Raw genomic sequence first — 57,671 nt, 5'->3', positions numbered from 1 at the left:
CATATTAGCTATTATTCCCATCATCTGGGCCACTCAATTGATATGCTGGTCTTTGGGAACTGGGGCTATCCCATTCTGATATTTCCGACAACGCTGGGCAGCTATTATCAGGCCAAGGATATGGGCCTCATCGAGTCGGTGCGCGGCTTGGTGGAGTCCGGGAAATACAAAATTTATTGTATTGATAGTATAGATAAGGAATCCTGGTATGGAAGACATCTCACTCCCGCCCAAAAAGTGCTTAACCATATACAATACGATAAGTTTTTGGCAAATGAACTCGTCCCATACATTCAGCGGGAATGCAGTGTGGATAAAATTGGCGTAGCCGGGTGTAGTTTCGGCGGTTACCATGCTTTCAATTTTGCTTTTCGTCATCCTGATCTGGTTGCATACCTTATTTCGATGAGTGGGGCGTTCGACATCCGCTCATTCCTGGGAGGGTACTATGACGACAACGTATATTTCAATAATCCGGTGGACTTTGTTCCCAATGAAGAGGGCTGGCGCTATAATCACATGAAGATCGTTCTGGGATCTTCCGAATGGGATATCTGTTTGAACGCCAATCTAACCATGACCCGGATTCTCAACAATAAGGGGATCAACCATTGGTCCGATATTCGTGGCTGGGAACTTCATGACTGGCCCTTATGGCACCGGATGTTCCCGGATTATTTGTCGAAAATGATTTAGCGTCTTCATCCGAACAAAAAAAATAGGGAGTTCGATCCGTAAATAATTATTTCAAAAAACCATATCTTGGGTCAAGTCATTTTTCAGAAATCCTTCCAATGACAATTCCTATCTGGAATTCCTGAAAATCAACTGTTAAATTCGTCTACCAACCGAAAATAAACCAATGAAAAAAATCGGCATTCTTTATGGTATGGAAAACACTTTTCCCCATGCCTTTGTAAACCGCATTAACGAGAAAAATATCGAAGGCATCCGGGCCGAAGGCGTTTCTATTGAACAGGTTAAGCAGGCGGACCCAACCGAATACGCGGTGATAATTGACCGGATTTCACAAGATGTGCCGTTTTATAAAGCATACCTCAAAAATGCTGCGCTGTGTGGCACCGCCGTCATTAACAACCCTTTTTGGTGGAGCGCCGATGAGAAGTTTTTTAACAACTGCCTTGCCGAAAAAATCGGGGTGCCCGTTCCCAAGACGGTACTCTTACCGTCGCACGAGCGCCCTACCGACACCCATGATGTTTCATTTCGCAATCTGAAATCACCTTTAGCATGGCAGAAGATGTTTGAGTATATCGGATTTCCAGCTTACATGAAGCCTCACTCCGGCGGTGGCTGGAAAAGTGTCTATAAAGTTTACAACCCAGAGGATTTGTGGCACAAACATGGGGAAACAGGCCAACTGGTAATGATGCTGCAGGAAGAAATAGAGTTCGACGACTATTTCCGCTGTTATTGCATCGGGCAGAAAGATGTGCTCATCATGCCTTACGAACCGCGCAATCCATTTCACGAGCGCTATACCCCCGAAATGAATACAAAGGGGGAAGCCGGAGAAAAACTCCTGAAAGTCATCCACGACTATACGTTGCGATTGAACAAAGCGCTGGGTTATGACTTCAATACGGTTGAGTTCGCAGTTCGTGATGGAATACCCATCGCCATAGACTTCTGCAATCCAGCTCCTGATGCTGACATTCATTCCGTAGGCCAGAAGAATTTCGATTGGGTGGTGGAAGCTGCCGCCAATATGGCGATCGAGCGCGCCCAAAATCACAAGGAAGGCATGAATAATCTGACTTGGGGAACATTCCTCAAATCGGCTACCAACCAGATTCCGGTGGCCGACATGATGGTTGAACCTACCATTAAAAAGGCAGCACCTGCCAAAAAGGCGGCTACGCCGAAGAAAGGTGCTCCCACTAAGGCCTCAAAGTCTCCTAAGAATAAAGAAACGCAGGAATAGTTAATCAATAGAGGCGATTTTTGGAAGAATGTATTAATCATTATTCTTGGGATCGCCTCTTGCTGAGTACCTGTTTTACATCCACAATTTTCCAACTGACGGCATGACAAAACGCGTGTTCACCCTCGGCATCGAGGAAGAATTCCAGACGATTGACCCTGTTACCCGAAACTTGCGCTCACACATGTCCAAGCTGGTTGAGGATGGAAAAATAATTCTAAAAGAGCGGGTTAAGGCAGAGATGCACCAGGCTATGGTGGAGGTGGGCACCAATATTTGTCATGATATCCATGAGGCTCGTGAGGAGGTCACCTATCTGCGCAAAATGATCCATGATCTGGCTGCAGCCCAGAACTTGCATGTGGCAGCAGCCGGAACCCACCCCTTTGCTGACTGGGTGGATCAGCTCATCACAAATGACCCCAGGTACGATGATCTGATCGACGAAATGCGGGACGTGGCACGGGGTAACCTTATATTTGGGCTCCATGTTCATGTGGGCATTCTCAACCGGAACGAAGGGATAGCGATCATGAACGCAGTGCGTTATTTTTTGCCTCATATCTATGCCCTGTCCACCAATTCGCCTTTCTGGTGTGGCCGAAACACAGGTTTTAAATCATACCGCTCCAAAGTTTTCGATAAATTCCCACGTACCGGTATTCCTGATTTTTTTGCCAGCGCCAGTGAATACGATGAGTACATCAACCTGCTTATCAAAACCAAATGTATCGATAACGCCAAAAAAATATGGTGGGATATTCGGGTGCACCCGTTCTTTAATACCATCGAGTTTAGGATTTGTGATGTTCCAATGCGGGTTGAGGAAACAATATGTCTGGCAGCGATTTGCCAGGCTTTGGTAGTTAAGATTTACAAGCTCCAAAGGCAAAATCTTAATTTTCGGCCCTATCGGCGGAATTTGATTAACGAGAACAAATGGCGTGCTGCCCGATTTGGCATTGAAAGTAAGCTTATTGATTTTGGGATTCAGGAAGAGGTCGAGTTCCGTCAGCTAATGGGTGAACTACTTGAATTTATCGACGACGTGGTAGACGAACTCGGAAGTCGAAAAGAAGTGGAACACGTTCACTGGATTCTGGAAAACGGCAGCGGGGCCGATCGCCAATTGGCAGTCTTCGAAAAATCTGGTGGCGATATGAACGCAGTGGTGGATTACATCGTACAGGAAACTAAGATCGGAGTAGTGTAGTTAGTAGTTATTAGAAAAATACAACTACCGAGCCGAAATTATTCGACACCAATATGACACCACTAAAAAAACTACGCATCGCCATTCTGGACATGAACAATGGTTTCCAGAATGAAGGCATGCGCTGTATAAAGAAACTCGTTAACGATTTTGCCATTGAAGAGGCGCAGGGAATAGAGTGCGAAACTTTTGACGTACGGCAGAATAACGTCGTACCTGATTTGAGTTTTGACATTTACATTTCTTCGGGCGGCCCCGGAAGCCCAAAACCAGAAGGTTTGCCCTGGGAGAAAAAGTTTTTTCAATTCCTCGATTCGATTTATAAATACAATCGAAATCCGCAGAAACGTACCAAAAAGCACCTGTTCCTCATCTGTCACTCATTTCAGCTGGCATGTGTCCATTGGGAAATTGGTCATGTCTGCAAGCGGCGGAAGAATTCTTTTGGAATTTTTCCGATTCACAAAACGCGGCTCGCCATGCGAGAGCCTTTTTTCGAAGGACTGCAGGACCCGTTTTGGGCCGTAGACTCTCGTGATTATCAGGTTATTGAGCCCGACACTTTACTTCTGGAACAGATGGGAGCAAAAATTATGGGTATGGAGAAAATTCGTCCCCATGTACCTCTTGAGCGGGCCGTCATGGCGATTCGTTTCTCCAACGAAATCTTTGGCACTCAATTCCATCCCGAAGCGGACGCCGAGGGCATGTTACGTCATTTTCAAAAGGATGAAAAAAAAGAGGTCATTATTAAAAATTATGGTGAAGAGCGGTACTTTGAAATGATTGCCCATCTGAACGACCCCGAAAAAATCCTGCTGACCGAAAACACTATTCTGCCCAATTTTCTAAAAATCGCTGCCCGGCGTGTGCTGGAACTGCAGCCAGCTTAATATTCGCCCCTAAACTTCCCGTTTTATGCAACAAGCCGCCCGGAGAACTTATAACGAGGCGTTTAGTGAAGATTTATACCAAAATCTCTTAGCTTCCATCGAAAAAGATTTTCCTGGAGAACTGGATTTTCGGGTAGCAGAAAGTCCGGTTTTTGTGCCGCTTTCCTTGAAAAAAAAGTTAATTGAAGCCTGTGAAAGTTTTATCGATATTATGGCATCGGATGACTTCAAAAATAATACGGACCGTGCCATTCCACCTGCACAACGGGTACCTAATGAGAATCAGCACCCCTCCTTTCTTGCCATAGACTTTGCCATTTGTAAAAACGATCAAGACGAATTAGAGCCCCAGTTGATAGAGTTACAGGGCTTCCCGTCGCTCATGGCTTATCAAGCCTATTTATCGGAATTGTTCAAATTTCACGCTCCAATTCCTGAGTCTTTTAACTATGCCTTTGGAGTAAGTACCTACGAAGAGTACATGGAATCCCTGAGGGAATTGATTGTCGGAAATGAAGCTCCTGAAAATGTTATCCTTCTGGAAATATATCCAGAACAGCAAAAAACGAGGGTTGACTTTGCAGTTACTGAACGGATGCTGGGCGTCAAAGCTGTCTGTTACACGGAATTGATTAAAGAAGGTCGAAAGCTTTTTTATGAAAAAGACGGTAAAAAAATTCAGGTCAGACGTATATATAACCGACTGATTTTTGATGACCTGACAAACTTTCCCAACTTAAAAAGTGATTATGTCTTCACCGACGATGTGGATGTAACCTGGGTGGGTCATCCCAACTGGTTCTTTCGAATCAGTAAGTACACCCTACCATTGTTTCGTAGCCCTTACGTCCCCGAGACTAAATTCCTGAGTGACTATCAGGGAAATTTTCCTGATGATTTGGACAACTACGTACTCAAACCTCTTTTTTCTTTTGCCGGAACCGGGGTTCAACTGCACGTAAAGCGGGATGAACTGGTGGGAATAACGGATCCGGAAAATTATATTTTACAAAAAAAGGTAAACTACGAGCCTGTCGTTCAGGCCCCTGATGGGCTTGTAAAGTGCGAAATCAGGATGCTTTACATTTGGCCGGATGACGCAAAACGCCCTCAATTACTGACCAGCCTCAGCCGCCTGAGTCGCGGCGAAATGATTGGTGTTCGTTTTAACAAAGACTTTACCTGGGTAGGCGGAAGCGCAGCGTTTTACGAAAACTAACATCCATGCACCTTAGCCAACGGCAGCTATTCTTTGACCACCTCGCCCAGACTTCCGACTTTCCCCTTGCCCTCGAAATTGAGCGTGCGGAAGGAGTATTTCTGTATGGTCCGGATGGCCAAAGGTACTTTGATCTGATTTCAGGCATTGCCGTAAGTAATGTGGGGCACCGCCATCCTGAAATTCTGTCGGCAATCCACGACCAACTGGACAAGTACATGCACCTGATGGTGTATGGCGAATTTGTGCAGAGTCCGCAAGTAAAGCTGGCAGAGGCGCTGGTTAAAACCCTTGACATCCCTTGTCAATCCCCCTCCCCTTTTGGACTGATCGACTCTGTTTATTTCACCAATTCTGGTACCGAAGCGGTGGAAGGAGCCATGAAACTAGCCAAACGTTTCACTGGTCGAAGCGAGTTTATCTCCTGCTATAACGCGTATCATGGAGCCACCCAGGGGGCGTTGAGTATTTCAGGCGCAGAATTTTTTAAGAGGAACTTTCGCCCTCTCTTGCCCGGAATTAAACAGATCAGGCATGGACATCTACCTGATTTGGAACAGATCACCTGCCGGACCGCAGCGGTGATAATTGAAGTTATCGGGGGCGAATCAGGGGTAAGAATTCCTCCCGCGGAGTATTTTACAGCTTTACGCCAGCGCTGCTCAGACGTGGGAGCCCTCCTGATTTTTGACGAAATTCAAACGGGTTTTGGTCGTACGGGCACTTTTTGGGCCTTCGAACATGTGGAAGTGTACCCCGATATTCTGCTATCAGCAAAAGGCATGGGCGGTGGTATGCCGATTGGTGCTTTCATGGCACCAACTCAATTAATGGCCGTTTTCAAAAATAACCCTATCCTTGGCCATATCACTACCTTCGGTGGGCATCCGGTTTGCTGCGCGGCTTCGCTTGCTACCTTGCAGATTATACAATCAGCCAATCTTGCAGAAGAAGCCAATAGTAAGGGCAATCTGATTAAATCCCTGCTCATCCATCCTAAAATAAAAGAAGTACGCGGCCAGGGACTCATGCTTGCCGCCGAGATGGAATCCTTTGAGGTATTGAAACCCGTTATAGACTGTTGCATTCTGGCGGGGGTGATAACTGACTGGTTTTTATTCTGCGATAATTCCATGCGTATTGCTCCGCCACTAACCATATCGGAAAAGGAGATTCAGGATGCAATCGGGATTATTATGGGGGAATTGGGCTAAAACAACCAGCTACAGGTAGTTACTGACAGCATACCAACGACTCAGCTTTCTAATCGGTTGAAATGAACCGCCCGCACAATTCAGTGGCCACTAAAAAAGCCCCAATCAGAAGATTGGGGCCAAATTTATATAGTGGAGGTAGCGCAGATTAATTCACTACCGCCAATTGCTCGTTCAATTTTTGCTCCAAAACTGACTTGGGCACTGCACCAACGACTTTATCGACCAACTGACCACCTTTGAAGATCATCAGCGTAGGGATGCTGCGGATACCAAACTTGGCAGGAATTTGAGCGTTGGCGTCGACGTCCATCTTGGCAACAACAGCCTTACCTTCAAACTCCCCGGCCAACTGCTCGACCACTGGGCCGATCATCTTACAGGGTCCGCACCATTCGGCCCAAAAATCTACGAGGACGGGCTTATCTCCCGCAATTAATTCATCAAAACTCTTGTCGGTAACTTCGAGTGCTTTTGCCATGATTCTAATTTCTATATTGATATTGTATGATTTAGGTATTTAACCGAATCGGGATCGACAAAAGTTCCTAATGGATCAGGGGCAACCTTGACAATAGGAATCAGTTGAGGGAAAACTGTACGCCTTCCAATAATTTCAGCCGATCAAACAATTCATTGGAGCCATCCACCCGGTAGGCGCGCGAAAGCAACTGTACTTTGGCTTTGGTTTCAGGATCAGTCACAGCCAAACTCAGGGCAAATTTTCCAGGGTGGGATTTGAGCACATCGTTCAACAGTGTCACGAACTTTTGGTCGATGACATCCAGCGGACAGGTCATGCGTACCTCCTTACACATTTGTTCCCTGATTTCAGTAAGTAGCTGAATGCTTGCGATTTTGAACTCAAACTGATCTTCGTTATAGTAGCGGCTCTGAACTTTTCCTTTGATGTACAGAAAATTTCCAACCTGAAGATAGTTCTTTAATCGAACCATGTCATCTCCGCCGAGCAGCATTTCCATGGAACCGCGGTAGTCTTCAATCTTGAAAATCACGAAAGGGCTCCCCCGCTTCGAAACCCGCTCCATCACGCTTGTGACAATACCTGCGACGCTGATATCTTTACCCAGGTAGATTGGATGCGTCATTTCTTCCGGTACGTCCAGTACTTTATCTACCGTGCAAGTGCAAAAACTGTCCATTTCCAGCCGGAATGTATCGAGGGGATGACCGGAAATATAGAATCCAACTACCTCCTGCTCATGTCGAAGTTTTTGCAAATCGCCCCACTCCTCCACTTCCGGTAGTTGAAACTTACTCATCGCTCTTGTATTGTCGCCTCCCAGACCTCCAAACAATGAAACTTGTGCCGATTCCTTTTCGGCCTGAATGGTGTTACCGTAGCGAATCAGTTTTTCAATGAGATTGCTGCTCTCACCATCGATAGCTTCAAAAAATTGCGCCCTGTGCATGTCTTTAAAACAATCAAATGCTCCTGCATAGGCCAGGCTTTCTATCGTTTTCTTATTGACAGTGCGAAGATCGATACGGGTAATGAAATCGAAGATATCAGTGAACGGCCCGTTGGAGGCTCTTTCGGAAATTATGGATTCCACCGCAGCGTCGCCAGTGCCTTTAATCCCTGCCAACCCAAAGCGCACTTCGCCCTTTTTATTGGGATTAAACTGCCGGTCCGACTCATTAATATCCGGTCCCAACACCGGGATGCCGATGCTTTTACACTCTTCAAGGAAAAAGGTAATTTTCTCGATATTACCCAGAGAACTCGTCATTACCGCCGACATATATTCGGCTTTGTAATGCGTTTTCAGGTAGGCCGTCTGGTAAGCTACGAAGGCATAGCAGGTGGAGTGGGATTTATTAAAGGCGTAAGCTGCAAATGCTTCCCAGTCGGTCCAGATCTTATTCAGTTTCTTCTTGTCATGGCCCCGCTCCGCTCCGCCGTCCATGAAGTAGCCCTTCATTTTGTTCAGCGTCTCGATCTGCTTCTTCCCCATTGCCTTCCGCAAGGTGTCAGCCTGCCCCTTGGTAAAGCCTGCCAGTTTTTGAGAAAGCAGCATCACTTGTTCCTGGTAGACTGTGATTCCATACGTATCGCCCAGGTACTCTTCTAATTCAGGAAGATCGTATTCAATGGCTTCCAGTCCATGCTTACGCCTAATGAAGTTAGGGATGTAGGCCAGAGGTCCCGGACGGTACAACGCATTCATGGCGATAAGGTCCTCGAAACGGTCGGGAGCCAGTTCGCGCATGTACTTCTTCATGCCATCCGATTCAAACTGGAATATGGCATTGGTTTCCCCGCGCTGGAAAAGCTCATACACCTTCATATCGTCCAGCGGAATCTCGTCGATTTCAATCTCGATTCCGTGGTTCAGCTTAATAAGTCGAAGCGCTTCCTTTATGATGGTCAGGTTTTTCAGCCCGAGGAAATCCATTTTAATGACCCCTGCGTCTTCAATGATTTTCCCCTGGTACTGGGTTATCAAAAACTCAGATTCCTTGGAAGTCGAAACCGGAATGATTTCCGTCAGGTCACTAGGGGCTATAATGATGCCCGCCGCGTGAATCCCCACGTTACGTACTGTACCTTCCAATCGCTGTGCCTCAGCAAGTACTTGAGCCGCCATATCGTTTCCTTTGGCCGCAGTCCGCATTTTCTTGACGTTCTCCATCTCGTCGTAGGAGATCCCCTCACGTTTAATCAGACTGTCGTTGCCGTCAAGCGGGGAATTGAAAATCCGGTTAAGGGTCATGTTGTAAGCTGGCTTGTCGGGGACCAGCTTCACCAGGGCGTTAGCGTCGGCAAGAGGAAAATCCATCACCCTCGCTACATCTTTGATAGCAGACTTAGCGGCCATAGTACCATAGGTGACAATCTGAGCCACTTGATTATAGCCGTACTTTTTGACTACGTAATCGATCACTTTTTGCCGGCCTTCATCATCGAAGTCGGTGTCGATATCGGGTAAAGATATCCGGTCTGGATTCAGGAAACGCTCAAAAAGTAAGTCGTACTTAATGGGGTCAATATTGGTAATGCCCGTGCAGTAAGCCACCACCGATCCCGCCGCCGAGCCCCGGCCCGGACCAATGAACACGCCCATTTTTCGCCCCGCTTCGATGAAGTCGGCCACGATGAGGAAGTACCCGGGAAAGCCCATGCTGCGGATCGTTTCCAGCTCGAAATTGAGCCGCTCCTCGATTTGGGCAGTGATGGTTCCATATTTTTTCCTCGCCCCTTCAAATGTGATGTGTTTGAGGTATTCCCATTGATTCAGGACATCAGCCGTCAGCTCTTTCCTTCCCGAAAAATCAGACAGCGTATGTGTCTGGAATTCCTTAGGAATCGGGAAGTTGGGCAGCATAATGTCCTTTTGCAATTCCAGCGTTTTGATTTTGCCAACGATCTCATTAGTATTATCGATTGACTCGGGCAAATCATGGAACAGCTTCGTCATCTCAACCGTGTTCTTGAAATAGAACTGGTCACTGTAAAATGCGAAGCGAGAGCCTTTCGGAATTCCGTTCTCTTCGTCGAAATCCTTAGCCGAAGGGGTACTTTTTTTATCGCCCGTGTTGATGCAGAGCAGAATGTCATGCGCGTTCCAGTCTTCCTGATCCACATAGTGTGAATCATTAGAGGCAATTATTTTGACATTGTGCTTGCGGGCAAAACGAACCAGAACCTCATTGGCGATAATCTGATCCCGGATCTCGTGCCGTTGCAGCTCTACATAATAATCCTCTCCAAATACGTCGAGCCACCACTTGAATTCGCGCTCGCCCTGCTCCTCCCCTTTTCTCAAGATAGTCCTTGGTACAGAAGCTCCAATACAGCAAGTCGTGGCAATAAGGCCCTCATGGTACTTTAAAATCAACTCTTTATCGATACGCGGGTACTTGCCATACATTCCCTCGATATACCCCAGGGAGCACAATTTTACCAGGTTTTTATAGCCGATTTCATCCTTAGCTAACAATAGTTGATGGTAGCGAACGTCTTTATTTTCTTTGGTGAACTGCTGCTTGTGGCGGTCCTCCACCACATAAAACTCACAGCCAACGATTGGCTTCACGCCTTGCTTTTTGCCCTCAGCCACAAACTCGAATACACCGAACATATTACCGTGATCGGTGATGGCCACAGCGGGCATATTATCCTCTTTGGCTTTCTTGAATAACTTCTTGATATCTGCGGCTCCGTCGAGCAGCGAGAATTGGGTATGGCAGTGGAGATGGGAAAATTGCACTATTGATGATTTTGAGTTTGTGATTGAATGAATTAGCGAACACGGTACGCCGATTTCGGGTTTGCGCTTGTAGCCTGGCCCCTTGGAGTACCGTACTGAAGAAGTACCCTACTCTTCCTCCTTTTCGTCGTGAAAAATGTAGTTGAGAAAATCGCAGTATGGTTTGATCAGGTGAATTGCATGAAGGATTTCGGGGATAAATGTTTCGGATTGAACTACCTCATCCTTGAAACGGTGCAGGAAGAACAGTTCTTTGCGGCGCAGGAGTTCTATTTCCGGATGATCTTTTAAAAATCCTTTGGGGGTCGTTTTGAGTGCTGCGCCATGAATTTCCGGAAAGAAATTTCTGAATTCCTCATTCTCAATGATTTTTTTGAGCTCGGCCGCATTGTAATCCACTTCCTGTCGGTACTTGGCGAGCTGATTGGCGGTAGGACTCCACATACCCGCCCCCAGGAACGACTGATCACCAGGTTGAATTTGCAAATAATAGTCGACCCTTCCGGAATGTCTGCCCCCTGGACCGATGGCCATACTGAGGTTGTTTTTATAAGGCCGTTTATCCTTGGCAAACCGAATGTCACGGTTGATCCGAAACACGCAGTCTTTGGGCAATGTATTACCTAATTCCTCGAATTGGCCCACCTCCAGTATCAGACGTTCAGCCAAATTCGTAAAATCTTCCTTGGCGGCCTCATATCGTTTTCGGTTTTCCTGAAACCAATCACGGTTATTGTTTTGGGTTAGGTCTTTTATAAATCGTAGTGTTTTAGGGGAAAGCATCTGTTCTGTGGAGCCTTGATGGTTGGGGTCTGAGATTCTCTGAGTGGTGTATTACCGGAATAATTACCTCGATTTTTAAATTTACGCTCCAATTTACCGAATTTTGCCAACGCATTTCGTAAATGCCAAAACCTTACAGCGATAGATAATTGAAAGAAATTAAATTTCAATGGTACTATCCGATATACATTCTACCAAAAAACTGTTCACTGACTAAATGCGCATATTAACCGGTATACAAAGCAGCGGTCGTCCACACCTCGGCAATTTACTTGGCGCCATCATTCCTGCCATCGAACTCTCCCGAAACCCCGACAATGAGTCATTTTTCTTCATTGCGGACCTGCACTCCCTCATAACCATTAAAGATGGCAAAACACGAGAGGAAAATGTAAGAGCCATTGCTTCTGCCTGGCTGGCTTTTGGTTTTGATACCGATCGCAACACTTTCTGGAGACAATCGAGGGTACCCGAACATACCGAAATGGCTTGGTACCTCAATTGCTTTACCCCCTACCCGATGCTGGCTAATGCGCATTCATTCAAAGATAAGTCTGAAAAGCTTTCGGATGTAAACGCCGGCCTCTTCACCTATCCCGTTTTGCAGGCGGCAGATATCCTGCTGTACGACGCCAATGTTGTCCCCGTTGGAAAAGACCAAAAACAGCACCTTGAGATGACCAAGGACATTGCCACCTCGGTCAATTCGCAGGTGGGAAGTGAAATATTGGTACTACCAGAATCACGCATAGATGAGCGACTGATGGTTATCCCTGGCATAGATGGTCAGAAAATGAGTAAGTCTTATGATAACTACATCGATATTTTCGTGAGTGAAAAAGATTTGCTCAAATCAATCAAGAAAATTTTATCAGACTCGACTCCATTGGACGAGCCAAAAAATCCTGATAACGACATCACATTTCAACTGTATTCCTTAATTGCCTCTGATGATCAGACCGCAGAGATGCGAGACAATTATATGCGCGGTGGATATGGCTACGGCCATGCCAAGAAGGCATTGCATGAATTGATTCTGGAAAAATTCAAGGAGCCTCGGGAGATATTCAACTACTACATGAACAACCATAAAGCTCTGGAAAGCAAATTAGAAGAAGGCGAAGAAAAAGCCAGGGTTGTAGCACGGCAGACCGTTAGCCGGATGCGGCAAGCTCTCGGTTTTGGTGCGTGAGCCAGTTATTGGACCATATCATTCAGTTCGATCAGAATTTATTTTTGTGGCTGAACGGTCATCATAATCGATACTGGGACGCGGTAATGATTGTGATTACCAACAAGCTTACCTGGATACCATTGTATGTGCTCCTGTTGTACGCCATCATAAAGCAATTCAAATTAAAAGCCATCGGCTTGATCCTCTCTATCCTGGCGGTGGTTACGCTCTCTGATCAAATCGCCTCAACGATCTTTAAGCCCTACTTTATGCGTCCCCGCCCCTGTCATGAACCTTCCTTAGAGTCATTGATTCATTTGGTGGGGGGGTGTGGCGGAGAATTTGGCTTCGTATCGTCCCATGCTGCCACAAGTTTCGGGATAGCATTAATAATTAATCTACTGCCAACCAGCCGATTAAGAGCCACCAGATGGCTTTTTCTCTGGGCTTTGGTTTACTCGTTCAGTCGAATATATGTTGGCGTCCATTATCCGCTTGATCTCCTGGTCGGCGCGGTAGTTGGGGTACTTTCGGCATTACTGATATTTTATTTTTATATCAAATTGAATAAAGATGACAGAATCCCATAAATCAGGATCTGACCTCTCCGCACAATCATCTGATCCATTGTAATACTGATTATTCACAAATTAAAACACCGTAAAGCTGGAAGCAGATCGCTGAAAGCCCGACATTTTTTTTTACTTTTGCGCAACTTTTTGATTCCATGGCATCTATCAATACCGTTAAGATCTTTTCTGGAAGTTTTTCTACGCACCTCGCTGAGCAAATTGCCAAAGAGTATGGCCGGCCACTGGGAGGGTACACCTGTCGTCAGTTCAGTGACGGGGAGATCTCTCCTGCGTATGACGAATCAGTAAGGGGATGTGACGTTTTTCTGATTCAATCCACTCCTCCTCCTGGCGACAATCTTCTGGAATTGCTACTTATGGCAGATGCGGCCCGTCGTGCATCGGCTCATAATGTAACATTGGTACTGCCCTATTTTGGCTACGCCCGGCAGGATCGTAAAGACAAACCTCGGGTATCGATTGCCGCCAAGCTGATTGCCAATCTGCTGACGGCTTCGGGAGCGGACCGTTTGATGACCATTGATTTGCACGCTGGTCAAATTCAGGGTTTTTTTGATTTCCCAGTAGACAATCTGGAAGCCATTTCCATTTTTGTTCCTTACGTTGAATCCTTGAAACTAGAGAACCTGCTTATTGCCTCTCCAGATGTAGGTGGTGCGGCGCGGGTAAGAAACTTCGCTAAGTTTCTTAATGCCGATATGGTGATTTGTGACAAGTACCGCAAAAGGGCAAACGAAATTGCCTCCATGCAGGTCATTGGGGACGTCGAAGGTGCAAACGTCGTTCTTTTTGATGATATGATAGATACTGGCGGCACCCTTTGTAAAGCCGCCGAAATCATCCTGGAAAAAGGCGCAAAGTCCGTAAGGGCAGTATGTACGCATGCACTGATGTCGGGTAAAGCATACGAAAACATCGAAAATTCGGCCCTTGAAGAACTGATCGTTACCGACTCGATGCCATTGCGTCATGAAAGCAAAAAAATTAAAGTTATTTCGGTTGCGCCACTATTTGCCAAAGCAATTGGCCGCATCCGTGACCACGAATCTGTTAGCTCACTTTTTTTAAATAACCAGTAAATTTTAAGTTCATTTTTTAATCAAGTATGAAAAAATTAGAGATTGTAGGGTATCGAAGAGCGAATCTCGGTAGAAAGCACTCCCAGGACCTGCGGGCCCAAGGCTACGTACCGGGTGTGCTATATGGTGGCACCGCCCAACACCATTTTTACGCGCCGAACATGCTGTTCCGTGAATTGTTGACCTCGGGCGACGTTTTTGAAGTAACGCTAAATATTGAGGGGGACGAATACCAGGCTATTTTGCAGGAAACGCAGTTTCACCCCGTGAATGATTCCCTGTTGCACGCTGACTTTCTGGAGATTCTTCCTGGTAAGGAAGTGAAGGTTGATGTACCGATAAAATTGACCGGAATAGCAAAAGGTGTTACAAGTGGTGGTAAACTTAACCAAAAATTACGTAAATTGCGAGTGCAAGGTATGGCCGCAGATATTCCTGATTACATTGAGCTAAATGTCAGCTCTTTGGAATTGGGTAAATCAATGAAGGTTTCTGCAATTGCTGAGGAAGGATTCACTACCCTCTCTCAAAAGGCGGTTCCCGTCGTTTCTGTGGATGTACCACGTGCATTGCGTGGTGGTGGCTTGACAGCCGCAGAGGAAGCAGAAGCCGATGAGGCTGATGATGCTGGTGAAAACACCGAAGGTGAAACGCCGGCTGCTGAATAAGTTTATTTTTCATGGCTAATAGATGCAAACGTGCCGACCATTGGTCGGCATTTTTGTTTTCTGTTTTCCGGCACAGCTTTTTCTGATAGGATTTCATTCAAAAACTCAATCCAAATCCAAATGCTGAAAGAACAATTCGACTTATCCGGAAAAATCGCCCTCGTGACGGGAGCCAGCCAGGGAATTGGAAAAGGAATCGCCCTGGGGCTGGCCGAATACGGGGCAGAGGTTATTATACTTTATCATAAAGACAGAAAACAGGCCGAAGCAGTGGCCCAGGAGCTGGAAGTGAATGGCGGTAGAGTTATAGTTATGGCATCGGACTTTTCAAAGCCGGATGCTGCCAGAGAGCTTCGAATACAGCTGGGTAAAAAAAATAAACTACCGGACATTCTTGTAGTGAATGCATCGGTTCAGGTTGCCAAAGACTGGCAGGAGACTACTGAATCAGATTTTGATTTTCAGGTAAATACCAATTTCAAATCCACGCTCTTCCTTTTTCAGGAGTTTATTCCCAAAATGATTGAACGTGGTTGGGGGCGGGTAGTAACGATTGGCAGCGTACAACAGCAGAAGCCACACCCCGCCATGATCGTATATGCCGCCACCAAGTCAGCAGTGGATAATATGGTCCGGAACGTGGCCATGCAAATTGCGGAACAGGGGGTAACGGTAAATAACCTGGCTCCCGGCGTGATTGGAACCCCTCGGCTGGATGAACCCGTTCCGGAGGTGGAAGAACGAATTGATCAGCGAATGACTACCCCGACAGGTAGTATTGGTGATCCAATCGATTGTGCAGCCATGGCGCTACTTTTGTGTTCAGACGCTGGCAAATTTATCACCGGTCAGAACATTTACGTCGATGGCGGCATGAGTTTGTAATACTTTTTATCAAAAAAGCCCGCCGGAATATTCCGGCGGGCTTTTTTGATGGACAATGATTTGGAGACTGTTATAATTTCATGCTCCAAATTTGAAATTTATTTTTTTGTCACACGGATGGAGGTCCGGCGATTCTGGGCACGTCCCTCCTCTGTGTCGTTCGAGGCTACCGGATATTGCTCGCCATACCCTTCCGACTCCAGGCGTGAAGCATCAACGCCCATATCAATCATAGACTGCTTTACCGAGGCTGCACGGTCTGCTGATAGTTTCATGTTCATATCAGGATCGCCCGTGTTGTCCGTATAACCTCCCAGTTTTACGTTCACATTTGGATACGCTTTCAAGATTTCGGCGATGTTACCCAACTGCTCTTTGGATTCAGGCTTCAGGGTCTCCCTACCCGTTTCGAAAAGCAGTCGGTCGAAATCAAACCAGGTAGTTTTATCGACAGGACTATCGGAGCGAATAAATTCGGCGAGACTACGCTCAACAGGATTTCCGGTACTTGCAATGTTCAACTTCAAGCCGTTTTCCAGTTCATACACGTCCGTAGGGGTCATGCTACCGTCTATCGGCATTACTTCTACTGCGGGTTCCTCAATGACATTGTCAATGTTGTTTGAAACAACCGCAATATAGGGCGCGATAACAAGGGATACGATCGACATCAGCTTGATCAGGATATTCATTGAGGGGCCTGAAGTATCCTTGAAGGGATCACCTACGGTATCACCAGTCACCGACGCCTTGTGCGGCTCAGATTTTTTGTAATACATTTCGCCGTCGATCAATACACCTTTCTCAAAGGACTTCTTGGCATTGTCCCAGGCGCCACCTGCATTAGACTGGAAAATTCCCATCAATACACCAGAAACGGTTACGCCTGCCAAGAGGCCACCCAGTACTTCCGGCCCCATTGTGAAACCAACAATTACTGGCGTGACCAACGCAATAGCACCTGGAAGAATCATTTGCTTCAAAGAGGCTTGTGTCGATATGGCCACACACTTTTCATATTCTGGCTCTGCCTGATACTCCATAATGCCGGGAATTTCCCGGAATTGACGGCGTACCTCATTCACCATTTCCATGGCCGCTTTGCCCACCGCAGAAATGGCCAACGCACTGAATATAAACGGAATCATACCACCGACAAACAAGCCTGCCAGTACATCGGCCTTATAAATATCGATAGCCCGGATACCTGCTATGCCTACGAAGGCTGCAAACAGCGCAAGCGAAGTCAGAGCTGCGGACGCAATGGCGAAGCCCTTGCCTGTCGCCGCGGTAGTATTACCGACAGCATCAAGATTATCGGTGCGCTCACGAACCTCAGGCGGCAATTGCGACATTTCGGCAATACCACCAGCGTTATCGGCGATTGGCCCGAAGGCATCGATGGCCAGCTGCATGGCAGTGGTCGCCATCATTCCGGCCGCAGCAATAGATACACCGTAAAGGCCAGCGAATTTATAAGAAAGGATAATTCCGGCCGCCAAAACCAGAATCGGAAGTACCGTAGATTCCATTCCGACAGCTAATCCGCCAATAATGTTGGTGGCATGCCCCGTTCCGGATTTTTGCACAATGGAATCCACCGGACGCTTACCCATGGCGGTATAGTATTCTGTAATGATGGACATTAATGCGCCCACGATCAGTCCTGTCACGATAGCGTAAAAAACACCATCGGCAGTAAATTCGAAACCACGTAAATTCAGCGTCTCAGGTAGAATACCCTTAACCAAAAAATAAGAGGTGAAAAGGGTGATTACGACTGATGCCCAGTTACCAAGATTGAGTGCATTCTGAACCGATGAAGTTTCTTTGCTGATGCGCACAAAAAAGGTGGATACCAGCGAAGCCAGCAAACCAACTGCGGCAATCATCATTGGAAGCAATACAGGTGAGTACCCACCGTAAGCATCCGTGTCCGCCACGTCGATTTCCTGACCAAGTACCATCGTCGCAAGAATAGTGGCCACATAAGAACCAAAAAGATCGGCTCCCATACCTGCAACGTCGCCCACGTTATCACCTACGTTATCGGCGATGGTCGCCGGGTTCCGCACATCGTCTTCCGGAATTCCGGCTTCCACTTTACCGACAAGGTCAGCACCTACGTCGGCCGCTTTGGTATAAATACCACCGCCTACCCGTGCGAAGAGAGCGATTGATTCGGCACCCAGTGAAAAACCGGCCAGAACCTCGATCGCTTTCCGCATTTCTTCGGAGTTCAATGGCAAGCCGGGGGCGAAGTATTGGTAAAAAATAATGAAAAGACCGCCCAGACCAAGCACTGCCAGACCAGCTACACCCATTCCCATAACTGAGCCACCAGTGAAGGAAACCTGTAAAGCCTTTGCCAAAGAAGTACGAGCGGCCTCAGCGGTACGTACGTTCGCTTTGGTCGCGATTTTCATACCAATGTACCCCGCAAATGCCGAGAAAACAGCACCGATCAAAAAGGCAACAGCGATAAGGGGTGAGGAATTGATTGGTCTTTCGGGCGTACCCTCGTCTGAACCCAGCCAGAAAAGAAGAGCGGCCGTAGGAAGGGCAAACATGGCCAGAACCTTCCATTCCGCTTTAAGAAAAGCTATTGCCCCGTCGGCAATGTAGCCCGATAACCGCTGCATTTCGGCATTTCCAGCGGGCTGTTTGGAGACCCAACTGAATCGCCACGCGGTGTAAAGCAATCCCACCAGACCGAAGGCGGGTACCAGGTAAATAATACTATCCATGCTAAGTATGTAAATGGTTTTTGTAGTGAAAAATCGGGCAAATATAGCGGATTGGGCCGCACTTGCCCAAGCTATTTCAAAAGAGTAGCATTATTTAACCTGATTACTGGATAATTTGGCGCAAGCCGTTTGAACAGACTATCTTTGATGGTATTTTGCCTTTTGTACAACCGTTTATTTTAAATGAAAAAGATATATACCCTGTTTCTTTGCCTTCTGGCTCCAAATATCTCCACAATTGCTCAAGTACCCAACCCTACTTCCGGGGAAATATTTCTTGATCTGAAAAAACTGAATGTACTGGGCAGTGCGATGCACATCGCCGCTCACCCTGACGATGAGAACAGTCTTCTGCTCGCCTATCTAGCCAAAGAAAGGCTGGTGAATACTTTTTATCTGGCGCTGACACGCGGTGACGGGGGACAGAATCTCATCGGATCTGAGCAAGGTGAATACATCGGCATCATTCGCACTCAGGAATTACTGGCAGCTCGCCGAACCGACGGAGCACAACAGTTATTTACGCACGCCTACGATTTCGGGTATTCCAAAACCCGTGAAGAAACGCTTGACTTTTGGGGTAAAGATCTTATTCTGGGCGATGTAGTTTATCTGATTCGTAAATTTCGGCCTGATGTCCTCATCGCGCGCTTTCCTCCCGATGAACGGGCCGGGCACGGACACCATAACTCATCCGCTTACTTAGCGCATGAGGCTTTCAAAATCAGTGGTGATCCCACCAAATTTCCTGAACAATTAAAGTACGTGAAGCCGTGGCAACCTGAGCGAATTGTCTGGAATACGTATTCGCGCGGCTTTCAAAACAACGCCCCAACGGACGGTGGTGAATATGTAGAGGTAGACTTGAGTGGATATAATCCCATCCTTGGCAAATCTTACAGCGAGATCGCGGCTTCCAGTCGTTCCATGCACAAAACACAGGGATTCGGCTCGGCCCCCAATATCAATCTAAGAAAAGACTTCATGCTGCATGTGGATGGGAAGCCCGCCAAAGCAGACCTTTTTGACGATGTGGATTTAAGTTGGAATCGTGTGAAGAATAGCGGCAAGGTTAGCCAGATGATTCAGAAAGCCATCGCGGATTTTGATCTGACCCAACCTTCGGCATCCGTTCCTGCTTTGGTTGAAATCTATAAAGAACTGGAAACCTTGGACTCCAAAGATTTCTACGTCAGGAAGAAAAAAGAGGAAGTACAGGAGTTGATTAAGGAGAGTCTGGGATTGTGGTTTGAAACCAATCCAGCTGACTATTCGGCATCACCGGGTGGAAAAGCGACTGTTAATATTAAAGTAGTTAATCGATCGCTCACACCCGTTACTTTGAAAAGCATCAAGATGACTGGGGCCGCGTTTGACAGCACGCTCAATGTCTCGCTCAATTCTTACGAAGCGCTCCAATTTGACAAGACAATTGGAATACCCAAAAACCTGGCTATTACCCAACCGTACTGGCTGCGTAAGCCGATCAAGGATCGGAAAGTTTTTCAATTCGACAACCCAGATCTCGTGGGAAAGCCAGAAAACGACCCTGAACTTGAAACAGCTTACACCTTTTTTATAGAAGGCAGCACTTTCACTTTCACCTCCCCCTGGAAGTATAAGTCAGTTGATCCATCGGAGGGGGAAATATACCGGCCCTTTGAACTACGTCCGGCGGTTACCGTGAATCTCTCGGAGCAGGTTTTTGTCTTCGCCGACCAGCAACCGAAATCCGTCGATTTACTATTAAAAGCGAATGAGCCAAACATGAAAGGCAAAATCGCGTTTGATCTGCCAAAGGGATGGAAGGCAGAGCCCGCTCAGCTAGATTTCTCAACAAAAGATAAATACGAAGAGAAAATCTATACGGTAAAAGTAACGCCCCCAACGGGTGACAGTGAAGGAAAAATGGCCGTGAAAGTAACCACCGATCGTGGTACTTTATCATATAGCCTGAGAAGCGTCGAGTTTCGGCACATTCCTACCCAGACCCTATTTCCTCCTGCCGAAACGGAACTGGTAAAGCTTAACATCAAAAATCTGGCTAAGAAAATAGGCTATATTGCTGGAGCTGGCGATGAAGTACCTGCTGCGTTGCGGCAGATGGGAACGGAGGTGACCATGTTGGATGAGAAAGAATTGGGAAAAGATCTTAGCTTGTATGATGCCATTGTAGTGGGCGTCCGCGCTTACAATACCGAAGATCGGCTGGGATTTTATCAACAAAAGCTCTTGGATTACGTAAAGAACGGTGGTACGATGGTTGTCCAATACGCCACGGCTCGAAACGGTTTCCTGAGCAATGGCTTGAAAGTAGAAAATATGGGACCGTACCCCTTCGATATCAGCCGCGACCGCGTAACTGACGAAAATGCCACAATGAAATTCCTGAATCCAAATGAGCCTTTGCTGAATAATCCGAATACGATTACGCAGAAGGATTTCGAAGGCTGGATTCAGGAACGAGGACTCTATTTTGCTTCCGGTTTTGAAAAAAACTACACGCCTGTATTTGCCAGCAAGGATCCTGGAGAGGAGGAACAGCGCGGAAGCCTGATCTACACCAAATACGGGAAAGGAATTTATATTTATACAGGAATTTCCTTTTTCCGGGAACTACCAGCGGGAGTACCTGGCGCCTACCGACTGTTTGCCAATTTGATCTCGGCGGGTAAATAATCCGCAATTCTCCTTTTTTGTAGATACCATTTTCCCTCGACTGGTGACTAATCAAGGTACCTGGAATATACATATTGACACCGGCGGCACTTTTACCGACTGCATCGCTCATGACCCATCGGGTAAAGTACATCGGATCAAGGTACTTAGCAGTGGTACCCTGCGGGGTAAAATTATCCGGAAGATTGACCCGTATAATTATAGTTTCGAAGCGCCCTGGAACCACAATGGTGCACTGCTGGAAGGCTACACGGTACGTATTCCTTCCCGAAATATTAGCACCAAACTACTGGCGGTTGACTATCGCAACCGAATTTTAACACTGGAAGAAAATATTCCGGCATTGTCCAATATAGACTTCGATCTCACCAGTGAAGAAGAAGCGCCGGTTTTAGCGATTCGCTTGGTAACCAATACTAAACTGGGATTGCCTTTCCCAAAGATCCAGCTGCGTATCGGCACGACGAAAGGTACTAATGCACTGCTCGAAAAAAAGGGGGCCAAGACTCTTCTGGTTGTCACAAAAGGATTCAAGGATATTTTAAGAATCGGCACCCAGCAACGTCCACACCTTTTCCAGCTTAACATTCCCGAAGTCACTCCCTTATATACCGACGTTTTCGAAGTAGATGAACGACTGGACTCGGCGGGTAAAGTACTTGGAGCCTTGGGGCCGGACGAATTGGAGAGGCTACTGGAATATCTGGAAAACGGGGAGTATTCGTCGGTAGCCTTATCGCTTTTGAATGCTTACCGTAATCCAACGCACGAAAACCTGATCGCCGATTACCTTAGGCACAACAGCCGGTTCCCTGTTTCATCGGCCGTAACGCTTTTCCCCCAAATCCACTACCTCCGTCGAACCCAGACCGCGGCCGTCGACGCCTACCTTGCCCCCATCATTGGCGCTTATCTGAAGAACATCAGGAAAAGTATGAAAGAGGTCACCATCCAGGTGATGACAAGTGCCGGTGGATTGGTCAGGAGCGAAAATTATCATGCAAAGGATAGCCTTCTGAGTGGCCCCGCCGGCGGCATGATTGCCGCCTCTGAGCTGGCAAGACAACTTGGGTTCCAAAAAATTCTGACCTTCGATATGGGAGGAACCAGCACGGATACTGCCCGTATCGACGGCCGGCCTGTCCTGAGCTACCTTACTCAAATCGATGGTTATGAGATGCTCAATCCCAGTTTCGCCATCGAAACTGTAGCTGCCGGAGGCGGATCGGTTTGCTGGTACGATGGCTACACTCTTCGCGTTGGACCGCAAAGTGCCGGAGCAGATCCAGGCCCTGCCTGTTATGGCGCCGGAGGGCCATTGACCATCACCGATGTCAATTTGCTATTGGGCAAACTCGATACCATTCAATTTGAGATTCCGATCAGCGTTGAAAATGCCATCGAGGCACTACATAAACTAATCGACGAAATCAGCTTTAAAACCGGAAATAACCTAAGCGGGCAAGAAGTTTTGTCAGGCCTTGAACGAATCGCCAATGAAAAAATGGCCGAAGGAATCCGTAAAATTTCGGTCAGCAAAGGGGTAGATCCGGTTGAATATGCCCTGATGACATTCGGTGGCGCAGGAGGGTTGCACGGATGTCAACTTGCCGAACTACTTCATATTAAAAAAGTCATTATTCCGCATGAGGCAGGAATTTTCAGCGCAGTGGGTATGGGGCAAGCCAGGTTGAGCCGCATCGCCACCCGTCAAATCCTGGCTGATTGGGAGCAAAGTCAGTTGCCGCTACCGGGTTGGTTTTTAGAAATGGAAACTGAATTACGCAAAGTACTTCTGCAGGAGGGCATAGAAGATACAGAGCGAGGATTCTCTTCGGTTTTTCTGCGATACGCGGGGCAGGAAACGACGATTGAGGTACCTTATGAAGGCGGGAACACGACCGATATTTTTTTGCAACAGTACAGAAACCTCTACGGTTACGTGCCGGAAAACCGCAAAATCGAGCTGGAAAGCATACGAATTCAAGTTCAGGAAAAAGTGGATTCCACACCTTCTTTTCCGATGGAAGCAGAGCCAGTTTTTATTCAGGCAAAAGAGAAATTGAAAGTACCATTTGATCCAGGGAGAACTATCGATGTCTATCGCTTCGACGATCTTAAATCTGGACACTCTGCCGCTGGGCCCTGTATTGTCACGGCTCAAAGCTCTACAACCTATGTACCAGCGGGCTGGGCGTTTGCCATGCAGCCGAGTTTGGATTTGATCTTGAATTTGGAACAGGACAAGGCTCCATCGACAAGCGAAGCACAGCCGGAAGAGATTGAGCTGGAACTCTTCACCAACCGCTTCTATGCCATTGCCGAAGAAATGGGTGCGCAACTTCAGCGCACTGCCTTTTCAGTCAACGTGAAGGAGCGGCTTGATTTTTCTTGCGCATTGCTTGACGCTGACGCAGAGCTTTTAGTAAATGCCCCCCATATTCCAGTCCATTTGGGCAGCCTTGGGTTGTGCGCCCGCCTCGTGCGGGAAAAAGTAAAAATTCTTCCAGGCGATGTAGTGATAACCAACCATCCCAAATACGGGGGATCGCACTTGCCTGATGTTACCTTGCTGGCAGGTGTATTCACCAAAGAAGGAATCTTAGTCGGTTACGTGATAAACCGGGCGCATCATGCCGAAATCGGTGGTAGTCGCCCTGGCTCCATGCCCCCGGACGCTGGTTATTTATACGAGGAAGGGGTCACTATTCTCCCCCAGTATCTCATAAGAAATGGAGAACCACAGTGGGATGCTGTCCGTGCCTTATTCAATGAAGGCCCCTACCCGACCAGGATGTGGGCTGAGAATGAGGCGGACATGGTGGCCGCGTTGTCTTCCCTGCGCAAAGGCCAAGACGATTTATTGAAGCTTGTCGATCAGCATGGTTTGGAAAGGGTCCACTTTTACATGAGAAAACTTAAAACCAATGCCCAGCAACAATTACAGATCGCACTGCAACCTTACTTAAACAAAAAAATGGCCGCGTCAGAATTCCTGGACGACGGCTACCGGATTTCTGTCAGCATAGAAGTCAATTTGGAAAGCATACTTTTCGATTTCAAAGGCACATCCGACGTTCATCCGTACAATCTCAACGCCAACCTAAGTATCCTCCATAGTGCAATTCTTTACGTACTACGCCTTTTGGTAAATAAAGAAATTCCGCTTAATGATGGATTAATGAAGCATGTGCAGATTCAACTACCCGAAAATTCATTGTTGAATCCACATTTTGAGGATGATCCCCGACTTTGCCCGGCGGTAGTCGGCGGAAATACCGAAGTGAGCCAACGCTTGGTAGATACTTTACTTAAAGCTTTTGAACTAGCTGCCTGCAGCCAGGGCACCATGAATAACTTCCTGTTCGGCAACGACCGGCTTGGCTATTACGAAACAATTGGGGGCGGTACAGGGGCAGGCAAAGGGTTCACAGGTCGTTCGGGGGTGCACCAGCACATGACCAATACGAGAATCACCGACGTTGAAGAGGTGGAACGGCGGTATCCCGTCCGGATAAGGCGCTTTGGTATACGACCTGATTCTGGCGGGAAGGGTCATTGGCGTGGTGGGGACGGGATTACCAGGGAATACGAGTTTCTGGATGATCTTGATGTTACTTTGCTGACGCAGCACCGGTACTTTGCTCCGTATGGAATGGCCGGTGGCGGAAGTGGTCAAACCGCGGATGAAACCATATTACGCGCCAACGGAAAAATCGAAAAGTGTCCCGGGACGTGTAGTGTTTCGGTACATAAAGGCGACCGACTACGCATCGAGACACCAGGTGGCGGCGGGTATGGGGAAGAAATTTAGATAATTGCTTTCCGGTACCTGATGGTATCTGCAGGTTTTTTTTTCAATTATATTAACCCATCTTTTATTAAAAAGCCACCCATCACGCCCAACATCCATTAAAGTAAGTGAAGTTTATATCGCTTGGAAAAGGTTTTTCGCGGATGCTCTTTTGGTCAGTTATTTCGGCGGCCTTTATCGGCCCCGGAACTGTAACTACCTGTTCGTTGGCAGGCGCCAGCTACGGTACTTCATTACTGTGGGCATTGACTTTCTCTATTCTGGCCACAATCGTACTACAAGAAACGGCGGCGCGGCTGACGCTTGCTTCCGGAAAAAATTTGGGAGAAATAATGCTGCTTCGCCACGGATCGGGCGGTATTTGGATTTGCCGGCTTCTGGCATTTGGTGTTATTCTCGGGTGTGCCGCTTACGAAGCCGGTAATCTTTTAGGCGCAGTAGCTGGACTGAAGCTAATTGCCGAGCCCCCTTCCTGGATTTTAAGCATCGCCATAGGTATTGCGGCGTACTTTGTACTGGCTATTCGCAACATATCAATATTAACCCGTTTGCTGGGCTTGATTGTCTTTATTCTCGGATTTGCTTTCATTCTTGTGAGTATTCAGGCATTTCAAGATCCCTCCCGAATTGTAGTCAATAGCTTGGTGCCAAATTTTCCAGAAAACTCAGCCCTGGTTATCACCGGGTTGATCGGAACGACAATTGTCCCATATAATTTGTTTCTTGGTTCGGGGATTGGCCAAGGACAAAGCGTGGGTGAAATGCGCCAGGGAATTATCCTGGCAGTTTTGATTGGCGGTTTGATCTCGATGTCGATACTACTGGCCGGAACCTTGATTTCAGGAGATTTTTCCTTCCAAAATGCCGCCCGGGTTTTAGGTCAAAGTCTAGGCCCGTCGGGAGAAATTTTATATGCCGTTGGGCTTTTTGGCGCTGGATTCACCTCCGTCGTAACTGCACCTTTCGCCGCTGCAATTACGGCAAAGTCCCTGCTTTCTGTCAGCCCGATTCAAACTACCTATGTCTGGAAGAGTGTACTGTGTTTTGGTGTAATTTTCGGCTTGCTTCAGATCAAGCCGATTCCGGTGATTTTGGCTGCCCAGGTTGCCAACGGCTTACTTCTACCATTCGTGACCTGGCAGCTTTTCAGATGCGTGAACGACACAAACATCCTTCCTGAAAAGTTCATTAACTCTAAAGTCCAGAATATTTTTTTGATCCTGATTTTTTTGGTTACGTTGTTTTTGGGAGGAAACAGTATTTTCAGGGCACTTATTTAAATCAAATAGAGTACGGTGTGGGGCTTTGCTTCGCCACGATTCACCACCGCCAACCGGCCTTCAGGCCCAACCACTGCGTCTGTTTGGGTGCGGCATTGTAGTAGCGACCACCGAAGGCATTGAGATCATACCCCATGCTGTAAATGTCTGCCGAAACCAATTCGGCAGAGGCCGAAAGTTCCGAATAAAAGTGTTTGTTCCAGTTTTTGTTCCAGTTGAGGCGCAACATAAACTGATCAAAACCGGGGGCTTCTACTGAATTGGCATCGTTAAGAAATATACTGCCGACATGCTGGTAGGTTACGAATGCAGCTACCCCACCAACAAGGAAAATATCTAATCCGGAATTTTGGCTAAAAGCCGGAACGCCTGGCAAGCGGTTTCCCCCAAGTTCGTCCTGGCCTTGCTGATAATTACGGAAACGGTAGCTGGTGGCAGTCCCGGCATTCCAGATTTTTACGTCACGCAAAATCCCGGCATTTTTGAGCAAGGTATAGTCGACCCGCCACTCGATTCCCTTTTGGTCGGTCCGTCCAGCGTTGATAAAAAATTCTGCCCCTTGTTCATCCGAACGACGGACAATAGTTTCTTTGAGAGAAAACTGGTAGGCTGTCACATCAAGGCGCAACCTGTCCCCTACCCGGCGCAAGGATACCTCCCGATTAAATCCAAACTCTGGTTGTAATTCATTGCGGAATCCGCCAGCCGACGGCCTAACCTCTTGTAATGTGGGCGGTGAGTAGCCCGAGCTAAGCGATGCCGTTAGTGACCATTTTTGGCCAAGCGCCTGGTTAATGGCCACCCGAGGACTGATTATGTTATCGAATTTCCGTTGTTCTTTGGTGTAGGGGGTAGGAAAAAACCTTTCATAGCCAAAACGGTTGGCGTTGAAACTTGCCCCTGCATTTAGAGTGAGAGAGCGAAATAGTTTGATTTCGGCTTGGGTAAATGCCGTCAGCGCATTACTCCGAATATCCTCCGATGTCTGAAAACCATTGGGTACCCCTTTGTCATTGTTGTAGTTGCGTTGGGTAGACTTACCGTACTGCCATTCGAAACCGGATGTCCACTGTAAGTTCAAGTTTCCGACATCACCCGAGAATACCCAGATATTTCTTCCACCAAATCCTAGTTCATTCCGCTTTTCATAATTGGTAATAAATGGGTTGTCGAAATCATTTGTCGTTGTATACAAAGACAAGGATTGGTCCCAATGCCCAGATAGTGCGAGCTTGTGCTGAATACCAAAAAGCGAATATTTAGAATAGATACCTGCATTCTGTGTTTCGCTCCCCGGCAATGTTGCTGTCGGTTGCCTGGCTTGGGTCGGGTCTTTCTGATATTGAGCAAGGTTGATACCGCCCGGTGTCTGATAATGCAGGTCAGAGTAGATGCCCAGAAGCGAAAGCGTGGCCTTATCGCCAATTTGGGAGGTTGAATTAAATTGAAAAACGTCGCGTACCATGTTGCTTTGCCGGCGGTAGCCTTCCTGCTGTTGGTGTCCATACCGTACCGAAACGTCCCCTATGCTGACTTCTGTATTGCGACTCTGGTATCCGTAACTTCCAACCCCCAGTGCCTGCTCTACTTTATTTTCACCTAATGGAGCCGCCGTGGAAAGCAACACAACCCCACCCGTTCCGGCTCCATAAACGCTACTACCCGGGCCTTTAATGATTTCCATCCGGCTCACTGATCCATAATCCAGCGAATTGAGAGGTGTATTCCCATTCGCGTCAGTCAGCGGGATTCCATTCCAATAAAACTTCACGTTCCTGACTCCAAACGGAGACCGAAGCAAACTACCCCGGACCGAAAAGCGATAGCTGCCCGGCGAACGCTCCTCCATTCTGACCCCAGGAACCGAATTGACTGCATTTGTAAATGTCGTAGTCGCATACCGTTCGAGCGTTCTTGGGCTAACCACGCCTACCGAGGCGGTAGTCTCCAAAATATTCCGGCGGGACTCAAACGCATTCACCGTCACTTCATCTAGCTGTGTGGTAGATAAAGAATCCGATTGCGCGAAGGCAGGGAGGGACAAAAACAAATATGCGATCAGCGATAAAAAATACGGGTGCACCCAGCCGATAAAAATTTTCATGGAACTATTTGTTAACTATTGAGGCCGCAGAGGGCATTCAGAAATTTGCTAAGCTGACAAAAACATTGGTTATTAACATATGCGATCTGTGAGTGTTCGCTCAATTATTTGCAGCAGTGCTTAATAGAATAGATTTCAGCGAATAGTATTAAAAAAATAAGACCCTGATAATATACCAGGGTCTTATTTATGTGCGAAACTTCATCTGGCCTGTTATGCGCCAACCGAAGCGCGGATGATATTCAGCGCTGAGCCCGCCTTAAACCATTCGATTTGCTGTTGGTTATAGGTATGGTTTACTGGGAACTCCTCAGAAGTACCATCTGCATGATGCAGTTTGATAGTCAGCTGTTTGCCGGGAGCAAACTCAGTCAGTCCCAGAATATCGATTGTATCGTCTTCCAGTACTTTGTTGTAATCTGCTGGATCCGCGAATGTCAGACCTAGCATGCCCTGCTTTTTGAGGTTTGTTTCGTGAATACGGGCAAAGGATTTTACAATAATGGCCCGCACGCCCAAGAAGCGTGGTTCCATGGCCGCATGCTCGCGGGAAGAGCCTTCACCGTAGTTTTCATCGCCAATAACGACGGTTCCTATGCCTTGCGCCTTGTAGATACGCTGTGTAGCAGGTACCTCGCCGTATTCTCCAGTCAGCTGGTTTTTGACTGAATTGGATTTATCATTATAGTAATTGATCGCACCAATCAGCATGTTATTGGAAATGTTATCCAGGTGTCCGCGGTACTTCAGCCAGGGGCCGGCCATTGAAATATGGTCGGTGGTACATTTCCCTTTGGCCTTAATCAAAAGCTTTAACCCTTTAAGATCAGTACCCTCCCAGGCTTTGAACGGGTCGAGCAGTTGCAGACGATCAGATTCTGGATCAACTTTCACCTGTACCTGGCTGCCATCTTCGGCGGGCGACTGATAACCGGCATCTTCTACATCGAATCCCTGAATAGGCAATTCGATGCCACGTGGCTCATCCAGCATAACCTCTTCACCGTCTTCGTTCATCAATTTGTCCGTCATCGGGTTGAACGTCAGATCGCCTGCAATGGCAAAGGCTGTAACGATTTCAGGCGAAGCTACGAAAGCATGCGTGCTGATGTTACCGTCGTTGCGTTTGGCGAAATTCCGGTTGAAAGAAGTGATGATAGAGTTCTTACGGGATGGGTCGTCCATATGCCGGGCCCATTGACCGATACAAGGACCACAGGCATTGGCCAGTACTACACCACCAATTTTTTCGAAAGTATCGAGAATTCCATCACGCTCGGCGGTGAACCGCACCATCTCTGAACCAGGCGTGATCGTAAATTCGGCTTTCGCTTTGATATTCTTTTTGGATGCTTGTCCTGCCACGGAGGCAGCGCGGGTCATATCCTCGTAAGATGAGTTTGTGCACGAGCCAATGAGGCCTACCTCCAGACGCTCAGGCCATTCGTTTTCAACAACGGCTTTGGCAAATTTAGACAGGGGCCACGCCAAATCGGGAGTAAAAGGTCCGTTGATATGGGGCTCAAGAGTAGTAAGGTCGAGTTCGATCACCTGATCATAGTACTCTTCGGGATTTGCATAAACCTCCTCGTCTGCCCGAAGATGTTCCCGCACTTCGTCGGCGGCATCTGCGATATCCGCACGCTCGGTAGAGCGAAGGTACTCGGCCATCTTCTCGTCATAGGTGAACAGGGATGTTGTTGCCCCGATTTCAGCCCCCATGTTGCAAATGGTACCTTTACCAGTGCAGGAAAGGCTCTCTGCGCCGGGACCGAAATACTCCACTACATAGCCGGTACCGCCTTTCACGGTCAGCTGACCGGCTACCCATAGGATAACATCTTTGGCGGAAGTCCAGCCAGAAAGCTTTCCAGTAAGTTTCACACCAATCAGGCGCGGCATTTTCAACTCCCAGGCAAGCCCGGACATTACGTCGCTGGCATCGGCACCACCCACACCGATGGCGATCATGCCAAGGCCACCTGCGTTGGGCGTGTGCGAATCAGTTCCGATCATCATTCCACCGGGAAAGGCGTAATTTTCCAGGACTACCTGGTGGATAATACCCGCACCAGGCTTCCAAAAGCCCAATCCGTATTTATCAGAGACTGAAGATAGAAAATCGTAAACTTCCTTATTACGGTTCTTGGCAATTTCCAGATCCTTTTCCGCACCTACCTCTGCCTGAATCAAGTGATCGCAATGCACAGTGGAAGGCACTGCCACTTGCGGGCGACCGGCTTGCATGAATTGCAACAGTGCCATTTGGGCCGTGGCGTCCTGCATCGCAACACGGTCCGGCGCAAAATCTACGTAAGCTTTGCCACGTTCATATATTTGTGTGGGGGCACCTTCCCAGAGGTGGGAATACAATATTTTTTCGGCTTGGGTAAGGGGACGACCCACAACTTCGCGGGCGGCGGTAATTCGCTGTTCCATGCGGGCATATACACCCTTAATCATGTCTAAGTCAAATGCCATAAGGTTGGTTTTGCTTCTTTTTAATTGATAGTTTTCTTGAAAACATAAAAGTACGAAATTTCGGCGATTTTCAGCCTAAGACCCTAGTCAGGACGCCAAATTTAAAAGCCCTCTAAATACGAAAATCGACCATAATAGGCGCAATGAATGAACCTTTCGGCGGATATTCTTGCTAAATACAGAAGCAAATTCCAGACTAAATCGTTTAATGTTACCTCCCGTGCATTTTCGTATCAGGCTCAAGATTTGCAAGAAACTCCTCTATATTTGACACTTATTCAACACCATTTCCTACAAATTCAACCTATACCCTGCTATGTCGAAAAATCTGGTGATCGTAGAGTCGCCGGCCAAGGCCAAAACCATTGAAAAATATCTGGGATCCGATTTTACAGTAATGTCTAGCTACGGTCACGTGCGTGATTTGCCCGCAAAGGATATGGGAGTAGACACTGAAAACGGGTACGAACCGGTTTATGAAGTTTCCAGTGATAAGATTAAAGTAATAAATGAATTAAAAAAGATGGCCAAAGGGTCCGAAGTTTGGCTGGCAACGGATGACGACCGTGAGGGTGAAGCCATCTCATGGCACTTAAAGGAAGCTCTTGGTCTGCCTGATTCCACCAAAAGGATCGTCTTTCGGGAAATAACCAAAACAGCCCTCCAATCGGCCATCAGCAAACCGCGGACAATTGATATTGACCTTGTCAATGCCCAACAGGCACGACGGATATTGGATCGCCTTGTGGGATATGAATTATCCCCAGTACTGTGGAAAAAAATCCGCATCGGCAAATCCTCCCTCTCAGCCGGTCGGGTGCAGTCAGTTGCCGTTCGGGTAGTCGTCGATCGGGAGAGAGAAATTGAAGCATTTGAGTCCAAGAGCAGCTATAAAATTACGGCAGTTTTCGACCTGGGAAATGGAAAGATTCTGAACGCTGAACTACCCAAAAACTTTGCCAGTCAAGAACTTGCGGAGGAATTTGTTAAAAAATGCGTTGGGGCCATTTTCCAGATTAAAAACCTCGAAACCAAGCCTGCGAAAAAATCCCCGGCTGCGCCTTTTACTACTTCTACCCTGCAGCAGGAAGCCTCCCGAAAACTTAGTTTTTCGGTTTCTCAAACCATGACGGTTGCCCAACGACTTTACGAAGCGGGGAAAATCTCCTACATGAGGACAGACTCCACCAACCTCTCGGGGGAGGCTATGCAGAAAGCAAAAGACCAGATTCATAAAGAATACGGACAGGAGTATCATAAGGAGCGTGTATTTAAAACCAAGTCAGAATCGGCGCAGGAAGCGCACGAAGCTATCCGCCCCACTGACTTTTCCACTCTGGTGGGTAGTCGGGACCGAAACGAGCAGCGTTTGTATGAACTTATCTGGAAACGGGCTATTGCCTCCCAAATGTCCGACGCACAGTTGGAGCGCACTACAGCGACAGTAGGCATTTCCACCACTTCCGAGCAGTTGGTTGCCCAGGGCGAGGTAATCAAGTTTGAAGGCTTTTTAAAAGTATATCTGGAATCGAGCGACGATGAAGATGAAGAGCAAAAAGGAATGCTGCCGCCGCTCAACATCGATCAAAAGCTGGATTTGGATGTCCTGAAAGCGACGGAAAGATTCACCCGTAATCCGCCGCGATTTACGGAAGCTAGCTTGGTAAAAAAACTTGAAGAGATGGGTATAGGACGTCCATCTACCTATGCCCCTACGATCTCCACCATCATTCGTCGCGAGTATGTAGTCAAAGAAGACCGTGAGGGTCAGGAACGAAAGTTCAATGAGATCACGCTTAAGAATGACAAGATTCAGAAACAGGAAAATACAGAGACATTTGGCAATGAAAAAGCCAAGTTATTCCCGACTAGTGCGGGGATGATTGTCAATGACTTTCTGGTTGCCAATTTCGATGACATCGTTGACTTCTCATTCACCGCTCATGTTGAAAAGGACTTCGATAATATTGCGGACGGCAAGGTGCAGTGGCAGGATATGATCGATGGCTTTTACAAAAAATTCCACCAAAAGGTCACTGATGCAGAAGGTGAGAAAATTGATAAGAGCCTGACTACCAGGCTTCTTGGAGAAGACCCTGAAACCGGTAAGCCAATTAGCGCCAGAATCGGCCGATACGGCCCCTATGTACAAATTGGTGATGCCGAGGATGAAGAAAAGCCCAAGTTTGCCAGTTTGTTGAAGGGCCAATTGATGGAAACCATTACGTTGGAAGACGCGCTGGAACTGTTCAAACTACCCCGTGAGGTCGGCTTTTTTGAAGATCTCGCTTTGGTGGTCAATATCGGAAAATACGGGCCGTACGTCAAACACGATGGAAAATTCTATTCGTTGGAAAAAACGGACGATCCGATGGCGGTTACGCCGGAAAGGTTGATCGAAATCATAGAGGCCAAACGCAAACTCGACAGCAATCGACTTATCCGGGAATACGATGAAAATCCTGAAGCCAAGGTTGTCAATGGCCGCTATGGTCCGTATATATCTTTTGGAAAGCGGAATATTAAGATCCCGAAGGATATGGAACCCTCCGAGCTTAGCTATGACGATGTGTTGAAGCTTGCCGAAGGTCAGGAAGATAAGGCCCCTGCCAAAGCCCGCAAAAAGGCGGCTCCTAAGAAGAAGGCCGCGCCCAAAAAGGCCAAAAAAGCTTAATGAAAAAACTGGTTGTTCTTTCCGGAGCAGGCATTAGCGCCGAGAGCGGGATCAAGACGTTTCGGGACAATGGCGGTCTGTGGGAGGAGCACAGGGTAGAGGACGTTGCCACACCGGAAGCCTGGATTCGTGACCCTGAGCTGGTACTTAAGTTCTACAATGAGCGACGCAGGCAAGCAATGAACGTAAAGCCCAATCGTGCCCATTTTGTATTGGCCGAGTTGGAGGAACACTTTGACGTTTCCATCATTACGCAGAATATTGATTCACTGCACGAGCTTGCCGGATCGAGTAAGGTGGTGCATTTACACGGCGAGCTTTTCAAATCGCGAAGTACCCGTGACCCTGATTTGGTGTATCCAATTGAAGGTTGGGAATTGAAGACGGGCGACTTATGCGCCAAAGGGAGTCAACTTCGGCCCCACATTGTTTGGTTCGGCGAGCAGGTTCCTATGATGACTGTGGCGACTCAAATCACCGAAGAAGCTGATATTTTTGTGGTGATAGGTACTTCATTGGCAGTTTATCCCGCTGCCGGACTTGTGTATTACGTAAGGAATGAAGCTCCCATCTATCTTATCGACCCCGTTCAGCCAGATATAACGCTAAGCAAGAAAATGAAATTTATAAAGGAAAAGGCCACGGTTGGTGCTGAAATATTATTCGACGAATTAATCAAGGTGGCATGAATTTGAATATCGTATGAATCAGAGTTTGGAAAAAAATATCGTATTAAATAATGGCATTGAAATGCCGATTTTGGGACTGGGTATTTATGCACCAGGCGAAAAGAATGAAGTTCGTAGAGCAGTAAACTGGGCCATCGAGGCGGGTTATCGGCTAATCGACACCGCTAGCGTGTATAAAAACGAGGAGGAAGTCGGACAAGGAATTAAAGACAGCGGCATCAGTCGAGATGAGTTGTTCATCACCTCCAAAGTATGGGATGATCAACAAGGGTACGAAAGTACCTTACGGGCCTTTGAGCAAAGTCTGGAACGACTTCAGACTGATTATCTGGATTTGTATCTGGTACATTGGCCAGTTAGTGAAACGCGTAGAGAGACATGGCTGGCGTTAGAGAAGCTCTACAGCGACAAGCGGGTCCGCGCTATTGGTGTATCAAACTACTACGAATCGCACTTGGATGAATTACTAGGTTATGCCTCTGTGACTCCGGCTGTCAATCAATTCGAACAAAGTCCATTTCTCTACCTGCCCGATTTGCTGAGCTATTGTAAGGAAAAAGGTATCCAGCCTGAAGGCTATGCGCCTTTGGTTAGGGGGCTCCAACACAAAAATTCCGTCCTGATGGCAGTGGCTGAAAACCACGGCAAGTCCACCTACCAGGTTTTAATTCGCTGGGCGCTGCAGCATGGCATTGTCACCATTCCTAAGTCTACGAACCAGGAGCGAATAAAAGCTAATTTCGATGTTTGGGACTTTGCTATTACTGACGCGGAAATGGATCAACTTAATAAGCTTGACGCTGGCATTCGCGTGGCCAATGATCCAAGAGATTATTAGTCTTATAACGAAACAATACCGTCTGTTTTCGGCAAAGTCGAAATCCTGCAATTCATAAGTCCTTTAAGATGCGCAACGACAAGCCTTTATAGCTGATTGGATGGATCGATTAGCTATTGTTCACCTATTAAAATTCACCAAAATTACTGTATGCAATTACTTGACGGCAAGGCACTTTCCAACATTATTAAAGCAGAAATTAAGGAAGAGGTAGATAAATGGACGGCCAAAGGCGGCAAAAAACCACATCTGGCGGCTATTCTCGTGGGCAACGATGGCGCGAGCGAAACCTACGTGGCTTCTAAAATCAAGAGTTGCGAACAGGTTGGATTCACTTCTACCTTTGTTAGGTTGCCAGAGAACACTAGTGAGGAGGATTTGCTGAATGAGGTTCATAAACTGAACAATGATGCGGACGTGGACGGATTCATTGTCCAACTACCACTACCAAAACATATTTCTGAGAATACGATCATGGAAGCCGTCGCCCCAGCCAAGGATGTGGACGGCTTTCACCCAATCAATGTTGGTCGGATGTGTAAAGGGCTTCCAGCCTACTTATCAGCTACCCCATTCGGCATTCTGGAAATGCTGGAGCGCGCCAAAATCGAAACCTCGGGCAAGCACTGTGTGGTTATCGGCCGAAGTCAGATAGTAGGTCTGCCAATGGCAATTTTGATGCAGCGAAACACCTACCCCGGCAATAGTACGGTGACCATTTGCCACAGCCGTACGCAAAACCTGAAAGAGATTTGTAAAACAGCCGACATTCTTGTAGTTGCCCTGGGACGCCCCGAGTTTGTGACAGCCGACTATGTTAAAGATGGGGCCGTGGTAATTGATGTAGGCATCACCCGCGTGGCGGATGAGACCAAAAAAAGTGGATTTGCGCTCAAAGGGGACGTAAAATTCGATGACGTTGCTCCATTAGCCAGCCATATCACTCCGGTTCCCGGCGGTGTGGGGTTGATGACCATCTGCGGTTTGTTGACCAATACCCTAAAAGCCGCCCGTCGGGAAGTATATAATTAGGGTAGACTCAACCCACTTAAATTCAGGTAGGACAGGTTAGACTTCTTGCAAATTCTGCTTTTACTAAAAATTTTACCAATTAGTCGGTAATTGATTCAGAATCAGAATGTCACTAGTCAGTAATAACATCAAGTACCTCCGCCGGTTGAATGGCCTGACCCAGGAGCAGTTCTCGCGTAAGATTGGTATAAAGCGTTCGCTGCTTGGGGCCTACGAAGAGGCGCGTGCCAATCCTAATCTGACCAATCTAAAAAATATGGCAGCTGCCTTTGGCGTGTCCGTCGATCATTTGCTTAAGAACGATCTTCGGCGGCTGCGGGAAACACCCGACCTGGGCATACCGTTTAACCCCGCGTTCAAGCCGATGGCTCCCTTAATACAGGATGACGCCCCGGTGCCAAATGCGCCGCAACCTTTATCAAACATAATTGCCAAATTTCAGCCCCCAAAGCCCTCATTGCGTATGGTGGCACGACCGATCGCTTTCAAACCCGTAAAGCCGGAGAAATTTGAACGAGCCTCGGCTCAGGCAGTATCGAATCCTCAGAATGAGCCTCTCAGATTCAACAATCATTATCAGGAAAACGGCACGTCAAAATCAGCTCCGCAAGAACCGGCGAAATCACCGCAACAATCCATCCAATGGGTAAATCGCAGTGAGGCTACCAACTACCTCAATAATTACCAAAACACTGCTTTTCTAAACCGTTTGCCCGTTTTCCAGATTCCGATTTTACCCTCGGGACATTACCGTGCTTTTGAGGCAGGGGACGATTTTAGTTTTCCAAACGCCCTGTTAATTGGTACTTTCGTGCGAAACTGGTATGATATCAAAGACGGAACTCATTATATCCTGGTCGTAAAAAACACGGGTATAAAATCCGGCAAAGTGTATAACCGGGTAAAAGACAAAGGAATTCTGCTCCTTCGATCTGACAATAAAAAGAATGGCGATCAGGAGATCGCCATTCGTGATGTACTTGAGGTTTGGGAAGTGAAAGCATTTGTTAGCTCGACGATGCCTGCTCCCAGCCCCTCCCACGAAGGATTGAAAAAAATCCTGGGTGATTTGCGGGATGAATTAAATCGTGATGCTTCAGCGGGCGGCTTCCTCACTTAGCTGATTCAGCAATTTATCGATTCGGGGCAGAACGATGCTATCGGAAGCTGGTTCAACCATCGTTTCACCGAATTCATACCAAAGACCATCCCCAAAGCTCAAATATTTCCCGCTGAATTTTGGTACTTCCCGGGTGGCATCGTCTACCAGAAAATCAGCCATGAATACTGTCCCCATTAATTCCTGTGTCCATTTCCAGGGAAGTTTTTTCAGCGCCTGGCCTCTCCGCTGCACAGAAAAATTGCGGTTTGCAAATTCTGCCGAGTAGTTTGTGACTAGTTCCCCTTGCCGGTCGATGTCGCGGTATTCGAGCTGGAATGGCTTTTCTTTTCCCGAAACTTCATAAATACCCTGCATTATCTCTTGCAGGAAATACTCAAATTCTTCGTTTTTTTCGGGGTAAAGTTTTATGGCTTCAGCGGAATCAATATTAAAAGCCAATTCGATACTATTTTCTGTCTCGTTGGCTAGGCGATCATGGTTGAAAGATTCCTTGGACAATAATTTTTCCAGCTCTTTTATCCAGACAGCATTCAGCTCGCCCTTCCAGGCATAATCACTGTTCAACTCGAAGCCCTCTTCCAGGATTGCCTCCTCATCCAATTCATCTCTGTCAAGATAACGCTGATCAAAATCAACCAGAAGCATATTCTCGGATTCAATCAAATCCAATGCATAGGAATAGGCATAAGGCGGAGGTGTAACCTCGGAGGTTTGAAACTTAATGGTCAGCTTGTGCCAACTGGCAGGTACTTTACTCATGGATTGCATCAAAATATTTGTGAGCGGTGGCTATTTTGTCAATTTTACCGGTCGGTGTTTGTTCAAATTTTTGCACAAAGTAAACAGCTTTCGGGGTTTCGTAAGGTTTGACATGATCTGAGATTTTGTTTATCAGCCCAGCGGAATCAAAAATACCGTTCTGCCTTTTTATAAAAATGACTAGTTTTTGTCCCAATATGTCGTCCGCCTGGTACCAGCAAAAATAATCATTGGCTGCATTCATTTCTTGAAGTACCTCCCCAACTACCCCGTCTAATTTGTCCAGGGATATTTTGACACCGCCAGAATTGATGACCGAATCGACCCGGCCTACCCAGTTGAATGAGTCAGGGGAAGTAATTTCGACAAGGTCATTAGTCTGTATAAGCTGGTTAGCAGTCACGGCGCCACGCAAATACAGGCACCCCCGCTCATCGGTTCCAGAATCAATTCCTGGCAAAATCTTATAATTCCCTTGGGAATTGGCACCGTTCAACCGTCTCAACGCAACGTGAGAAACGGTTTCGGTCATACCATAGCTTTGGTACACAGGAATTTTCAACTGGTGAATTCCTGACATCAGCGCCATTGGAACGGCACCACCACCCAGTAGGATTTTCCCCAAATTTTCAGCCATGGTACTCGTTCGTTGCTCACTCAAAATGGACGACAACTGCAAGGGAACCAGCGAGACGAAATCGAATTCTACCGTCTCATCCAGATTCATCAACGGATTGCTGCTTGGCTCGACAACTGTCAGCTCCCAACCCAGTTCCAGCCCCCTGACCATCATCATCATCCCGGCGATATACCCTACATTCAGGCACACGAGTGCACGCGTGCCTGTCGGCAATCCCAAGGCTTGTCCGGTCATCCGGGTAGACTCGATCATCTGGCGGCGTTGCAATGCGATTTCCTTCGCGGGGCCAGTGGAACCGGAAGTGTTAATGGAGAATGTCTCCTGCCCGGATAACCAGGCTAGGGCAAAATCATGGACTGATTTGAAGTAAGGTTCAGCAGGAATAGTTTCCTTTAAAATCCTGTCACGATGGGTTGTCCAACTTTTCATAGAGGTACTTTTGGGGACAAAGATCAAAAATTGATTTTAACCCCGTGGAAACAATGCGTATTTTTGGCGACCAAAAAATTTAGAGCTTACAGTTAAACCGACAATGAATCTTGGGGGCGCAGCCCCCCGGCATCGGAAATATGAATCACTGGATTGTCAAATCTGAACCCTTCAAATATTCGTGGGAGGACTTCGTTCAAGAAAAGCGCGGTGTGTGGGACGGCGTTAGAAACTACCAGGCACGAAACTATTTGCAGGAAATGAAGCGCGACGATCTCGTGCTTTTTTACCACAGCAATGAAGGAAAGGAAGTCGTGGGTTTGGCGAAAGTCGTGAAAGAGCATTATCCCGATCCAACGACCGATGATAATCGATGGGTAGTTGTGGACCTGGTTCCAGTGAAACGATTCCCCAATACAGTCACTTTGGCTCAGATTAAAGCCGATGAGCGGTTAAAAGACCTTTCCCTAGTACGTCAGTCACGGCTCTCTGTCCTCCCCATCCGCGCCGAAGAATTTGACATTATTGTTGGTTTAGCCCATGATTAAAAGTTCAATGCATTTACGCAGACTGTTTACCATTGCGTGGTGCGCCATTATTTTCAGTAACGTTTCGGCTCAAGATTTAAAGAGGGTCGAACTTCCTATTCCAGAAAAAAGCGAAACTTACCAAACTGTTCCCCTGGGAGAATGTGGCGTACTTCTTATCTCTCAGGCAGGAAGAAACGCTTATAACGTACAGCTGTTCGACACAAACCTCGAGCGACGCTGGTCGATTGATGGGACAATCGAAAACAACCTCGATTACGTTGCATCCACCTACGATGGGGGGTCGGTGTTTCTGCTTTTCAGCAGGTACCGGAGTCCAATTTACCAGATCGTTAAAGTGAACATCGGCCCGGGCTTCGTCGAAACTTTTACGATTAACACCCTCGATCGATTTGAAATTACCGATTTCAAATCACTGGGATACGCAATCTTTATGGCCGGGACAGTAAGGGATGAGCCCGTGCTGATTCATACCAACTTACATACTCAGCAAACTAAAATTCTGCCCTCTGCCATCCGGGGTTCCAACGCCATTCAGTCCATTGAAATTGACACCACACACCAATTAGTGAATGTCAGTTTCGCTGTAAAAAATCGCAAGGAGATTCGAATTGTGGCCCACACTTACGACGCATCAGGCCAGATGCACTCACAGGTGATGATTGAACCCGAGGACGATTATTCTTTCCTTAGCGGGAAACTGCAGATTCTAAGCGATTCGGTCAAGCTGATGATTGGCACTTACGGGTACCGCAACATGCAAAGCTCGAACAGCGCGGCCTCACAGGGGATGTTTATCAGTAAAATCGTATACGATGAAGTCCAGTATACCCGGTACCATAGTTTCACTGACTTTGCCAATTTCTTTTCGTTTATGAATGAGCGGCAACAGGAGAAAATGGAACGGAGAATCAAGCGCAAGAAAGATTCCGGTAGCGATTTAAAGCTGAACTACCGGCTGCTAGTCCATGACATTATCCCCAAGGGTGACCAGTACGTGATGGTTTCGGAAGTCTTTTATCCTGAATACCGGAGCAATAACAATAACATCCTCGGGATGAATTCCTTTTATGGAAATCCATATATGTACGGATCGCCTTTTGGGCGGGGGCTTTACAATCCCTATTTATGGAATCCGTTTTATGGTTCTCGCGGCGGAAACAGCAACCAGATTTTTGACGGATTCGTCTATACCCACGCCATCGTAGCCGATTTTGATAAGGATGGGCAGTTGTTATGGGATAACAGCTTGAATTTCGATAATGTGAAAAGCATGGAATTGAAGGAAAAAATCAACGTTCAGGTGTCAGATGAAGGTCGCACACAACTGGTATATAGCAAAGATGGGGCGATCACCAGCAAAATTATCAAAGGAAAGCAGGTAGTTGACAGTGGCAAGAAAGTAGAACTACCCACTGGCATGGAAGGCGACAAAGTACGCAAAACGTCAACCGACGATGTGGATTTCTGGTACGCCAACCATTACCTGGCCTGGGGCGTCCAACGGATAGTGAATCCCTCCGGGGACGTGCAAAGCCGGGGGCGTCGTGACGTGTTTTATCTCAATAAAATTACTTTCTGATTTTGCTGCTCCTTACCCCCACTCAACATTCTGACTACGAACTAATCGACACCGGAGGCTTTGAAAAGCTGGAAAGATTTGGAGCGTACATCCTTATCCGTCCAGAACCCCAGGCCGTGTGGGATAAAACACTCAGCCAATCTGAATGGGAAAGCAAGGCCCACGCCATTTTTGCCCGTGATAAAAACTCACAGGAAAAGGGGAAGTGGCAGCTTAACACCAGAATGCCGGAACGCTGGAATATTGCTTATGCCACGCCCTTGCTGGATTTGCAGGCCAGGTTAACTCTTTCCTCCTTCAAACACGTAGGCATTTTCCCCGAACAGGCAGTGAACTGGGACTTTATAGCCGAAAAGCTTAATGGGATTGCGGTGGAAAAACCAACGGTCCTTAACCTATTTGCTTATACGGGCATGGCTTCCCTGGCTGCAAAAGCACAAGGCGCAGACGTGACCCATGTGGATGCTGTAAAGCCAGTGATTAACTGGTCGCGCGAAAATATGGAGTTAAGCCGGCTTGACAATATACGATGGGTGGTGGAAGATGCCATGAAATTTGTGAAGCGGGAAGTACGGCGAGGCAAAAAGTACAACGGAATCATTCTTGATCCGCCCGCTTATGGTCGTGGACCCAACGGCGAGAAGTGGCTACTGGAGGAACAGATAAATGAGCTAATCGGATTATGTTCAGAATTATTGGCCCCTAAAAACCATTTCTTTATCATTAATTTATATTCGCTGGGGTTTTCAGCCTTGATTTTGGACAATTTGATAACCAGTCATTTTGGAAAAACTTCTGGCTACGAATCTGGTGAACTCTTCCTGCAGGATTCCAATTCGAAGAAGTTGCCATTGGGCGTCTTCGCCCGCTTCTCAGATTTGTAAATGAAAAATTCCAATCAATTTTCCAAGAATGACTCCCGATAATGGGGTTTTGCGAAAAGAATGCTGAATTTTGCGACTTGGAATGCGCAATTCGATGATTATAATGCCCAAATCACTAAACAGTCGGTTTTACATTGGATCCATGTTGATCTTGCTCGCTCTATGCGAAACTGCCTGCCAGAGTGACGCCCGCACAACCACCCGCATCCCTCCTACTCCCGAAAGCATATCCAAGAAAAATTGGCAGGCTGATGTTTTGCAGGCGCTGGATGATTTGATCAGCCGCAAGGTGGATTTAGATAATAATCTCTACCAGCGGGCCCGGATCTTTTTGAAGCAGGAAAAATACACCCTTGCAGAAAATGACATAAACGCCGCTATTGATTTGAAAGATAATGTTGGCGAGTATTATTTACTCAGGGCAAAGATCAGGCATGAGCTTTCAAAAACTGACAAAGCCCTGGAAGACGCGCAGCGCGCAGAGGTCCTCCAACAGGATCTACCTGAACTGTACATACTACTGGCAGATCTAAATCAGGAAAAAAGCCAATACAGGGAAGCCCAAAACTACCTGGTGACAGCGCTTAACATGGCACCCTATGAAGGCGATGCCTATTTTGTAAAAGGCATGTTACAAAGCAAAATGTCAGACACGCTGACCGGTCTCGAAAATCTCAAGTACGCCCTATCGCTCAACCCCAGGATGCTACGTGCCTATCAGCAAATAAGCTCCATCTATAATCGTCTTGGAAATAAGCGCGAGGCGTTGCTGTATAATCAATTGGCCATTGACCGCTTTCCTGCCCGAGCAGAATTGCAGGTGGCCAGGGGAGAAATATACCAAAGAGCCGCGAATCTTGACAGCGCCATGTTCGCCTACAGAAAGGCGATACTCCTGGACTCTACCCTGGAACTGGCTCATTACCGGATTGGCCATATCTATCTGAAATGGAAATCTTATTTTGGGGCACTGACTGCTTTTGAAAAAACACTGAAACAACAGCCAGACTACCCCGAAGCGAATTATCTGGCAGGCTACTGCCTTGAAAAAATTGGGAACGACGAGCGGGCGGCTGAGTTTTACAGCATTGCCATCCAGTTAAACCCAGATGATCAGGTAGCACAGGCTGCCCTGTCACGCATACAATACCGGAAACAGCGGCAGTACGATCCTGCCGGGATTTTTGCGACCAAAAAAGCAGCAGTGGTTCCCCGCAGCCCAGTGGCAGTTCCGAGGGTATTGGACAGTTTAAAAATTAAAATCAAAACTATTCAGCCTCGAAGAACGATCGACATGGGCAGAGATTCAACCATGCAAATCAAAATCAGGTAAACTCTTTTCCCCGTTTTTTCAAAAAAACAGTGTGTCAGGTTCAATCTACGCGCTTTTATCATTACAACACCACCAATCATGAGTATTAAAATTACCCTCCCGGATGGATCAGTCAGGGAATATCCAGCCGGGGTATCGTCCTATGACATTGCGCTTAGCATAAGCGAAGGCCTGGCTCGCAATGTTTTGTCGGCAGTAGTTAACGGGGAGGTTTGGGACGCCAATCGCCCCATCGAGCAGGATTCCAGCGTCAAACTACTTACCTGGAATGATCCGGAAGGTCAGGCTACGTTCTGGCACTCCTCGGCGCACTTATTGGCTGAGGCACTGGAATCCCTCTATCCGGGCGTAAAATTTGGAACGGGCCCTTCTATCGAAAAGGGGTTCTATTACGATGTTGATCTAGGTGAAAAGACTCTTTCCAGCGATGATTTCGTTGCCATCGAAAATAAAATGAAAGAGCTGGCCCGTCAAAAAAATGAATACGTGCGCCAACCCATCGGAAAAGCTGATGCCATAAAATACTTCACAAACAAGGGGGATGAATATAAACTGGAACTGATCGACGGACTTGAAGATGGTCAGATTACACTATACACTCAGGGTGGATTTACTGATCTGTGCCGAGGGCCCCATATACCCAACACCGGAGCCGTCAAGGCAGTGAAGCTAACCAATATTGCCGGCGCTTATTGGCGGAACAATCAGGACAACAAGCAGCTCACCCGAATCTACGGAATCACGTTTCCCAAGCAGAAGGAGCTTGACGAATACATCTTTCAGGTGGAGGAAGCCAAGAAGCGTGACCACCGGAAGTTGGGCAAAGAGCTGGACTTGTTCGCCTTCTCCGAAAAGGTAGGGCAAGGCCTGCCACTTTGGCTGCCTAAAGGTGCTATGCTTAGAGAACGTCTGGAAAGCTTCCTGAAAAAAGCGCAGTTACGTGCAGGATATCTGCCCGTTGTGACGCCCCATATTGGCAGCAAAGCGCTTTACGTGACTTCCGGACACTGGGAAAAATACGGCAAAGATTCTTTTCAACCGATTAAGACCCCTGACGCAGATGAGGAGTTCATGCTGAAACCTATGAATTGTCCGCACCACTGCGAGATATACAAAACCAAACCACGCTCCTACCGCGATCTACCATTACGTCTGGCCGAATTCGGGACGGTCTACCGTTACGAGCAAAGCGGTGAATTGCACGGTTTGACCCGGGTTCGTGGTTTCACTCAGGACGATGCCCACATTTTCTGTCGTCCGGATCAGGTGAAAGCTGAATTCATTAAGGTTATCGACCTGGTACTTTACGTTTTCAAAACTCTTGGTTTCGACGATTTCAGTGCACAAATATCTTTGCGTGATCCCGAAAACAAAACCAAATACATTGGCAGTGACGATCTCTGGGAAAAGGCAGAGTCAGCGATTATAGAAGCCGCCGCTGAGAGGAGCTTAAACACTGTAACTGAGCTGGGAGAGGCGGCTTTTTATGGTCCGAAGCTCGATTTCATGGTGAGGGACGCCCTCGGCCGTAAGTGGCAGTTGGGAACAATCCAGGTAGACTACAACCTACCCAATCGCTTCGAGCTTGAATATATTGGATCTGACAATCAGAAGCACAGGCCGGTAATGATTCACCGTGCTCCCTTCGGCTCCATGGAGAGGTTCATCGCGATTTTGATTGAAAACACAGCCGGACAATTCCCGCTTTGGCTTTCACCCGATCAAATTGCCATTCTACCCATTTCAGAAAAGTACTCTGATTATGCCGAAGAAGTTTTCTTCGCCTTGCAGGATGATGATATCCGGGGTTTTGTGGATCACCGCGATGAGAAAATCGGACGTAAGATTCGGGATGCCGAAATTATGAAGGTTCCCTACATGCTAATTGTAGGCGAAAAGGAACAAAACGACCAGCAGGTTTCGGTTCGTAAGAAGGGTGAAGGAGACTTAGGCTCCATGTCATGGTCAGAGTTCTCAACCCTTTTTCAAAAAGAAATTAAAGAGAATTTGGCAGGTTTTTGATTTTTCCTTATCATTAACGGGTATTGGCACTATTTTTTCCGCTTTTACCAATGTAATACACGTTTTTCAACCTTAAATATAATTTTTTACAAAAAAACACTCTATGGCATTAAGATCCCCACGCTCACGCGGCAGATACCGAGTACCCGAAGAACCTTACAAAGTTAATGAACGCATCCAGGCGCGCGAAGTACGTGTAGTGGGTGACAATGTCGAAACCGGCGTTTACGACATCAGCAAAGCGCGGGCCATCGCCGAAGCGCAGGGCCTTGACCTGGTGGAAATCGCACCCACCGCTACCCCTCCCGTATGTAAGGTGGTGGATTACTCGAAATTCAAGTACGAGCAAAAAAAGAAACAGAAGGAGATTAAGGCCAAGGCTCAACGTGTGGTAATTAAAGAGATTCGTTTTGGTCCAAACACTGATGACCACGATTTCGACTTTAAACTGAAACACGCAATGGAATTCCTGAAAGAGGGCGCCAAGGTGAAAGCCTATGTCCACTTTGTGGGTCGTACTATTGTTTTTAAGGAAAGAGGACTCAATATACTCAACCGCTTCTCGGAGGCTCTTGCTGAATACGGTAAGATTGAAATGGAACCGAAACTAGAAGGTAAGCGGATGACGATCATTCTGGCTCCTACAGCTCCCAAAAAGTAATAGGCAATAAAAGAATCTGCCTTTTCCTGCTTGTATCGGGAAATAAATATATCAATAATTGGGTCCTGGTTGAACCAAGCGTTCAGCCGGGACTTTTTTTTTGTGTGAGAATCCCGTATTTTTGCGGGCTGTTTAAACTTTACATCCATTTATAGACGATTTTTTATGCCTAAAATGAAAACATTGTCCGGCGCCAAAAAGCGGTTCAAGCTGACGGGCACCGGAAAGATCAAGCGCAAGCATGCTTTTCACAGTCACATCTTAACCAAGAAGTCAACCAAGCGTAAGCGCAATCTGGTGAAGACTACTTTGGTCGATGAAACCGAAAAGCACCGTGTTCTGCTCATGCTGGGATTGAAGTAATTCTGATACCCAGTTCCTATTTTTTTTGGTTTAAGTTTCCACCCGATTGTCGGTATTAAAGACTCAAAGCAGCACCGACTGTCAAAAAACAACAACAGTATGCCACGTTCAGTGAACCACGTTGCGTCCAGGGCCAGACGCAAGAAAATAATCAAAATGGCCAAAGGCTACTTCGGTCGCCGCAAGAATGTTTGGACCGTTGCCAAGAATGCCGTCGAAAAAGCGATGGGCTATGCATACATCGGTCGCAAACACAAGAAAAGAAACTTCCGTGCTTTGTGGATTCAGCGTATCAACGCCGGAACCCGGCAACATGGAATGTCTTATTCAGCCTTTATGGGCAAACTCAATGAAAGCGGAATCGAACTGAACCGTAAGGTACTTGCCGATTTGGCCATGAATCACCCTGAGGCCTTCAAGGCTATCGTCGAAAAAGTAAAGTAAAAACAGCGATTTTCAAACCCTCACCCAACCCGGTGAGGGTTTTTTATTGTCAAAATTCCAACTACCCCAGTTACTTTTTTACTGTCAATTCGTCTTTGAATAGGAAATTGACAGTTTAACCCTTTAACCTGAACAGAAATGCTAGAACAAATAATGGGCCTAATCCAGGAAAACTCCCAGGAGGCAGTCGTCAGAAACCCTGAAGTACCTAACCAACATAATGATGATGTAATGCAAACGCTGATGGGCTCAATCATGGGCGGAATGCAGCAGGAAGCCCAAAGCGGTAATGTAGGAGGGCTCATGGGATTGCTTTCTGGTAAATCGGTGAACACCGGACAATCTTCGAGCTTAATGAGCAATCCCATTGTAGCAGGCATCGCCGGAAAAGCCATTCATAGTATTATGGAGAAATTCGGGATGTCCAACTCTGCAGCCAGCGGTATTGTCGCCTCAGTTCTTCCGGGCGTCATTGCGAGTTTGATCAATAAAACCAGTAATTCTCAGGATGGCAGCATCGATTTTAACAGTATCCTGGGCAATCTGATGGGAGGGTCATCCACCTCAAACTCTGGTGTGCAAACCGGAGGTGGTGGTTTTGACTTTAACCAAATCGGTTACGCTTTGGCAGACGGCAAGCTCGATATGAATGATCTGATGCGTATGGGCGGTAGCATGTTAGGGGGAAATAATACCGATGATCAGAAAAGTGGCGGTATGGACCTGGGTGGAATGCTGGGCGGACTTTTTGGTAAATAGATTATATTTTTCCTGTGATTATTTGAAAGAAATTTTTCTGTTTCATTTCAGATATAGTGCAAAGCGGAGCCGATTTTGGCTCCGCTTTTTTCTTAGAATGAGAAATCGGCAAACACATCAAATGCTTAATAGGGATAAGCTCATCTACCAGCTGCCAATTTGTCACATTCATCCACCAATCACAATAGTGGTATAAGCTTTTTGATATAACTATCAGAAATCAAAAACAACCAAAACAAATCATACAATGGGAAAAATTATTGGCATAGACTTAGGAACTACGAACTCCTGCGTGGCTGTAATGGAGGGAAACGAGCCCGTGGTTATACCAAATAGTGAAGGTGCCAGAACCACTCCCTCCGTGGTAGCCTTCATGGACAGTGGAAATGGCGAGCGCAAAGTCGGCGCCCCTGCTAAGCGCCAGGCAATCACCAACCCTACGCACACCATTAGCTCAATCAAGCGCTTTATGGGTAAGCGGTTCGGGGAAGTAACCAATGAAATGAAGACCATTGCCTACGAAGTAGAGAAAGGTCCTAACAATACACCACGCGTTAAGATCGGCGATCGGCAATATACTCCACAGGAAATCTCCGCTTTGATTCTGCAAAAAATGAAGCAGACAGCGGAAGACTACCTGGGCCAGGAAGTGACAGAGGCTGTCGTGACGGTACCTGCCTATTTCAACGACGCCGAGCGTCAGGCCACGAAAGAAGCTGGACAAATAGCGGGTCTGGATGTGAAAAGAATTATCAACGAGCCCACTGCTGCTGCCCTCGCCTATGGCCTGGACAAACAGCACAAGGATATGAAGATTGCGGTCTTCGATCTGGGGGGTGGTACTTTCGATATTTCAGTTCTCGAACTGGGTGATGGCGTTTTTGAAGTGAAAGCTACTGACGGTGACACTCACCTGGGTGGTGATGACTTCGATCAGGTCATTATCGATTGGCTGGCTGAGGAATTTAAAAAAGATGAAGGCATCGATCTGACCCAGGATCCGATGGCTCTGCAACGCCTGAAAGAAGCTGCTGAGAAAGCTAAGGTGGAACTATCCAGCTCAACGCAGACTGAAATCAACTTGCCTTACATCTTCCCGATCAATGGTATCCCCAAACACCTGGTGCGGACCCTGACCCGGGCAAAGTTTGAGCAATTGGCGGACACCCTATTCAAGCGGATGATGGAGCCATGCCGGAAAGCGATCAAAAACGCTAACATCAGCACTAGTGATATCGACGAAGTGATTCTGGTAGGTGGATCAACCCGAATCCCCAGGGTTCAGGAAGAAGTAGAGAAATTCTTTGGCCGCAAACCATCCAAGAGCGTAAACCCCGATGAGGCAGTTGCCATAGGCGCAGCTATCCAGGGTGGTGTTCTGACCGGCGAGGTTAAAGATGTGCTGCTGCTAGACGTAATTCCCCTGTCTCTGGGTATCGAGACTTTGGGTAGCGTATTCACGAAACTGATTGAGTCAAACACCACGATTCCTTCTAAGAAAACTGAAACGTTCTCTACGGCGGCCGATAACCAGCCATCTGTGGAAATCCATGTTCTGCAAGGTGAGCGGCCTTTGGCTAACCAAAACCGGACTCTGGGACGCTTCCACCTCGACGGCATTCCGCCCGCACCCCGTGGTGTACCTCAAGTAGAGGTGACCTTTGACGTGGACGCAAATGGTATACTTAATGTTTCGGCCCGTGATAAAGGGACCGGTAAAGAACAGAAAATCCGCATTGAGGCTTCCAGTGGATTGACCGACGCTGAAATTGAGCGTATGCGTCAGGAAGCTAAGGCAAACGAGGAATCCGATAAGGCAGAGCGTGAGAAGATCGACAAGATCAATGCTGCTGATACTTTGATTTTCAGCACTGAAAAACAGCTCAGCGAATATGGCGACAAGCTTTCGGCTGATAATAAGTCGGCTATCGAAGGTGCTTTGGCAGAGCTTCGCACTGCACATCAGAGCCAGGACGTTGCCGCTATTGATACGGCAATGGAAAGTCTGAACACCGCTTGGCAAGCTGCTTCGCAGGAAATGTACGCAGCTGGCCCTGAGGCCGATCCTACCGCTGGTGCACCTAATGGAGCTACCTCCCAAGGGGACACTGGCAACGCCGAAGAAGACGTCACGGACGTAAACTTTGAAGAGGTCAAGTAATCAGACCTTTTGGAAAATCCCCACTTCCTGCCGGGAGTGGGGATTTTTATTCCATAAAACCCATCATTGAGCAGAAAATTTTACAGTATCCTGTCCTTCGCGTGAGCAGAATCTATGGTACCGTTTTTTAAGATAAAATCGCGCAATCAACGAACAACAATACATGAATCAAAACATCAATTCACCCGAGCTGGCTTACCTTTCTCCAACCACGCGCGAAAGAGCCATTATGTTAGCACAGGAGTTAATCAATTCCAATAATTTGACTCCGGCCGATGCCATTCGTACGGCGATCCTTCAAGCAAAGGATTGGGCGGTAAAAAGTGTGAATCGGAATGTATGGAAGAAATTGAAGCAGGTCGATAGCGAAGGTTTATGATCGATTCATCTTTGAAATTTAAAGGCCAAACGGTTATAGTTACGGGTTCATCCTCTGGGATTGGTCAGGCGTGCGCGATTTATTTCGGCGGCCTTGGTGCCAATGTTGTTGTGAACTACCATAGCAATAAGGAGGAGGCGAACGAAACCTTAAAGCAAATCAAAAATGGTGGTGGTGACGGAATCATTGTCAAAGCCGATGTCAGCAAAGAAGAGGATGTCCTATCCATGTTTGAGCAAACAATTAAAAAGTTTGGTCGCTTGGATGTGATGGTCAGCAATGCTGGCTTGCAGGTGGATTCGCCTTTCTTGGAGATGACTACCAAGCAGTGGCAGAAAGTTATTGACGTCAATCTTACGGGTCAGTTTATATGCATTCGGGAAGCTGCCAAACAGTTTGTCAAGCAGGCACCTGATGAATACAAAGGAAAGGCGATCAACACAAGCCGTGCAATAGGCAAGATAGTCATGATGAGCTCGGTGCATGATGTCATCCCATGGGCAGGTCATGTGAATTATGCTGCTTCCAAAGGCGGAGTTTCGATGATGATGAAATCAGTTTCTCAAGAATTGGCTCCGTATAAAATACGGGTGAACTCAATTAGCCCTGGCGCTATACAAACGGCCATTAACAAGGCGGTTTGGTCAAAGCAGGAAAGCCTGAAAGAATTAATGAACCTTATTCCTTATCGTCGCATTGGCACCGCTGAGGACGTCGCCAAGGCAGTTGCCTGGCTGGCGTCCGATGAGTCAGACTATGTGAATGGTGAGACCCTGTACATTGATGGTGGAATGACCTTATACCCTGAGTTTGCCGACAATGGTTGACATACCTGGGAAGCAGTTAGAAAATACAAAAAAAGCTCAACGTTCGTTGAGCTTTTTTTTGTTGACCTAGTTTTGATTCATGAATCAAAAAATGGCGAATCCCAGTGTGGCTTGGAAAAGACTACCCTTACGTTTGAGCTGTGAATTAAAGTTGGCATCGTCCGTATCGGCATTGATTATATTCGAGGCGTTGCCTTCATACCGCAAGTCAATACTTAGGTTACCGATATCCACACCGACCCCTGCCTGATATCCCAGCGCTGCTGCTTTATAATTATCTTTGACCGAGTTAGCACCTACTTCATTTAGTGCTTCCCGTAAACCTCCGTTTTCGGAAAGACGCAACGATGCAATCGGCCCCGCATTTATGCGGAAAAAATCACCGAAGCGTAACCCGACCAACACCGGAACGTCAAAGTTGGTAAAACGGACGTCTATTGAGTTATTGGCATTCGTGGTACCCGAGCCTGAGCGAAAAACATTGACAGAACCGCCTTTTTGGGAAAGCAGGATTTCGGGTTGAAGGTAAATACTACTCCCCAAACGCATGAAAACCCCGCCTACAAATCCGGTTAAGGTGGCATTGGTATTTCCTATTTTCACATTTGGATCATTGCTCGAGACTACGTCGTCCCCCTTTAAGTTAGAAAGGTTAGCGCCTGCCTTAATCCCGAATTTAAAATTTCGATTTTGGGAATAAGCTGCTGTTGACAAAACGGCTAACGCAATTATAAAAATTGATTTCATTAAAAATTTCATAGCGCATCAATTAAATTAAAATAAGTAATGGCAATAATTCTCATACCAATAGACCGATTTTGCGGACAAAAGGAAAATTCTCCCCACTTATGATCGATACTTCACATTCCTGAAATGGCTCAAAATAACCTGCTGGTACGGATTTAGTGCCTCATCATCATATAATAATGAGTTTTTGATAAAATTTTTCAAGATGATCACAACTACCTCTACCCCCTGGATCAAAACGCTGCAAATTCTCAATATTGCCGGCTATCTTCTTATGATTCTAATGAACTTTTTGGCTAATTTCTTACCAATCAATGGCCAGACTACCGGGGAATTATCTGACAAGTACCCAAATCTTTTCGTTCCAGCTGGCGTCACATTCAGTATTTGGGGAATCATCTACCTTCTCTTGTTAGTATTTACGGTCTATCAAGCTCAAACCTTATTTAGCGGTAAGCCAAGCCGGATCAACACCATAGTTTCCCAAGTTGGGATCTGGTACTTTGTTTCATCGCTGATGAATTCACTTTGGATTGTCTTGTGGCATTATGAGTTTCTGCCCGTTTCGGTAGTGACCATGTTGTTTATCCTGTTATCACTCCTACTCACAAATTTTGGCATCGTCAACGTAAACAACCTAATGACGAGAAAGGAGAAATTTCTGACTAAGGCACCTTTTGGGGTGTATCTGGGCTGGATTTGTGTTGCGACGATTGCAAATGTTACAGCATGGCTTACGGGTGTTCGCTGGTTTGGAGGCGGACTGGAACAGGATAGCTGGGCTGTAATAATGCTTGTTATCGGACTACTTATTGCCTTATTTGCCGCAATTCGCCTTCAAAACGGTTATTTGACTTTGGCAGTGGCTTGGGCTTTCGCCGGAATAGTCCTCAAACGATTGGAAGTAGAACCATTTTATTATTCAATAGCCTTTATAGCCGGAGCGGGGGCTGGAATAGCGCTGATAGTCGCTTTTGTTTTGATCATAAAACAAAATAAACCTGATCAATATTCTAGAATTGAGGCTACTCCACTCTACGAATGATAAATCAGTTTTGATTTTCAGAATACCGGACAGTCAGTACCTGACCGCTTCCGCCCTCCCCTCATCCGTACTTTCTGGGATTTGTACCGCGGCTTTTTAGTCTTTTCCTTGGGGGCCTTCTTTATAGAATAAGGCATCAGTTTGAAATCGTACTCCGGAATAAAATACTCCTCGGTATACTCGGCAACGGGAAGTGGAAGAAAATGGCGTCCGGGAAAGTGAAGCGTGTCGTATTCATAATCATACAGGAAAATAGTGACGAACCCATCACGGCTGTACTTTATACCAATATCAGAAAACGGTCCGTCAGTGTCGTCGTTGGAAGCGACGGTGCGGGCGAGAGACTGAGCAAATTCCTTTTGCCTACCCTTCAATAGCAAATTCATATTGAACTGGAACACCCTGTGCGCGGAATCGATCTGCAAGGCAGTTTCCAGGTAATATTTTGCGTCTTTGTTATTATCAAGCCCGGCATAAAGGACAGCAGTGTTATTCAGGGCGCTTTTGTCCTGATGTTTCTGATAGCTGAGCTTGGCATCTTCGTACTGTTGCCAGTAGCGGTACACATTGCCTTGATTCACATTATAAAATTTTCTGGATGGAGCCACCTCCATCGCTGCTTTGAAATCATCAAACGCCAGCTGGTATTGATTATCGGCTGCTTCGGGCTGGTCAAGCTGATCGAAACGATTGCCGTGGTAAGCATTCACGATTCCCCGGTTATTTAGCAAATAAGGAACATCCGGGTTGGCCTTGACCAGACTATCAAACAACACCTTGGACTGATTGAGTTTGTCACTTTCCAGCTGTACGATGCCCCACCCATTTTGGGCCTTAATGTTTTCGGGATTCAGGGCGATGGCTTTTTTGAAAACATCCAAACTTTTTTTATGCATGTCAAAATGCAGCAGCATATTGCCATAGTTGCTCCACATTCTATCATAGCTTTTCTCGAAACCCAGGGCTTTGGTCATGTACCTCCCCGCCTCGGAATAATTTTTCTGATCGACATAAATGCTGCTTAGGCCAGCCAAAGCCTCGAACCGACCGCCGTCCAAACGCAATGCTGACTCGAAGTCGGCCAAAGCCGCTCCGGCATTCCCGGTGTAGTAGCGGGCAAAGCCACGGCAGACGAAAATATCAGCCAGAGCGCGATCAGCTGGATCAAAGAGTATATCGGCAGCCTTCATATCCAACAAAGCCTCCCGGTAGTTTCCCAACCCATACTGCGTTATTCCCCTTCCCAGCTTTGCAGACAGGTAGGTACTATCGTTGGACAGAATGCGGTTGTAAAGGGTTTGGGCGGCCTGGTACTCGTGTTTGGTTACCAGCACATTTGCCTGACCGCAAAGCGCGACCGGGCTATCCCTGATCATTGTGGCGGCCAGTCGGTAGTATTTCTGAGCGTTGTCCATTTGGTTCAGCCCATAGTATGCGTGGCCCAAACCCAGAAATGCATCTTTGCGAAAAGTGGGGTCCTGCCCTTGCAGGTACTCTTGAAATACGTAGGATGCCTCCTGGTACCGATGCAAATCTACCAGAGCATTGGCGTAACGAATCTGGGCTTTGGGGTACTTCCTAGCCATTTTCTCAAAATCAGAAACCGCCCTTTTGGCCTGCTTCAATTTCATAAGCGCATCGCCGCGCAGAAGGCGGTACGCCATTTCATCGCTCTGCCGGATGGCGGTGGTAGTTTCGGCCACCGACTCCTCCAGCCGATCAGTCATTTTATAAAGCAAACCGAGATTATAATTCCATTTTCCCTGGGTATTGCCATGAGCTGCCGACTGACCGTACGCTAACCCGTCGGACACGCGCCCTTGTTTGCAATACACCACCAGGGTATTTAGCGGTGCTGATTTACTGGCATCTGAGTTTCCCAGGAGAGGCAGTGCACTGGAATAGTTTCCATTCAGCAAATGCAATAGTCCGACCGAGTAGTTGGTTTGAGGGTCGAGCGAATCAATCGAGCTTAGTAGCCGGAGCGCCTTGCCGTAGTTGCCCGACAAGGTGTTCAGCATAGCTTCATTATTGAATTTCTGGATGGAGTCCGACGGATTGAAGTAGGCTTTATGGTAAGACTGATAGGACTTTTTAAGCGCTATCAGCTCGCGTCGATACTCGGTAGAATGAATAATCTGAGGGTTATTTTCGGCAAAGGATTGGTTGAAATCTTTTAACAACTTTTCAAACAACTCCTGGCATTCCCGAAAATCCTGAGCCTGTACCGGCTGACTTACAGCCAAAAACAAGATTGTTAGTATTCCGATAATCCACTTTTCCCTCAACATCACGATATTATTTAAACGGGGACTATTAAAAGCGTCAAGCTAAGGGATCCTTGACACTTCTCAACGGCCGACACGGTTCTGGATTGCCAGAAAATTATTGATGGGGTATTTACCAAATATAAATTTACTCTGCGGCAGCCCCCTTTAATTCGTGGCGAACTTCGCCCAAAACGCTGTATTGTTTCCCCCACACTTGCACTTCGACCGATTCGGTGGTAGGATTTTCAATTATGACAGCCTGGCGCGTCACCTCTATACGCATCGTGATGCCGCGAAAACCGATCCTAAATGAATAGGCGTCCCAGCCCTCAGGTATGTAAGGATTAAGTACCAGCACACCATCCCGGACGCGCTGCCCCGCAAAACCCTTCACGACGCTCATCCAGGTACCCGCCATAGAAGTAATGTGCAAGCCATCTTCGGTATCGTTATTGTAATCATCGAGATCGAGTCGGGCTGTCCGGACATACATTTCATACGCCTTCTCCTTCTTCCCAAGGCTGGAAGCCAAAATTGAATGCACACAGGGCGAAAGGGATGACTCGTGCACGGTCATCGGTTCGTAAAAATCAAAATTCCGGCGAAGGGTACCCTGGTCGAAATGATCCTCAAATAAGTAGAGCCCTTGCAATACATCAGCCTGTTTGATGAAACACGATCGGAGTATCCGGTCCCATGACCATTTCTGATTAATGGGGCGATGCTCGCTGATCTGATCGACCGTTTTTAATTCTTTATCTAAAAAACCGTCCTGCTGCAAGAAAACCTCCCGTTCCGGATCATAAGGGAAGTACATCTTGTCAATTATTTCCTGCCAGTCTTTGGTTTCGGCTTCCTGATCAAACTCAACTTTGGCAAATATCGCATCCGCCTTCTCCTGACTCCGGACATATTCGATGGCCGAAAGAGTGTATTTCAGGCACCACACTGCGAGGTAGTTGGTGTACCAGTTGTTATTGACATTGTTTTCATATTCGTTTGGCCCGGTCACGCCAAGCATTACGAATTTTTCCTTTTGAGCAGACCAGTTGACTCGTTGTTTCCAGAAGCGCGAAATAGCAATCAGGACTTCCAGGCCGTATTCAGCCAGGTAAACCTTATCACCCGTATAATTGATGTAGTCATAAATAGCGAAAGCAATGGCTCCATTCCGATGGATCTCCTCAAAAGTAATTTCCCATTCGTTGTGGCTTTCTTCCCCGTTCATCGTGACCATCGGATAAAGCGCGGCACCCTGACTGAAGCCCAGCTTGCCGGCATTTTCAATGGCTTTGGCCAGGTGTTTGTATCGGTAGATCAAGAGGTTGCGCGCAACATGCTTCCCGGAAGTAGCCAGGTAAAAAGGAATACAATAAGCTTCTGTATCCCAATACGTCACACCGCCATATTTTTCTCCCGTGAAGCCCTTTGGGCCGATATTAAGCGATTCATCCTCCCCAGTGTAGGTTTGCTGGAGGTGAAATATATTGAAGCGAATTCCTTGTTGCGCCTCCATATCACCCACTATCTCGATGTCATTTCGCTCCCACTTGTCGGCCCATGCCAACTCATGCTCCGACAGAAGGCTTGAATATCCTTTTTTTGTAATTCGGTCAAGGTAGTTTTTTGCCTTCTCCGTTAACTCCTCCCGCTTGTAATTTGCCGAAGACAAGTTTACCGCGTACTTGAACAGCGTGAGTTCGTCACCTTCACTAATCTCTGTAACTACCTTCCCCGCTACATACTTTTCATTTTTGACGGGATGAGACTGAAAATCCAGCTTTTTACCATTTTTCTTGATATCAAACCGCATGCCCGTCGTCACCTCGAATTGCTCCACGCCGTAGGGGTTCGGCTTGGTTTCCAAGGTCAGTATTCCTTCGGCAAAAGACGTTTCTTTGCTGATTTCCTGCCAAAATGTTTCGTCATAATTGGCATCGCGATTGCGAATAGTCCCGTCCAGGTAAGGAGTCAGCGTAATGTGGCCATCGAAATTAAGTGCTTTCACCGAGTACTTTATGGCGCCCGATTCATCATCTACCATGCTGCAAAAACGCTCACTTTCAATCCTGACTCGCTGACCTTGGGGCGTAATGGCCGTGCAGTGACGCGACAAAACACCTCGTTTCATGTCCAGCTCCCGGTAAAACTCCTCGATCTGGCAGGTATGCAAATCCAGAATCTGTCCATCAATCTCGACATCGATCCCTATCCAGTTGCAGGCGTTAATGACCTTGGCAAAGTAATCAGGATAACCGTTTTTCCACCAACCCACACGTGTTTTGTCCGGAAAATAGACGCCTGCCACATAATTGCCCAGCAGCGTTTTGCCTGAGTATTTTTCTTCAAAATTTCCGCGTTGGCCCATCCGCCCGTTACCCAGGCTCATAAGGCTTTCCGTAATCTCGTTTTCTTCGGGATGAAAACCCTCTTCAATAACCGACCAGGGGTTCGGA

42 protein-coding genes and 1 pseudogene (2 of these 43 running past the window's edge) are annotated in these 57,671 nt (G+C 47.1%); 32 read left to right on the top strand and 11 right to left on the bottom strand.

Going from position 1 to position 57,671, the window contains the following annotated elements; all coding sequences use genetic code 11:
* From IE117_RS20755 to IE117_RS20730, 6 genes are all read left to right on the top strand, one after another.
* A protein-coding gene (locus IE117_RS20755) for an esterase family protein (protein ID WP_189566709.1) crosses the window boundary here: on the top strand, positions 1–696 show its 3' portion. 12 nt of this gene lie to the left of the window's left edge; the window shows 696 of its 708 coding nt (coding positions 13–708); its start codon lies off the left edge, out of view; the stop codon is at positions 694–696.
* A gap of 166 nt (positions 697–862) precedes the next feature.
* Entirely contained in the window at positions 863–1,945 is a 1,083-nt protein-coding gene (locus tag IE117_RS20750) for an ATP-grasp domain-containing protein (protein WP_189566707.1), read from the top strand.
* A 103-nt stretch (positions 1,946–2,048) separates the two neighbouring features.
* Positions 2,049–3,158, top strand: a complete 1,110-nt coding sequence (locus tag IE117_RS20745; RefSeq protein WP_189566705.1) for a carboxylate-amine ligase — start codon at positions 2,049–2,051, stop codon at positions 3,156–3,158.
* A 53-nt stretch (positions 3,159–3,211) separates the two neighbouring features.
* The gene (locus IE117_RS20740; RefSeq protein ID WP_189566703.1) at positions 3,212–4,051 is read left to right on the top strand and encodes a type 1 glutamine amidotransferase; all 840 of its coding nucleotides are present in this window, start codon (positions 3,212–3,214) and stop codon (positions 4,049–4,051) included.
* Between the two features lie 25 nt (positions 4,052–4,076).
* Positions 4,077–5,270 (top strand): hypothetical protein, encoded by a 1,194-nt coding sequence (locus IE117_RS20735; protein ID WP_189566701.1) that lies wholly within the window; start codon positions 4,077–4,079, stop codon positions 5,268–5,270.
* A 5-nt stretch (positions 5,271–5,275) separates the two neighbouring features.
* A complete protein-coding gene (locus IE117_RS20730) occupies positions 5,276–6,484 on the top strand; it encodes an aspartate aminotransferase family protein (RefSeq protein WP_189566699.1) in 1,209 nt (402 codons plus the stop codon).
* A gap of 148 nt (positions 6,485–6,632) precedes the next feature.
* Here the strand turns inward: IE117_RS20730 and trxA are convergent, their stop codons facing one another.
* From trxA to IE117_RS20715, 3 genes are all read right to left on the bottom strand, one after another.
* Positions 6,633–6,965, bottom strand: coding sequence for a thioredoxin (gene trxA, locus IE117_RS20725; protein ID WP_189566697.1), 333 nt, complete (start codon positions 6,963–6,965; stop codon positions 6,633–6,635).
* Positions 6,966–7,065: 100 nt separating this feature from the next.
* Positions 7,066–10,719: a DNA polymerase III subunit alpha gene (gene dnaE / locus IE117_RS20720; RefSeq protein WP_189566695.1), complete on the bottom strand. Its 3,654-nt coding sequence runs from the start codon at positions 10,717–10,719 to the stop codon at positions 7,066–7,068.
* Positions 10,720–10,827: 108 nt separating this feature from the next.
* A complete protein-coding gene (locus IE117_RS20715; RefSeq protein WP_189566693.1) occupies positions 10,828–11,502 on the bottom strand; it encodes a DUF2461 domain-containing protein in 675 nt (224 codons plus the stop codon).
* 217 nt (positions 11,503–11,719) lie between these two features.
* On the opposite strand from IE117_RS20715, the gene trpS reads away from it, so the two are divergent.
* The 5 genes from trpS to IE117_RS20690 all read left to right on the top strand — a co-directional run bounded on the left by trpS (position 11,720) and on the right by IE117_RS20690 (position 15,901).
* Complete coding sequence (gene trpS, locus IE117_RS20710; protein WP_189566691.1) at positions 11,720–12,694, top strand: tryptophan--tRNA ligase; 975 nt, start codon at positions 11,720–11,722, stop codon at positions 12,692–12,694.
* The gene (locus tag IE117_RS26285) at positions 12,691–13,266 is read left to right on the top strand and encodes a phosphatase PAP2 family protein (RefSeq protein WP_189566689.1); all 576 of its coding nucleotides are present in this window, start codon (positions 12,691–12,693) and stop codon (positions 13,264–13,266) included. The genes trpS and IE117_RS26285 overlap by 4 nt, the downstream gene beginning before the upstream one ends.
* 137 nt (positions 13,267–13,403) lie before the next feature.
* Positions 13,404–14,348 (top strand): ribose-phosphate pyrophosphokinase, encoded by a 945-nt coding sequence (locus IE117_RS20700; RefSeq protein ID WP_189566687.1) that lies wholly within the window; start codon positions 13,404–13,406, stop codon positions 14,346–14,348.
* Between the two features lie 26 nt (positions 14,349–14,374).
* The gene (locus IE117_RS20695; RefSeq protein ID WP_189566686.1) at positions 14,375–15,016 is read left to right on the top strand and encodes a 50S ribosomal protein L25/general stress protein Ctc; all 642 of its coding nucleotides are present in this window, start codon (positions 14,375–14,377) and stop codon (positions 15,014–15,016) included.
* Between the two features lie 120 nt (positions 15,017–15,136).
* Positions 15,137–15,901: an SDR family NAD(P)-dependent oxidoreductase gene (locus IE117_RS20690; RefSeq protein ID WP_189566684.1), complete on the top strand. Its 765-nt coding sequence runs from the start codon at positions 15,137–15,139 to the stop codon at positions 15,899–15,901.
* 98 nt (positions 15,902–15,999) lie between these two features.
* Here IE117_RS20690 and IE117_RS20685 read toward each other — a convergent pair whose 3' ends face one another.
* The gene (locus tag IE117_RS20685) at positions 16,000–18,648 is read right to left on the bottom strand and encodes a sodium-translocating pyrophosphatase (protein WP_189566683.1); all 2,649 of its coding nucleotides are present in this window, start codon (positions 18,646–18,648) and stop codon (positions 16,000–16,002) included.
* A 183-nt stretch (positions 18,649–18,831) separates the two neighbouring features.
* On the opposite strand from IE117_RS20685, the gene IE117_RS20680 reads away from it, so the two are divergent.
* The 3 genes from IE117_RS20680 (at position 18,832) to IE117_RS20670 (ending at position 26,421) form a co-directional block, all read left to right on the top strand.
* The gene (locus IE117_RS20680) at positions 18,832–21,327 is read left to right on the top strand and encodes a PIG-L family deacetylase (RefSeq protein WP_189566682.1); all 2,496 of its coding nucleotides are present in this window, start codon (positions 18,832–18,834) and stop codon (positions 21,325–21,327) included.
* Positions 21,328–21,370: 43 nt separating this feature from the next.
* Positions 21,371–25,141, top strand: a complete 3,771-nt coding sequence (locus IE117_RS20675; protein ID WP_189566681.1) for a hydantoinase B/oxoprolinase family protein — start codon at positions 21,371–21,373, stop codon at positions 25,139–25,141.
* A 107-nt stretch (positions 25,142–25,248) separates the two neighbouring features.
* Positions 25,249–26,421 carry an Nramp family divalent metal transporter gene (locus IE117_RS20670; RefSeq protein WP_229581219.1) on the top strand — a complete coding sequence of 391 codons (1,173 nt, stop codon included), beginning with the start codon at positions 25,249–25,251 and terminating at the stop codon, positions 26,419–26,421.
* A gap of 40 nt (positions 26,422–26,461) precedes the next feature.
* On the opposite strand, the gene IE117_RS20665 is transcribed toward IE117_RS20670, so the two are convergent.
* Together IE117_RS20665 and IE117_RS20660 are read right to left on the bottom strand one after the other, a co-directional pair.
* Positions 26,462–28,525 (bottom strand): TonB-dependent receptor, encoded by a 2,064-nt coding sequence (locus IE117_RS20665; RefSeq protein WP_189566680.1) that lies wholly within the window; start codon positions 28,523–28,525, stop codon positions 26,462–26,464.
* A 213-nt stretch (positions 28,526–28,738) separates the two neighbouring features.
* Positions 28,739–31,006: an aconitate hydratase gene (locus IE117_RS20660; protein WP_189566679.1), complete on the bottom strand. Its 2,268-nt coding sequence runs from the start codon at positions 31,004–31,006 to the stop codon at positions 28,739–28,741.
* 316 nt (positions 31,007–31,322) lie between these two features.
* Here IE117_RS20660 and topA point away from each other — a divergent pair, with 316 nt between their 5' ends.
* The 5 genes from topA to IE117_RS20635 all read left to right on the top strand — a co-directional run bounded on the left by topA (position 31,323) and on the right by IE117_RS20635 (position 37,359).
* A complete protein-coding gene (topA, locus tag IE117_RS20655) occupies positions 31,323–33,680 on the top strand; it encodes a type I DNA topoisomerase (protein WP_189566677.1) in 2,358 nt (785 codons plus the stop codon).
* Positions 33,680–34,369: an SIR2 family NAD-dependent protein deacylase gene (locus IE117_RS20650; protein ID WP_189566675.1), complete on the top strand. Its 690-nt coding sequence runs from the start codon at positions 33,680–33,682 to the stop codon at positions 34,367–34,369. The genes topA and IE117_RS20650 overlap by 1 nt, the downstream gene beginning before the upstream one ends.
* Before the next feature lie 13 nt (positions 34,370–34,382).
* Entirely contained in the window at positions 34,383–35,207 is an 825-nt protein-coding gene (locus IE117_RS20645) for an aldo/keto reductase (RefSeq protein WP_189566673.1), read from the top strand.
* Positions 35,208–35,357: 150 nt separating this feature from the next.
* Positions 35,358–36,239 (top strand): bifunctional 5,10-methylenetetrahydrofolate dehydrogenase/5,10-methenyltetrahydrofolate cyclohydrolase, encoded by an 882-nt coding sequence (locus IE117_RS20640; RefSeq protein WP_189566671.1) that lies wholly within the window; start codon positions 35,358–35,360, stop codon positions 36,237–36,239.
* 106 nt (positions 36,240–36,345) lie between these two features.
* Complete coding sequence (locus tag IE117_RS20635; protein WP_189566669.1) at positions 36,346–37,359, top strand: helix-turn-helix domain-containing protein; 1,014 nt, start codon at positions 36,346–36,348, stop codon at positions 37,357–37,359.
* On the opposite strand, the gene IE117_RS20630 is transcribed toward IE117_RS20635, so the two are convergent.
* Positions 37,336–38,121 carry a hypothetical protein gene (locus tag IE117_RS20630; RefSeq protein WP_189566666.1) on the bottom strand — a complete coding sequence of 262 codons (786 nt, stop codon included), beginning with the start codon at positions 38,119–38,121 and terminating at the stop codon, positions 37,336–37,338. The two genes, IE117_RS20635 and IE117_RS20630, sit on opposite strands and share 24 nt — an antisense overlap.
* A complete protein-coding gene (locus IE117_RS20625; RefSeq protein ID WP_229581243.1) occupies positions 38,114–39,013 on the bottom strand; it encodes an AMP-binding protein in 900 nt (299 codons plus the stop codon). The genes IE117_RS20630 and IE117_RS20625 overlap by 8 nt, the downstream gene beginning before the upstream one ends.
* A 317-nt stretch (positions 39,014–39,330) precedes the next feature.
* Here IE117_RS20625 and IE117_RS20620 point away from each other — a divergent pair, with 317 nt between their 5' ends.
* The 12 genes and pseudogenes from IE117_RS20620 (at position 39,331) to IE117_RS20565 (ending at position 51,153) form a co-directional block, all read left to right on the top strand.
* Positions 39,331–39,738: an EVE domain-containing protein gene (locus IE117_RS20620; protein WP_189566662.1), complete on the top strand. Its 408-nt coding sequence runs from the start codon at positions 39,331–39,333 to the stop codon at positions 39,736–39,738.
* 7 nt (positions 39,739–39,745) lie between these two features.
* Entirely contained in the window at positions 39,746–41,320 is a 1,575-nt protein-coding gene (locus IE117_RS20615; RefSeq protein WP_229581216.1) for a hypothetical protein, read from the top strand.
* A gap of 2 nt (positions 41,321–41,322) precedes the next feature.
* The gene (locus IE117_RS20610; RefSeq protein WP_189566658.1) at positions 41,323–42,204 is read left to right on the top strand and encodes a class I SAM-dependent methyltransferase; all 882 of its coding nucleotides are present in this window, start codon (positions 41,323–41,325) and stop codon (positions 42,202–42,204) included.
* 151 nt (positions 42,205–42,355) lie between these two features.
* Complete coding sequence (locus tag IE117_RS20605) at positions 42,356–43,537, top strand: tetratricopeptide repeat protein (RefSeq protein ID WP_189566657.1); 1,182 nt, start codon at positions 42,356–42,358, stop codon at positions 43,535–43,537.
* A gap of 78 nt (positions 43,538–43,615) precedes the next feature.
* A complete protein-coding gene (gene thrS, locus IE117_RS20600; protein ID WP_189566656.1) occupies positions 43,616–45,559 on the top strand; it encodes a threonine--tRNA ligase in 1,944 nt (647 codons plus the stop codon).
* Between the two features lie 103 nt (positions 45,560–45,662).
* Complete coding sequence (gene infC / locus IE117_RS20595; RefSeq protein WP_189566655.1) at positions 45,663–46,220, top strand: translation initiation factor IF-3; 558 nt, start codon at positions 45,663–45,665, stop codon at positions 46,218–46,220.
* Between the two features lie 165 nt (positions 46,221–46,385).
* Positions 46,386–46,583, top strand: coding sequence for a 50S ribosomal protein L35 (gene rpmI, locus IE117_RS20590; protein ID WP_189566654.1), 198 nt, complete (start codon positions 46,386–46,388; stop codon positions 46,581–46,583).
* A 99-nt stretch (positions 46,584–46,682) separates the two neighbouring features.
* Complete coding sequence (rplT, locus tag IE117_RS20585; protein WP_189566653.1) at positions 46,683–47,027, top strand: 50S ribosomal protein L20; 345 nt, start codon at positions 46,683–46,685, stop codon at positions 47,025–47,027.
* 138 nt (positions 47,028–47,165) lie between these two features.
* A complete protein-coding gene (locus tag IE117_RS20580; RefSeq protein WP_189566652.1) occupies positions 47,166–47,786 on the top strand; it encodes a hypothetical protein in 621 nt (206 codons plus the stop codon).
* Between the two features lie 238 nt (positions 47,787–48,024).
* Positions 48,025–49,947, top strand: a pseudogene (gene dnaK / locus IE117_RS20575) (molecular chaperone DnaK); the annotation flags it as partial.
* Between the two features lie 163 nt (positions 49,948–50,110).
* A complete protein-coding gene (locus tag IE117_RS20570) occupies positions 50,111–50,326 on the top strand; it encodes a hypothetical protein (protein WP_189566640.1) in 216 nt (71 codons plus the stop codon).
* Positions 50,323–51,153: an SDR family oxidoreductase gene (locus tag IE117_RS20565; protein WP_189566638.1), complete on the top strand. Its 831-nt coding sequence runs from the start codon at positions 50,323–50,325 to the stop codon at positions 51,151–51,153. Before IE117_RS20570 ends, IE117_RS20565 begins: the two co-directional genes overlap by 4 nt.
* Positions 51,154–51,237: 84 nt before the next feature.
* On the opposite strand, the gene IE117_RS20560 is transcribed toward IE117_RS20565, so the two are convergent.
* Positions 51,238–51,912, bottom strand: a complete 675-nt coding sequence (locus tag IE117_RS20560) for a porin family protein (protein ID WP_189566636.1) — start codon at positions 51,910–51,912, stop codon at positions 51,238–51,240.
* Between the two features lie 193 nt (positions 51,913–52,105).
* Here IE117_RS20560 and IE117_RS20555 point away from each other — a divergent pair, with 193 nt between their 5' ends.
* Positions 52,106–52,945 (top strand): TspO-related membrane protein, encoded by an 840-nt coding sequence (locus IE117_RS20555; RefSeq protein WP_189566634.1) that lies wholly within the window; start codon positions 52,106–52,108, stop codon positions 52,943–52,945.
* Positions 52,946–52,962: 17 nt separating this feature from the next.
* On the opposite strand, the gene IE117_RS20550 is transcribed toward IE117_RS20555, so the two are convergent.
* Both IE117_RS20550 and IE117_RS20545 read right to left on the bottom strand, forming a co-directional pair.
* Complete coding sequence (locus IE117_RS20550; RefSeq protein ID WP_229581214.1) at positions 52,963–55,191, bottom strand: tetratricopeptide repeat protein; 2,229 nt, start codon at positions 55,189–55,191, stop codon at positions 52,963–52,965.
* 169 nt (positions 55,192–55,360) lie between these two features.
* Positions 55,361–57,671, bottom strand: partial view of a glycoside hydrolase family 65 protein gene (locus tag IE117_RS20545; protein ID WP_189566631.1) — the 3' portion only. Its footprint extends 17 nt past the window's final position; only the last 2,311 of its 2,328 coding nucleotides appear in the window; its start codon lies beyond the right edge, outside the window; it ends in the stop codon at positions 55,361–55,363.

Source organism: Persicitalea jodogahamensis (assembly GCF_014651615.1).
Taxonomy (GTDB): domain Bacteria; phylum Bacteroidota; class Bacteroidia; order Cytophagales; family Spirosomataceae; genus Persicitalea; species Persicitalea jodogahamensis.
Note: the sequence above shows the minus strand (reverse complement) of the source record. Positions and strands in the feature narration are given on the sequence as shown.

Bases quoted from the DNA above. Each gene is read 5' to 3' on its own strand.
- IE117_RS20750 (WP_189566707.1), top strand. From the start codon at position 863: ATGAAAAAAATCGGCATTCTTTATGGTATGGAAAACACTTTTCCCCAT.
- IE117_RS20745 (WP_189566705.1), top strand. From the start codon at position 2,049: ATGACAAAACGCGTGTTCACCCTCGGCATCGAGGAAGAATTCCAGACG.
- IE117_RS20740 (WP_189566703.1), top strand. From the start codon at position 3,212: ATGACACCACTAAAAAAACTACGCATCGCCATTCTGGACATGAACAAT.
- IE117_RS20735 (WP_189566701.1), top strand. From the start codon at position 4,077: ATGCAACAAGCCGCCCGGAGAACTTATAACGAGGCGTTTAGTGAAGAT.
- IE117_RS20730 (WP_189566699.1), top strand. From the start codon at position 5,276: ATGCACCTTAGCCAACGGCAGCTATTCTTTGACCACCTCGCCCAGACT.
- trxA (WP_189566697.1), bottom strand. From the start codon at position 6,965: ATGGCAAAAGCACTCGAAGTTACCGACAAGAGTTTTGATGAATTAATT.
- IE117_RS20715 (WP_189566693.1), bottom strand. From the start codon at position 11,502: ATGCTTTCCCCTAAAACACTACGATTTATAAAAGACCTAACCCAAAAC.
- trpS (WP_189566691.1), top strand. From the start codon at position 11,720: ATGCGCATATTAACCGGTATACAAAGCAGCGGTCGTCCACACCTCGGC.
- IE117_RS20700 (WP_189566687.1), top strand. From the start codon at position 13,404: ATGGCATCTATCAATACCGTTAAGATCTTTTCTGGAAGTTTTTCTACG.
- IE117_RS20695 (WP_189566686.1), top strand. From the start codon at position 14,375: ATGAAAAAATTAGAGATTGTAGGGTATCGAAGAGCGAATCTCGGTAGA.
- IE117_RS20690 (WP_189566684.1), top strand. From the start codon at position 15,137: ATGCTGAAAGAACAATTCGACTTATCCGGAAAAATCGCCCTCGTGACG.
- IE117_RS20685 (WP_189566683.1), bottom strand. From the start codon at position 18,648: ATGGATAGTATTATTTACCTGGTACCCGCCTTCGGTCTGGTGGGATTG.
- IE117_RS20680 (WP_189566682.1), top strand. From the start codon at position 18,832: ATGAAAAAGATATATACCCTGTTTCTTTGCCTTCTGGCTCCAAATATC.
- IE117_RS20665 (WP_189566680.1), bottom strand. From the start codon at position 28,525: ATGAAAATTTTTATCGGCTGGGTGCACCCGTATTTTTTATCGCTGATC.
- IE117_RS20660 (WP_189566679.1), bottom strand. From the start codon at position 31,006: ATGGCATTTGACTTAGACATGATTAAGGGTGTATATGCCCGCATGGAA.
- topA (WP_189566677.1), top strand. From the start codon at position 31,323: ATGTCGAAAAATCTGGTGATCGTAGAGTCGCCGGCCAAGGCCAAAACC.
- IE117_RS20650 (WP_189566675.1), top strand. From the start codon at position 33,680: ATGAAAAAACTGGTTGTTCTTTCCGGAGCAGGCATTAGCGCCGAGAGC.
- IE117_RS20645 (WP_189566673.1), top strand. From the start codon at position 34,383: ATGAATCAGAGTTTGGAAAAAAATATCGTATTAAATAATGGCATTGAA.
- IE117_RS20640 (WP_189566671.1), top strand. From the start codon at position 35,358: ATGCAATTACTTGACGGCAAGGCACTTTCCAACATTATTAAAGCAGAA.
- IE117_RS20635 (WP_189566669.1), top strand. From the start codon at position 36,346: ATGTCACTAGTCAGTAATAACATCAAGTACCTCCGCCGGTTGAATGGC.
- IE117_RS20630 (WP_189566666.1), bottom strand. From the start codon at position 38,121: ATGAGTAAAGTACCTGCCAGTTGGCACAAGCTGACCATTAAGTTTCAA.
- IE117_RS20625 (WP_229581243.1), bottom strand. From the start codon at position 39,013: ATGATCGAGTCTACCCGGATGACCGGACAAGCCTTGGGATTGCCGACA.
- IE117_RS20620 (WP_189566662.1), top strand. From the start codon at position 39,331: ATGAATCACTGGATTGTCAAATCTGAACCCTTCAAATATTCGTGGGAG.
- IE117_RS20615 (WP_229581216.1), top strand. From the start codon at position 39,746: ATGCATTTACGCAGACTGTTTACCATTGCGTGGTGCGCCATTATTTTC.
- thrS (WP_189566656.1), top strand. From the start codon at position 43,616: ATGAGTATTAAAATTACCCTCCCGGATGGATCAGTCAGGGAATATCCA.
- infC (WP_189566655.1), top strand. From the start codon at position 45,663: ATGGCATTAAGATCCCCACGCTCACGCGGCAGATACCGAGTACCCGAA.
- rpmI (WP_189566654.1), top strand. From the start codon at position 46,386: ATGCCTAAAATGAAAACATTGTCCGGCGCCAAAAAGCGGTTCAAGCTG.
- rplT (WP_189566653.1), top strand. From the start codon at position 46,683: ATGCCACGTTCAGTGAACCACGTTGCGTCCAGGGCCAGACGCAAGAAA.
- IE117_RS20580 (WP_189566652.1), top strand. From the start codon at position 47,166: ATGCTAGAACAAATAATGGGCCTAATCCAGGAAAACTCCCAGGAGGCA.
- IE117_RS20570 (WP_189566640.1), top strand. From the start codon at position 50,111: ATGAATCAAAACATCAATTCACCCGAGCTGGCTTACCTTTCTCCAACC.
- IE117_RS20565 (WP_189566638.1), top strand. From the start codon at position 50,323: ATGATCGATTCATCTTTGAAATTTAAAGGCCAAACGGTTATAGTTACG.
- IE117_RS20560 (WP_189566636.1), bottom strand. From the start codon at position 51,912: ATGAAATTTTTAATGAAATCAATTTTTATAATTGCGTTAGCCGTTTTG.
- IE117_RS20555 (WP_189566634.1), top strand. From the start codon at position 52,106: ATGATCACAACTACCTCTACCCCCTGGATCAAAACGCTGCAAATTCTC.